This is a genomic window from Sessilibacter sp. MAH3 (genome assembly GCF_054658275.1).
Genome location: NZ_BAAGIE010000002.1, coordinates 57,672 through 115,342, shown reverse-complemented (window position 1 = coordinate 115,342; position 57,671 = coordinate 57,672). Strand labels below are relative to the sequence as shown.

The 57,671-nt window shown below is 42.3% G+C and carries 44 protein-coding genes and 1 riboswitch (2 of these 45 cut by a window edge); of the genes, 31 read left to right on the top strand and 13 right to left on the bottom strand.

What is annotated here, in order from left to right; all coding sequences use genetic code 11:
• The 6 genes from ACYQ2C_RS02060 to ACYQ2C_RS02035 all read left to right on the top strand — a co-directional run.
• Window positions 1-447, top strand: partial view of a 2-oxoglutarate dehydrogenase E1 component gene (locus tag ACYQ2C_RS02060; RefSeq protein WP_460099671.1) — the 3' portion only. Its footprint begins 2,397 nt before the window's first position; 447 of the gene's 2,844 nt are visible here — the last part of the coding sequence; its start codon lies off the left edge, out of view; its stop codon occupies window positions 445-447.
• Window positions 448-546: 99 nt separating this feature from the next.
• Window positions 547-2,040 (top strand): 2-oxoglutarate dehydrogenase complex dihydrolipoyllysine-residue succinyltransferase, encoded by a 1,494-nt coding sequence (odhB, locus tag ACYQ2C_RS02055; protein WP_460099674.1) that lies wholly within the window; start codon window positions 547-549, stop codon window positions 2,038-2,040.
• A gap of 89 nt (window positions 2,041-2,129) precedes the next feature.
• The gene (gene lpdA / locus ACYQ2C_RS02050) at window positions 2,130-3,575 is read left to right on the top strand and encodes a dihydrolipoyl dehydrogenase (RefSeq protein WP_460048697.1); all 1,446 of its coding nucleotides are present in this window, start codon (window positions 2,130-2,132) and stop codon (window positions 3,573-3,575) included.
• Window positions 3,576-3,828: 253 nt separating this feature from the next.
• Entirely contained in the window at window positions 3,829-4,992 is a 1,164-nt protein-coding gene (sucC, locus tag ACYQ2C_RS02045) for an ADP-forming succinate--CoA ligase subunit beta (RefSeq protein WP_460048695.1), read from the top strand.
• An 11-nt stretch (window positions 4,993-5,003) separates the two neighbouring features.
• Complete coding sequence (sucD, locus tag ACYQ2C_RS02040) at window positions 5,004-5,876, top strand: succinate--CoA ligase subunit alpha (RefSeq protein WP_460048693.1); 873 nt, start codon at window positions 5,004-5,006, stop codon at window positions 5,874-5,876.
• 350 nt (window positions 5,877-6,226) lie between these two features.
• Window positions 6,227-6,643, top strand: coding sequence for a hypothetical protein (locus ACYQ2C_RS02035; protein ID WP_460099678.1), 417 nt, complete (start codon window positions 6,227-6,229; stop codon window positions 6,641-6,643).
• An 11-nt stretch (window positions 6,644-6,654) separates the two neighbouring features.
• On the opposite strand, the gene ACYQ2C_RS02030 is transcribed toward ACYQ2C_RS02035, so the two are convergent.
• The 5 genes from ACYQ2C_RS02030 to ACYQ2C_RS02010 all read right to left on the bottom strand — a co-directional run bounded on the left by ACYQ2C_RS02030 (window position 6,655) and on the right by ACYQ2C_RS02010 (window position 10,909).
• Complete coding sequence (locus ACYQ2C_RS02030; protein WP_460048690.1) at window positions 6,655-6,960, bottom strand: hypothetical protein; 306 nt, start codon at window positions 6,958-6,960, stop codon at window positions 6,655-6,657.
• Between the two features lie 97 nt (window positions 6,961-7,057).
• Entirely contained in the window at window positions 7,058-7,813 is a 756-nt protein-coding gene (locus ACYQ2C_RS02025; protein ID WP_460099682.1) for a phosphotransferase, read from the bottom strand.
• 23 nt (window positions 7,814-7,836) lie between these two features.
• Window positions 7,837-8,427, bottom strand: coding sequence for a nicotinamide riboside transporter PnuC (gene pnuC / locus ACYQ2C_RS02020; RefSeq protein ID WP_460099685.1), 591 nt, complete (start codon window positions 8,425-8,427; stop codon window positions 7,837-7,839).
• A gap of 35 nt (window positions 8,428-8,462) precedes the next feature.
• Entirely contained in the window at window positions 8,463-8,717 is a 255-nt protein-coding gene (locus ACYQ2C_RS02015) for a YkoF family thiamine/hydroxymethylpyrimidine-binding protein (protein ID WP_460048686.1), read from the bottom strand.
• Window positions 8,718-8,731: 14 nt separating this feature from the next.
• Window positions 8,732-10,909: a TonB-dependent receptor gene (locus tag ACYQ2C_RS02010; protein WP_460099688.1), complete on the bottom strand. Its 2,178-nt coding sequence runs from the start codon at window positions 10,907-10,909 to the stop codon at window positions 8,732-8,734.
• 80 nt (window positions 10,910-10,989) lie between these two features.
• Window positions 10,990-11,088: riboswitch (TPP riboswitch) on the bottom strand.
• A 237-nt stretch (window positions 11,089-11,325) separates the two neighbouring features.
• Between ACYQ2C_RS02010 and fadB the strand changes: the two genes are divergently transcribed.
• The 9 genes from fadB (at window position 11,326) to ACYQ2C_RS01965 (ending at window position 22,629) form a co-directional block, all read left to right on the top strand.
• Window positions 11,326-13,473: a fatty acid oxidation complex subunit alpha FadB gene (fadB, locus tag ACYQ2C_RS02005; protein WP_460099691.1), complete on the top strand. Its 2,148-nt coding sequence runs from the start codon at window positions 11,326-11,328 to the stop codon at window positions 13,471-13,473.
• 341 nt (window positions 13,474-13,814) lie between these two features.
• Window positions 13,815-14,276 carry an N-acetyltransferase family protein gene (locus ACYQ2C_RS02000; protein ID WP_460099694.1) on the top strand — a complete coding sequence of 154 codons (462 nt, stop codon included), beginning with the start codon at window positions 13,815-13,817 and terminating at the stop codon, window positions 14,274-14,276.
• 84 nt (window positions 14,277-14,360) lie between these two features.
• Entirely contained in the window at window positions 14,361-14,903 is a 543-nt protein-coding gene (locus tag ACYQ2C_RS01995) for a PaaI family thioesterase (protein ID WP_460099697.1), read from the top strand.
• Between the two features lie 4 nt (window positions 14,904-14,907).
• A complete protein-coding gene (locus ACYQ2C_RS01990) occupies window positions 14,908-15,348 on the top strand; it encodes a PaaI family thioesterase (RefSeq protein WP_460099700.1) in 441 nt (146 codons plus the stop codon).
• Window positions 15,349-15,581: 233 nt separating this feature from the next.
• Window positions 15,582-17,486: a molecular chaperone HtpG gene (gene htpG / locus ACYQ2C_RS01985; RefSeq protein WP_460099702.1), complete on the top strand. Its 1,905-nt coding sequence runs from the start codon at window positions 15,582-15,584 to the stop codon at window positions 17,484-17,486.
• Between the two features lie 163 nt (window positions 17,487-17,649).
• The gene (locus ACYQ2C_RS01980) at window positions 17,650-18,675 is read left to right on the top strand and encodes an NAD(P)H-dependent glycerol-3-phosphate dehydrogenase (protein WP_460048677.1); all 1,026 of its coding nucleotides are present in this window, start codon (window positions 17,650-17,652) and stop codon (window positions 18,673-18,675) included.
• Entirely contained in the window at window positions 18,668-18,982 is a 315-nt protein-coding gene (locus ACYQ2C_RS01975; protein ID WP_460099705.1) for a DUF4389 domain-containing protein, read from the top strand. The genes ACYQ2C_RS01980 and ACYQ2C_RS01975 overlap by 8 nt, the downstream gene beginning before the upstream one ends.
• A gap of 132 nt (window positions 18,983-19,114) precedes the next feature.
• Window positions 19,115-19,573 (top strand): phosphohistidine phosphatase SixA, encoded by a 459-nt coding sequence (sixA, locus tag ACYQ2C_RS01970; protein WP_460048675.1) that lies wholly within the window; start codon window positions 19,115-19,117, stop codon window positions 19,571-19,573.
• Between the two features lie 1,217 nt (window positions 19,574-20,790).
• A complete protein-coding gene (locus tag ACYQ2C_RS01965; protein ID WP_460099838.1) occupies window positions 20,791-22,629 on the top strand; it encodes an ABC transporter ATP-binding protein in 1,839 nt (612 codons plus the stop codon).
• Between the two features lie 174 nt (window positions 22,630-22,803).
• Here ACYQ2C_RS01965 and ACYQ2C_RS01960 read toward each other — a convergent pair whose 3' ends face one another.
• From ACYQ2C_RS01960 to ACYQ2C_RS01945, 4 genes are all read right to left on the bottom strand, one after another.
• A complete protein-coding gene (locus tag ACYQ2C_RS01960; protein WP_460048674.1) occupies window positions 22,804-23,832 on the bottom strand; it encodes a hypothetical protein in 1,029 nt (342 codons plus the stop codon).
• Between the two features lie 1,502 nt (window positions 23,833-25,334).
• Entirely contained in the window at window positions 25,335-26,738 is a 1,404-nt protein-coding gene (locus ACYQ2C_RS01955; protein WP_460048673.1) for a PhoH family protein, read from the bottom strand.
• Window positions 26,739-27,557: 819 nt separating this feature from the next.
• Window positions 27,558-28,430: an SDR family oxidoreductase gene (locus ACYQ2C_RS01950; protein WP_460048671.1), complete on the bottom strand. Its 873-nt coding sequence runs from the start codon at window positions 28,428-28,430 to the stop codon at window positions 27,558-27,560.
• Between the two features lie 122 nt (window positions 28,431-28,552).
• Window positions 28,553-29,161, bottom strand: a complete 609-nt coding sequence (locus ACYQ2C_RS01945; protein WP_460099711.1) for a TetR/AcrR family transcriptional regulator — start codon at window positions 29,159-29,161, stop codon at window positions 28,553-28,555.
• 499 nt (window positions 29,162-29,660) lie between these two features.
• Between ACYQ2C_RS01945 and ACYQ2C_RS01940 the strand changes: the two genes are divergently transcribed.
• Window positions 29,661-30,866 (top strand): permease, encoded by a 1,206-nt coding sequence (locus ACYQ2C_RS01940; RefSeq protein ID WP_460099714.1) that lies wholly within the window; start codon window positions 29,661-29,663, stop codon window positions 30,864-30,866.
• Window positions 30,867-31,231: 365 nt separating this feature from the next.
• Window positions 31,232-31,975: a class I SAM-dependent methyltransferase gene (locus ACYQ2C_RS01935; protein ID WP_460099717.1), complete on the top strand. Its 744-nt coding sequence runs from the start codon at window positions 31,232-31,234 to the stop codon at window positions 31,973-31,975.
• A 308-nt stretch (window positions 31,976-32,283) separates the two neighbouring features.
• Here ACYQ2C_RS01935 and ACYQ2C_RS01930 read toward each other — a convergent pair whose 3' ends face one another.
• Window positions 32,284-33,855 (bottom strand): tetratricopeptide repeat protein, encoded by a 1,572-nt coding sequence (locus ACYQ2C_RS01930; protein ID WP_460099720.1) that lies wholly within the window; start codon window positions 33,853-33,855, stop codon window positions 32,284-32,286.
• Between the two features lie 120 nt (window positions 33,856-33,975).
• Between ACYQ2C_RS01930 and hrpB the strand changes: the two genes are divergently transcribed.
• The 5 genes from hrpB to ung all read left to right on the top strand — a co-directional run bounded on the left by hrpB (window position 33,976) and on the right by ung (window position 42,094).
• Complete coding sequence (gene hrpB / locus ACYQ2C_RS01925; RefSeq protein ID WP_460099722.1) at window positions 33,976-36,612, top strand: ATP-dependent helicase HrpB; 2,637 nt, start codon at window positions 33,976-33,978, stop codon at window positions 36,610-36,612.
• Between the two features lie 141 nt (window positions 36,613-36,753).
• Window positions 36,754-37,849 (top strand): peptide chain release factor 2 gene (gene prfB / locus ACYQ2C_RS01920; RefSeq protein WP_460048662.1). Its coding sequence is split into 2 segments (ribosomal slippage): window positions 36,754-36,825 and window positions 36,827-37,849, totalling 1,095 coding nucleotides; the frame shifts between segments, so codons are not numbered across the junction.
• A 44-nt stretch (window positions 37,850-37,893) separates the two neighbouring features.
• Window positions 37,894-39,420, top strand: coding sequence for a lysine--tRNA ligase (gene lysS, locus ACYQ2C_RS01915; RefSeq protein ID WP_460099726.1), 1,527 nt, complete (start codon window positions 37,894-37,896; stop codon window positions 39,418-39,420).
• Between the two features lie 1,186 nt (window positions 39,421-40,606).
• A complete protein-coding gene (locus ACYQ2C_RS01910; RefSeq protein WP_460099729.1) occupies window positions 40,607-40,846 on the top strand; it encodes a hypothetical protein in 240 nt (79 codons plus the stop codon).
• 567 nt (window positions 40,847-41,413) lie between these two features.
• On the top strand, window positions 41,414-42,094 hold the full coding sequence (ung, locus tag ACYQ2C_RS01905) for a uracil-DNA glycosylase (RefSeq protein ID WP_460099841.1): 681 nt from the start codon (window positions 41,414-41,416) through the stop codon (window positions 42,092-42,094).
• A gap of 30 nt (window positions 42,095-42,124) precedes the next feature.
• On the opposite strand, the gene ACYQ2C_RS01900 is transcribed toward ung, so the two are convergent.
• Together ACYQ2C_RS01900 and ygfZ are read right to left on the bottom strand one after the other, a co-directional pair.
• The gene (locus tag ACYQ2C_RS01900; RefSeq protein ID WP_460099731.1) at window positions 42,125-42,964 is read right to left on the bottom strand and encodes an HDOD domain-containing protein; all 840 of its coding nucleotides are present in this window, start codon (window positions 42,962-42,964) and stop codon (window positions 42,125-42,127) included.
• A gap of 63 nt (window positions 42,965-43,027) precedes the next feature.
• Window positions 43,028-44,080: a CAF17-like 4Fe-4S cluster assembly/insertion protein YgfZ gene (gene ygfZ / locus ACYQ2C_RS01895; protein ID WP_460099733.1), complete on the bottom strand. Its 1,053-nt coding sequence runs from the start codon at window positions 44,078-44,080 to the stop codon at window positions 43,028-43,030.
• Window positions 44,081-44,270: 190 nt separating this feature from the next.
• On the opposite strand from ygfZ, the gene ACYQ2C_RS01890 reads away from it, so the two are divergent.
• From ACYQ2C_RS01890 to ACYQ2C_RS01880, 3 genes are all read left to right on the top strand, one after another.
• A complete protein-coding gene (locus ACYQ2C_RS01890) occupies window positions 44,271-44,522 on the top strand; it encodes an FAD assembly factor SdhE (RefSeq protein WP_460048654.1) in 252 nt (83 codons plus the stop codon).
• Between the two features lie 1,696 nt (window positions 44,523-46,218).
• A complete protein-coding gene (locus ACYQ2C_RS01885) occupies window positions 46,219-47,331 on the top strand; it encodes a lactonase family protein (RefSeq protein WP_460048652.1) in 1,113 nt (370 codons plus the stop codon).
• A 412-nt stretch (window positions 47,332-47,743) separates the two neighbouring features.
• The gene (locus ACYQ2C_RS01880) at window positions 47,744-48,859 is read left to right on the top strand and encodes a lactonase family protein (RefSeq protein ID WP_460099737.1); all 1,116 of its coding nucleotides are present in this window, start codon (window positions 47,744-47,746) and stop codon (window positions 48,857-48,859) included.
• Window positions 48,860-48,966: 107 nt separating this feature from the next.
• Here ACYQ2C_RS01880 and nadB read toward each other — a convergent pair whose 3' ends face one another.
• Complete coding sequence (nadB, locus tag ACYQ2C_RS01875) at window positions 48,967-50,589, bottom strand: L-aspartate oxidase (protein WP_460099740.1); 1,623 nt, start codon at window positions 50,587-50,589, stop codon at window positions 48,967-48,969.
• A 473-nt stretch (window positions 50,590-51,062) separates the two neighbouring features.
• On the opposite strand from nadB, the gene rpoE reads away from it, so the two are divergent.
• The 6 genes from rpoE to lepA all read left to right on the top strand — a co-directional run.
• Complete coding sequence (gene rpoE / locus ACYQ2C_RS01870) at window positions 51,063-51,647, top strand: RNA polymerase sigma factor RpoE (RefSeq protein ID WP_460048648.1); 585 nt, start codon at window positions 51,063-51,065, stop codon at window positions 51,645-51,647.
• Between the two features lie 270 nt (window positions 51,648-51,917).
• The gene (locus ACYQ2C_RS01865; RefSeq protein WP_460099743.1) at window positions 51,918-52,628 is read left to right on the top strand and encodes a sigma-E factor negative regulatory protein; all 711 of its coding nucleotides are present in this window, start codon (window positions 51,918-51,920) and stop codon (window positions 52,626-52,628) included.
• Between the two features lie 220 nt (window positions 52,629-52,848).
• Window positions 52,849-53,796, top strand: a complete 948-nt coding sequence (locus tag ACYQ2C_RS01860) for a MucB/RseB C-terminal domain-containing protein (protein ID WP_460099746.1) — start codon at window positions 52,849-52,851, stop codon at window positions 53,794-53,796.
• Between the two features lie 347 nt (window positions 53,797-54,143).
• A complete protein-coding gene (locus tag ACYQ2C_RS01855; RefSeq protein WP_460048644.1) occupies window positions 54,144-54,596 on the top strand; it encodes a SoxR reducing system RseC family protein in 453 nt (150 codons plus the stop codon).
• A gap of 703 nt (window positions 54,597-55,299) precedes the next feature.
• Window positions 55,300-56,688, top strand: a complete 1,389-nt coding sequence (locus ACYQ2C_RS01850) for a DegQ family serine endoprotease (protein WP_460099749.1) — start codon at window positions 55,300-55,302, stop codon at window positions 56,686-56,688.
• A gap of 207 nt (window positions 56,689-56,895) precedes the next feature.
• On the top strand, window positions 56,896-57,671 hold the start of the coding sequence (gene lepA, locus ACYQ2C_RS01845; RefSeq protein ID WP_460099751.1) for a translation elongation factor 4. The gene runs 1,024 nt beyond the window's last position; the window shows 776 of its 1,800 coding nt (coding positions 1-776); its start codon is at window positions 56,896-56,898; its stop codon lies beyond the right edge, outside the window.

Sequence of the window (57,671 nt, the reverse complement as noted above, 5' to 3'; positions counted from 1 at the left end):
ACATCAACATTGGAAGAGCTTGCCGATGGCAGCTTCCAAAACGTGATTGCTGATAAAGAAATCGATCCAGCAAAAGCGAAGCGTGTTGTTATGTGTAGCGGCAAGGTGTACTACCACTTGCTTGAAGCGCGGAACGAAAAAGAAATTGATGATGTTGCATTAGTACGAGTCGAACAGTTGTACCCGTTCCCAGAACAAGAGTTGTTCGAAGCGCTATCTCCTTACAAAAACATCGTTGATTTCACTTGGTGTCAAGAAGAGCCAATGAACCAAGGTGCATGGTTTAGTATTCAGCATCGTATGTATCGCGTGCTGGATAAGCTTGACCATAAAGCTCCTTTACGATTTGCAGGACGTGATGCGTCTGCGGCGCCAGCGGCAGGGTACATGTCTACGCATGTTGAAGAGCAAAATCGCCTAGTTGCAAAAGCTCTTACAGTTGAGTAGTACAGATAAAAGATTTGGGCCATTAGAAACACGGCGGGCGTTGCCCGCCACAATAAATACTCCATAACGAAGCGGTATCCCGAAGGAAGATCAACCACAATGACTACAGAAATCAAAGCGCCTACCTTTCCAGAGTCGGTACAAGACGGTGTAATAGCAAATTGGCACAAACAACCTGGCGAAGCAGTCAGTCGAGATGAATTGTTGGTCGACATTGAAACCGACAAGGTAGTTCTTGAAGTTGTTGCTCCTGCAGACGGCGTTCTTGGCGATGTTCTTAAAAAAGAAGGCGACACAGTTTTAAGTAATGAAGTAATCGCAAACATTATTGAAGGCGGTGCTAGCGCTAGCGCTCCTGTAGCGGCTGCTCCGGTTACTGCTTCTGCTGCCAGTGGCGCAGCTGTTGAAATTAAAGCTCCAACTTTCCCTGAATCTGTTCAGGACGGTACCGTAGCCAGCTGGCATAAAAAAGTTGGTGAAGCAGTAGCTCGTGATGAACTGATCGTTGATATTGAAACCGATAAAGTTGTATTGGAAGTTGTTGCCCCAGTTGATGGTGTATTAACCGCAATCTCTGCCGAAGAAGGTGCGACCATTGCCAGCAACCAAGTGATTGGCGTTATCACTGAAGGTGCATCTGCATCTGCTGCGGCTGCTCCAGTTGCTGCTGAAGCTCCAGCTGCCTCTTCAGCCTCTGAAACAATTGCAAGTCCAGCTGCTCGCAAAATGGCCGATGAAAAAGGTGTTGATTTAGGTTCTGTTGCTGGTACTGGTAAAGGTGGCCGTATCACTAAAGAAGACGTTGCTAGTGCCTCTTCTAAACCAGCCCCTGCTCCTGCGCCAGTTGCTGCTAAGCCTGCTCCAGTTGCTGCGCCATTACCTGCGGGTGAGCGCATCGAAAAACGTGTTCCAATGACTCGTTTGCGTAAGCGCATTGCTGAGCGTCTATTGAATGCAACTACGTCAACAGCTATGTTGACTACCTTCAACGAAGTTAACATGAAGCCTTTAATGGATCTTCGTCAAGAGTACAAAGATCTGTTTGAAAAAATGCACAACGGTTCTCGCCTAGGTTTTATGGGCATGTTTACCAAAGCTGCTTGTGAAGCGCTCAAACGCTTCCCGCAAGTTAATGCTTCTATCGATGGTGACGATGTTGTATACCATGGCTTCCAAGACATTGGTGTTGCGGTTTCTACTCCAAATGGCTTGGTTGTTCCTGTTCTTCGTGACGTTGACGATATGAGCATTGCTACTATCGAAAACACCATCCGTGACTATGGCCTTCGTGCTCGCGATGGCAAGTTAGGTATTGATGAGATGATTGGTGGTACCTTCACAATCACCAACGGTGGTGTGTTTGGTTCGCTACTGTCAACGCCAATTCTTAACCCACCTCAGTCAGCTATTCTTGGCATGCACAAAATCCAAGATCGCCCAATGGCTGTAAACGGTAAGGTTGAAATCTTACCAATGATGTACCTAGCGCTTTCTTATGATCACCGCTTGCTTGACGGTAAAGATGCTGTTCAATTCTTGGTAGCAATCAAAGAAATGATTGAAGATCCTGCTCGCATCTTGTTGCAAGTTTAATTAGGCCTCCCCATATCGATATCGTGGCCAGTTATAACATCAGTTGTAGCTGGCCTCACCATAAAGATTTACTGATCAGGAATTGAATTATGTCGGATAAATACGATGTTATCGTCATTGGCTCGGGCCCTGCGGGTTACGTCGCCGCAATCCGCAGTGCGCAGTTAGGTTTGAAAACTGCTTGTATTGAAAAGTGGAAAAATAAAGACGGTAAAGGTATCAACGGTGGTACCTGCTTGAATGTCGGTTGTATCCCTTCAAAAGCGTTACTAGATAGCTCTCACAAATATCACGATGCACATGCGGCGTTCGAAGCTCACGGTATCAGCACCGGTGAGGTGACTATCGATGTTCCTACCATGATCAAGCGTAAAGACGCAGTTGTTAAGCAAATGTCTGGCGGTATCGCTGGTTTGTTCCAAGCTAACAAAGTTACTTCTTTATACGGTACCGGAAAACTACTTGCTGGCAAAAAAGTGGAATACACCGATTTCGATGGTAAAACCACCGTTTTAGAAGCCAGTAACGTCATTCTTGCTAGCGGTTCAACACCCGTTGCTATCCCGGTTGCCCCGGTCGACAACGACATTATTGTTGATTCAACTGGCGCACTTGAGTTCTCATCGGTTCCTGCTCGTTTGGGCGTAATTGGTGCGGGTGTAATTGGTCTTGAGCTAGGCAGTGTATGGAGCCGTTTGGGTTCAGACGTTGTACTTCTTGAAGCCATGCCTGACTTCCTGTCTACCATGGATCAGGAAATTGCCAAAGAAGCGAAGAAAATTCTAACCAAACAAGGGTTGGATATTCGTCTAGGTTGTCGCGTAACTGGCACCGAAATCAAAGGTCGTGAAGTAGAAGTTACTTACACCGATGCTGACGGTAACGAAGCAAAACAAACTTTTGACAAGTTGATCGTCTGTGTTGGTCGTCGCCCATTCACCGAAGGCCTGCTTGCTGGCGACAGCGGTGTAAACTTAGATGAGCGCGGTTTTATTTACGTAAACGACCTTTGCTCAACCAATGCTCCTGGTGTTTGGGCAGTTGGTGACGTTGTTCGTGGTCCAATGCTCGCGCACAAAGGCTCTGAAGAAGGTGTAATGGTAGCTGAGCGTATTGCTGGCGAAAAAACCCTTATCAATTACGACATTATTCCAAACGTAATCTATACCCACCCAGAAGTTGCCTCTGTTGGTAAGACTGAAGAGCAATTAAAAGCAGACGGTATTCCTTACAACGTTGGTACCTTCCCATTTACCGCTATCGGTCGTGCAGTTGCTGCAAACGAGTCAGACGGTAAAGTTAAGATGCTTGCCCACGCTGATACCGACCGTGTTCTTGGCTGCCACATTGTTGGCCCAAGCGCTTCTGACCTTGTTCAAGCTGTTGCTTTGGCAATGGAATTCGGTACTTCTGCAGAAGACATCGGTATGACTGTTTTCGGTCACCCAACCTTCTCTGAAGCGGTTAAAGAAGCTGCGTTGGCGGTTAACGGTCACGCGATTCATATGCCGAACCGTCCAAAGCGTAAAAAATAAGATCGCTATCAACCAAAAACAAAAGCCGCATTAAGACGGATACCTACTAGCTTTGACGTCACGCTTTCATTTCGGCGTCAGACTCACTTTGAGCTAAACCCAGCTCCAGTGAGGCTCGGGGCACATTAGCGTACCCGCTCCGGGCAACCAAGGCGTGAGGTTAAGACCTCATAGATGTCAATTGAGTTGGACAGGACGGCAGATAACCCATCTGCGGTTGCTCGAAAACACAGTCAAAAACGGATAAATAGTCATGAACTTGCATGAGTATCAGGGCAAAATGCTGTTTCGCGAATACGGCTTGCCTGTATCAAAAGGTATTGCTGCAGTGACTGCAGCAGAAGCTGCGGCAGCAGCTGATGAAATTGGTGGCGATAAGTGGGTGGTTAAAGCCCAGGTTCACGCTGGTGGTCGCGGTAAAGCCGGTGGTGTAAAACTTGTAAGCTCCAAAGCCGAGATCGAAGAGTTCGCAAAAAAATGGTTAGGCAACCGTTTGGTTACATACCAAACAGACGAAAAAGGCCAGCCAGTTAGCCGTATTTTGGTTGAATCTTGCACCGACATTGCTAACGAACTATACCTAGGCGCGGTTGTTGACCGTTCTAGCCGTCGTATCGTTTTCATGGCATCGACAGAAGGTGGTGTAGAAATCGAGAAAGTTGCAGAAGAAACTCCAGAAAAGATTCTAAAAGCAACTGTAGACCCTCTAGTTGGCGCACAGCCATACCAAGCCCGTGAATTGGCATTTAAATTAGGTCTAGAAGGCGTTCAAATTAAGCAATTTACCCAAATCTTCTTGGGTCTTGCGAAAATGTTCCAAGAAAAAGACTTGGCTCTTCTTGAAATTAACCCATTGGTTATTACCGATGAAGGTAACCTTCACTGTCTAGACGCTAAAGTTGTTATCGATGGTAACGCTGTATACCGTCACCCAGAGCTGAAAGAAATGCACGATCCTTCGCAAGAAGATGCTCGTGAAGCTCACGCTGCTCAATGGGACCTTAACTACGTTGCTCTAGAAGGTAACATCGGTTGTATGGTTAACGGTGCTGGCCTTGCAATGGGTACCATGGACATCGTAAACCTGCACGGTGGTAAGCCTGCCAACTTCCTAGACGTAGGTGGTGGTGCAACTAAAGAGCGTGTAATCGAAGCTTTCAAAATCATCTTGGCCGATGACAACGTTAAAGCAGTATTGATCAACATTTTCGGCGGTATCGTACGCTGTGATTTGATCGCTGAAGGCGTTATTGGTGCAGTTGAGGAAGTTGGCGTAAAAGTACCTGTTGTTGTGCGCTTGGAAGGTAACAATGCTGACCTAGGTGCTAAGGTACTTGCGGATAGCGGTCTGAACATCATCGCTGCAACTAGCCTGACCGATGCTGCAGAGCAAGTTGTTAAAGCGGCTCAAGGTTAAGGGGAAGCACAATGAGTATTTTAATTAATAAAGACACCAAAGTAATTTGTCAGGGTTTCACTGGCGGCCAAGGTACTTTCCACTCTGAGCAAGCGATTGCTTACGGTACAAAAATGGTAGGCGGTGTTACTCCAGGTAAAGGTGGTACTACTCACCTAGGCTTGCCTGTATTCAACACTGTTGCAGAAGCCGTTGAAGCTACTGGTGCGGAAGCATCTGTAATCTACGTTCCTGCGCCATTCTGTAAAGACTCCATTTTGGAAGCAGCAAATGCCGGTATCAAACTAATCGTTTGTATTACCGAGCACATTCCAGTTATGGATATGCTTGAAGTAAAAGTTAAGTGTGACGAATTGGGCGTACGTTTAATCGGCCCTAACTGTCCAGGCGTTATCACTCCAGGAGAGTGTAAGATCGGCATTATGCCTGGTCACATTCACTTGCCAGGTAAAGTAGGTATCGTTTCTCGTTCTGGTACTTTGACTTACGAAGCTGTTAAGCAAACTACGGATGCGGGCTTCGGTCAATCTACTTGTGTTGGTATTGGTGGTGACCCAATTCCTGGTTCTAACTTCATTGATATTCTGAAGTTGTTCCAAGAAGACCCAGCGACCGAAGCGATTGTAATGATCGGTGAAATCGGTGGTTCTGCCGAAGAAGAAGCGGCTGCTTACATTAAAGCAAATGTAACCAAGCCAGTTGTTTCTTACATTGCAGGTGTTACTGCTCCTCCAGGAAAACGCATGGGTCACGCCGGTGCAATCATTTCTGGTGGTAAAGGTACCGCTGACGAGAAATTCGCTGCATTAAATGATGCTGGCGTTGCTACTTGTCGCAGCCTTGCAGACATCGGTAAAACTTTGAAAGAAGTTACTGGTTGGTAAGATTAATCTACGGATTAATTTTTGAAAAAGGCGGCCCTTGGGTCGCCTTTTTTATGTCTAATTTTTTAAATTTTTATTTTATAAATTGGTGACTAAAAACTGTTATTATTTTTTTGTTTTTAAAGCTACATATTTGTCTATTTAATTAATGTCTGTAATTTGTGTGTTTTGAACAATTATTACGCGTTTAGATTTTATCACCGCTCTGTCTATATTCCTCTCTGATTAGTGTTTTGTAAATAATCTGTAAAAATAGTGATAACTGTAATTTTAACGGCTATTATTAGCGCCGGATGCAACTTTAGAATTACCTTTTCGCGTATAACAATTAAAAGTAGGTAAGGATATCTATGACAGCGCTAACTTTTTCTACCAGTAACATCATTGCATTACACCAATTAGAGCTTCAAATTCGCCGAGAAACTGGCGTTAAACACAATCTTTCTAACGAAGCGTCATTACTCGATTTAGTTCGATTAGCCAGTGCCAGCACCAACCGAGCCGTTGCCAACGCATTTAAAAACTTTGAAATCGGCCTAGATGAATCAGTAAAAAAACAACTTATTTATCGCGGGGTTATATCTAGTCGAGAGCATTCTCAAGCCCTTGCTAAATCTCAAGATACTACCAAGCCTAAAATTTATCGTGGCAACATTATTTCTGAGTCGTCAACTTCTAACGCAGAAAATACCGGTGCCGACAGCGAAACTGCAATGGCAGAGATGCAACGAAAAAAACGTGTGTATCGCGGGAGAGTTATTGATTAAATTTGCTGAATTTAAACAAGCTGAGATATTAAGCGATTTAGCCAAGTTTTATTTGAAGGCTGTTTATTTTTTCGAGCATTAATTAGCACAATTCCCAAACTGTTTAATTTTTCTTGCTGATTAGAATCTAGCGAATCTATGAATTGTTGATAGGCAGCTTTAATGGTTGGAAATGGGCTTATAAAAGCTATTTTTATCAGCTCAATAACCGATTGTTCCGAGGCAAGTTGATGGCGTTTACCGGTGTATTTTTTCACTTCAATGTCTAATTTGTACAGCGCCGTAAGGTTGTGAGAGTTCAAATTCAAAATTGACATAAAAATTCCTTGTGACTACACCCAGACATCAACATATGCAATTAAGGTAATAGGTTTCTGCTAATTAGTGTAGCACTCAGATCAAATCTCCCAGAGGTTATTCCTGTAACAACCATAATTTTTCTAACCAAAAACTAATTTGAATAATAATTCTTTGATTGGTTGTTGAAACAGAGTTCGATGCCTCACCTATGGCGAGCCAATCAAGCTCACCGGCCCCTAGGCCTGCGTACTCCCAATCGATAATAGCGAGGTTATTATCAGCAACAATAATATTATTCGGGTTTAGGTCGTGATGGGTCAGTTTTAAGGTGCGCTGTTGTGTTTGCCACTGTTTTAAATGCACCGAAAATTCTTGCCATTGTTTTAAATCGTTACCAATTAACGTGTTGGAACAATTTTCTGCGTAACGATGTAAATGTTCGTAGTAGTTAAATTCAGGAAGATCAAGCGTAATTGCCTGATAGGACGAAATAGCTTCTATAAGTAGATTTTTACTTTTTAGAGGCAACTTTGATAGGTCATTAAAGATTTTCCCTTCAATAAACTCAGACACAACAAAGCCAATGTCGTAATCAACATGAATGAGCGTTGGTGCTAAACCTAGCTCTGCAACTTTTGTTTGTATATAAACTTCATGTTGGCGGTTAATGCCATAGGTATTGGAAAGCGGAGAAAATAATTTTAACGTAAATTCAATTTTTTTATCCGAGCGTGTTGATAAAAAAAAGGCACCGTTGGTTAAACCGTCGTTACTACGAGCGATGATTTTGGGCGGCGTTGTAAGTTTAGCGAAGTTAGGATTGCAATTTCCCCAGTTTTCCCAAGTCGCCAATACCTTATTTATTTGCATAATTATGCGTAGCTGTTGATCAATTAAGATGCAGCATTTAGAGACACATCACCGCTGAGTTGTTTCTTCCAACGCCCCCAGCCAAACACACACAAAATTACATAAAAAATAAATAAATAAGCAGTACTCGTAAGACCTCTTTCAAAATAGAGCATGACCGAAACGGAGTCGATAACAATCCAATACAACCAATTTTCCAACACTTTTTGGGTTACCAAATAGGTGGCAAATAGACTTGCCCAGGTGGTGAAAGAATCAAGATAAGGCCAAGCCGCGCTGGTATTCTTTGCTAAGAAAAAACCACTAATTCCAGTTGCGCACACAATCAATAATATTGCTATGGCGTGTTTATGCAGCGACCAAGAGTGAATAGTTATTGATTGCGACTGATCCGAGCGCTTCTTCCATTGCAGCCAACCATACACCGCCATTAAGAGATAATACGCATTCAGGGCCGAATCCATAAACAGGCTTACGTCCCAAAATAACAGTGTATAAATGGCTGTGCTAAAAAAAGCACAAACCCAAGCGAGAGAGTTTTCTAACAAAACAAACAGCAGATAGGCAATGGCTAAAATAACCGCGAGGTTTTCCCAAGTTAAAAGAATATGCATTTTGAGAAAACCTCAAGTTATTTTGCTAGTAAAAATTAAGAATTTAACACTTCGGAATTGGGTAAAAACTTAGCAACGAATACGGCCTTGCCTTGGGTCTCATAGCTCCACTTCAATAACATTTTCAGTGAGTCCATGACTCGATCGTATTCGCCCATAACAATGGTTGCGGTCGGAAATGTTTGCACCTTCAAACCGTCGATTGAATTTACCTTTTCGATAAAGGCTTTTATTGGGGGAATATAATCCCCGTTAAACGGATACATGGTTAACTCTACTGATAACATCATAATGTCAGCCTCAATTAAAATGTGTAGTTTGCACTTACACCTAACACTCTGGGTTCGCCCAGTTGAGTGTAGAGTTCTGGTTCAGCAAAAAAATCACGAGGATCATTACTGAAGGTGCCAAAGCCTCGAACTTCATAATCTTTATCGCCAATGTTTCGACCCCAGAGCGCAAATTGCCACTGTTCAAGTGTGTATTCCACGCGGGCATTTACTAGGTTGTAAGGTGACGATTTAAACTCGTGATCGTTGGAGAAGAAAAACTCGTCTTTGCCTTGAACCTGTATATCAACATTTAACGCCGAGCTTAATTGTACATTGGTGCCAATGGTATAGGTGTACTTGGGTGCTTGCGGCAGATCATGACCATCGAGATCTACGCCAATATTAAACATTGGATCGGCATCAACGTGAGAGAAGCTTACGTAGTCTTTAAACTCGGAATCCAATAAACCTAGGCTAGAGTAAATGGTTACTGCATCGGTTAGAGCAAAATCTACCTGCGCCTCTAATCCAAGACTGGTTCCTGCTGCGGCATTGTCAATGAAGTCGTTAAATTGGCAGGGGAAACCTTCGGGTGGACAGACCACATTCGAAGAGGTGATTTGTACATCTTCACGATCTTGATAAAAGACCGACACGAGCGTTTGCAATCGACCGTCAAGCCACACACCTTTACTGCCAACTTCGTAATTAATTAATTCCTCAGAGTCGTATTCGCGAAATTCTGGCTCTAAGGTGTTGTTCGGATTAAAACCACCAAATTTAAATCCTCGCGAAACCAATGCATATAAGAAATGATTGTCGCTCACTTGGTATTCAAGGGCGACTTTGGCGGTCCACTCGGTTTCATCGGCGTCTAATCGAACCGAATCGTTGTCGGCGTAATCGGCGTCTCTTTGCTCGATTCGAGCACCGGTAGTAAGCGTAAGATTATCGCTTAAACTGAAGCTTACCTGGCCGTAGATCGCGGTATTTTGGGTTTGATAATCGGTTAAAAAATCGTTGTCTAAAAACGTGTAAACACGGCGTAAATCCACCTGCTGATCACGGTAATACAAACCCGCTAACCAAGTAATGTCGCCTTCGTCCGATAACCAACGCAGATCAACGGCGGTGTTTTTGTTGTCGCGAATAAAATTATCGAACGATGAGTATTCCAGCGGGAAGCCAACAACATCTTCGTCGCAGGCAAGACCGTCGCAAAAACCCACAAACGTCCAGTCTTCATCAAAACCGTATTCTGTGTCGGAGTCAGCCTGACTTAAAGAAGCAATAAATTGATGACCGTTATCCAATGACCAGGTCGAGGTTAGAGCGGCAGCAAAGGTTTCTTGACGATCATGTCCGGGTTGATCGGTTTGGGTTTGACGTCCGTTGTCGAGAGAGAACGAGTCGTAACCATTATCGACGTCGGCATAAAATAAGATTAGGTCGAGGGCTAACTGCTCAGTGGCTTGCCATGAAAAGGTGGTTCTTGCCACGGTTTCATCGATATTTTGAGTATCGTCACGATTTAAAAACGTATTCTCAATGTAGCCGTCGCTTTCATTTTTTTGCAGAGCGATTCGTGCGCCCAAATTATCGTTGAGCGGAACATTCAAAATTCCTTCAACCGAGCGCGTATCGTATTCCGCAAAAGAGGTTTTAATCGAGCCGCCAAGCTCTGGGGATACATCGTTGGTTTTAACATTGATAAGACCGGCCAAAGCGTTAGCTCCGTAAACGGTTCCTTGCGGACCGCGCAAAATTTCTACCTGTTCAACATCCATTGCCGTTACTGCCGTGCTGATACCGGTAAAGTCGATGCCATCTACCAATACACCAACCGAGAAGTTAACCGGCTCAACAAACTCGGAGCGCTCACCAATGCCGCGAATTTGAATAAAACGCCCGCGCGAAGCGCCACTGGCTAGGTTCACATTGGGAGCGTTTAACAAGACTTGCTCAAGGTGTGAAGCGTTTTGACGCTCGATATCCGCTTGGGTGTAAATGCTAACGCTGGAAGCCTGCTTTAGAAGATTGGTTTCGCGCAGTTCAGCGGTCACTACAATTTCTTCAATACTGTTATTGTTGGTGTTTTCAGCGGCTATTAATGCAGAGCTGAACAACAAGCAAGACGAGGCAACAGCACTGGCAATGCTAAGTTTAGGTAAATGAGCTTTGTGGATTTGCGGTTTGTGCGGTAACTTCATGAGAGCCTCCAATTAACGATTAACACGCTGATACAGCGTTGTTACGGAGACCCGGAATGCAAATGCGAAACAGGCGGAAATTCGTGATGTGTTCCTATCCCTACGCCGGCATTAACCGGATCAGGTCATAAGGGTTCGCGCAATTGCATCTCAGGCATAAGCCACCCCTTAGGATCGCGGCTATTGTAACGGCAAACGTAAAAATTGAAAGCCGAGCCGGCACAAAAATACATTCTTGTGGAACTGGTGACATTCACAGATGGCAACTGTCTTAGATCGTTGCTGTTATCAACTGACTAATGTTAACGTGATTGAACGATCCTTATGTCATTGAGCTGCGAGGTCTAGGGGATATCAAAAAGACTGGATTTTCACGCTCAAAAAATTTTAATACCAGCTTGTGAGAGGGCTCAATTATGTTTTCAGGCGCGACCTTATCGTTGAATTCATTATCCGATGGCTTTGTAGAATTACGTTTTGATCGCCAAGATCTGCCTATCAACAAATTTGATAAGGCGACCTTGGCAGAATTGCAACACGTCTTAGAAATGCTCACAACCGATGACAGTGTCCGCGGTGTTGTAGTGACCAGTGCCAAAGATTCATTTGTGGTTGGTGCTGATATTACAGAATTCGGAGAAATGTTTTCCCAAGACATGCCCGATTTAATCGCGAATATCGAGCACATTACCTTTGATATTTTCAATAAATTAGAAGACCTACCTGTACCAACCGTAGTTGCCATCAACGGTTATTGTTTGGGTGGTGGTCTTGAGATTGCCCTCGCGGGTGATTTTCGAATTGCCACCCCACGTTCGACCATTGGCTTGCCAGAAACCAATCTTGGTATTATTCAGGGTTTTGGCGGCACCATTAGAATGTCTCGACTTGTTGGTGTTCGTACGGCGACAGAGTGGATTACCAAAGCAACCAATTATCCAGCTACCGAGGCCCTGAGTGCTGGAGTTATCGATGCGATTGTAGAGCCAGAGCAATTGCTGGATGAAGCCTTAGTCATTTTAGAGAAAGCGATTGCCGGTGAGATGGATTGGCAGGGCGCTGTTGCTAAGAAAAAATCACCTCTGATTGCTCCCGAAAATGATCCAGCCTTATTTGCCGAATTAAAAGATTCGGTGAGCAAATCGTTTAGTCATCATTATCCCGCGCTTTTAACCGCAGTCAAATGTATTGAGGAAGGCGCAAATCTTGATCGTGATGGCGCATTAAAAATAGAGGCGAAATATTTCGCCCAAATGGGCAAAACCGAAGTTGCCAAGCAATTAATTAACGTATTTTTAGCCGAGCAGGCCGTGGCTAAAATTGCTAAAAAATACGCAAAATCTTCAGAGCCTGTAAGTCACTCGGCGGTTTTAGGCGCTGGTATTATGGGTGGCGGTATCGCTTATCAATCGGCTTATAAAGGCACGCCGATTATTATGAAAGATATCAATCAAGCCGGTATTGACCTCGGTGTTAATGAAGCCACACAACTGCTTGCACGTCTAGAAAATCAAGGCCGAATTAACGCCGATAAAAAAGCAAAAGTACTTGCCAATATTTCGCCCACATTAACCTACGACGGATTTGATAAAATCGACCTAGTGATAGAAGCGGTTGTTGAAAATCCCAAAGTAAAATTAGCGGTATTGGCCGAAGTAGAAAAAGAAATCTCCGATAGCGCCGTTTTAGCTACCAACACATCTACGATTTCAATCGATTATTTGTCTGAAAATCTTGCTCGACCCGGAAACTTTTTAGGTATGCACTTCTTTAATCCGGTTCCTAAAATGCCGTTGGTTGAAGTTATTAAGGGTACCAAAACCTCAGACGCCGCTATTGCTAAAACCGTTAATTACGCTTTAGCGATGGGTAAAAAACCGATCGTTGTTAAAGATTGTCCCGGATTTTTGGTAAACCGCGTGCTATTCCCGTATTTGGGCGCCTTTATGCAAATGGTTAACGAAGGCATAGACTTCACAACCATAGACAAAGTTATGGAAGACTTTGGTTGGCCAATGGGGCCTGCGTATTTATGCGATGTTATTGGTATGGATACGACGGTTCACGCCGCAGACGTACTTGCCGAGGGTTTTCCTGATCGCATGAAATACGAATTCACCACTGCCGCCGAGCACTTATTAGCGAAGGATCGTTTAGGGCAAAAAAATGGTGTCGGTTTTTATAGCTACCCCAAAGACGAACGTGGCAGAGCGAAAAAGACCGAAGATAGCAACGCTGTTTCTGTATTGGATGAGGTTGTCACTGGCAACTGTAGTTATGATGAAAACACCATTTGCGAGCGATTAATGGTTGCATTCTGCTTAGAAGCAATACGCTGCTTGGAAGAAAATATCGTCGATAGTGCTGTTGAGTTAGACATGGCGATGCTGTACGGATTAGGCTTCCCACGATTCAGAGGCGGTCCAATTCGTTATGTAGAAACACTAGGCATTGCCGAGTTTGTATCAATTGCCGACAAGTATGCGGGTTACGGAAATCTTTATAAGGTCACCGATAAATTACGCGCTATGGCAGAATCTGGACAAACCTTTTACGGCGAATAAACCCTAGGAACCTATTAGGAACCTCCGATTAGCTCATTCATGATTTAATTGGAGGTTTCCTTAATAGATCACAGTTATTTTTTTCGGCCATGATTTTTATTGGTCATTTATGTGTTTGACGGGCATTTATGTGTTTGACAGGAAGGTTTCGTTGAATAAACAGTTTTAATTCAGAAGGCCATAATTACAAAGCCGCTAATTACAAAGGCCACAGTTCAAAATAGGTTAACCAAAAGAGTATCGTCTGCTGTATATCCCTGCTTTACATTAATCAGAGATTCCTAGAATATTTTTCTAAGATCTCCCCCTAAATAAACACCTAATTTATCTCTTTATTAAAAATGTCTACCACCATCATTTACCGCGAAGCAACGCTCGAAGATTTACCCATTCTCTTAGCATTTGAACAAGGCATTATTTCTTCTGAGAGACCTTATAATCCGTGTATAGAACCCGACCCAGTATCCTATTACAGTATTGCTGATTTAATTGAGAGTGAATATTCAAGCGTAGTCGTTGCGCAAAAAGAACAACGGATTCTCGCCAGTGGTTACGCAAAAATTTTGCCGTCAAAAGCGTATTTAACCCACAAAGAACATGTGCTATTAGGATTTATGTATGTCGATCCCGAGTTTCGTGGCATGGGTTTGAACGCAGGTATTATTGAGCAATTGGTTGCTTGGTCAAAATCGAAGGATATTAACGATATTTATCTGGAGGTATACTCAGAAAATACGGCGGCGATTTCGGCCTACCAAAAAGCAGGTTTTAAGCCGCACATTACACAAATGAAACTGAATTAAGAGCAATTGGAAATACCGGTTCATTCACTGAGAGGTTAATCCAAATTTCCAATGCCGAGTTAATTCTCCAATGGCACCTTAACTATGAAAATACAATACAGTTTTCCAGAACTTGTTTTACCGCCAGAGTCTGAGTTGGTGTCGCTCGAAGAGGTTAGAAAACTCTGTGAACTGGTGTTGGGCGGTCAATTAAAAGCTAACCATGTGAGCGAGCTACAGCTTGAATACATCAGCATAGAGCGCGCAACCGTAGCCATGAAAATGCCTTTTCAAGAACGGTTGGTGGGAAATCCTTCGAACGGTGTTATGCACGGTGGTGCCATAACGACCTTGCTCGATACCTGTTGTGGCTCGGCAGCATTGAGTGTTTTAAGTGAATTATCGTTTGCGCCCACTCTTGACTTGCGTGTTGATTATCTGAGCCGAGGTGACAACAGCAGCGATATTTTTGCCCACGCCGAGGTTTATAAAATGACGAAAAACATTATTTTCACGCGCGGCGTTGCTTATCAACAACAAGAAAAACCGGTTGCCACCGTACACGCTAATTTTTCACGACTCAGCGCCGAGCATACGGTGGCGATGCAGTCGAGTATTCATGCAATACTCGAAAAAGGAGCGGTTTAATACCATGGATCATTTTCTTGGAAATATTGAGCACATTAAGAACCAACGCGATTTCACAAAGCTTGTTGATGAAATTCCCTACGCGCAAACGCTCGGCATTAAAATTTTAGACACACAACAAGGCATTCTTTTCTGCTTGCCTGCTCAAGAGAGTGTGGTGGGTAATCCAACTCTGCCTGCCATTCATGGCGGTGCTATTTCAGGTTTTATGGAAGTCTCTGCGGCGATGTTTTTATTGTTAAAATTTGAACGACCGGTGATTCCTAGAGTGGTTGATTTCTCCATCGATTTTTTGCGAGCAGGGCGCTTATTCGATACCTACGCCTCTTGTGAAATTCTGCGTCAGGGTAATCGAGTGACGAATGTGCAGGTTCGAGCCTGGCAGCAAGAGGAGCACAAACCCATTGCGACGGCACGGGCGAACTTCATTACAGAGCCACATTAATCAAGTAATCAAGCCCAGTTACTCGAAAAATAATCATTCGCTCAGGGAAGAGGTCGTCGGCTGCTTTTTTATTCCGATTTTATAATCATCAACATGTAGCTCTGCTGATTGATTAGCCTTTCTTGCCTTGAAATCTTTTTGAAAGCCCTCACCTATAGTGCCAAGTAGGCACTGTGCTACCACCAGTGCCGTTTGAACAAGAGCAAGACTTATTATTTGAGGAGCTACTCTCGATGACTGTTGCCCAGAAGGAAACTCGCGGTTTCCAGACTGAAGCCAAACAACTCTTACATTTGATGATTCACTCTCTGTACTCCAACAGAGAAATTTTCCTAAGAGAACTTGTTTCCAATGCCTCCGATGCTGCCGACAAGCTGCGTTTTGAAGCGGTAAAAGACGATAGTTTGTTTGAAGGCGATAGCGACCTAAAAATCCGCATCGAATTTGATAAAGACGCAAAAACCGTCACTATCTCCGATAACGGCATTGGCATGTCTCGCGATGAAGTTGTGGAGCACTTGGGCACCATTGCTAAGTCGGGCACGGCCGCGTTTATGCAAAACCTCACCGGCGATGAGCGCAAAGATTCTCATCTTATTGGCCAATTTGGTGTTGGTTTCTATTCCGCGTTTATCGTTGCCGACAAGGTCGAAGTGTTCACCCGTAGAGCCGGTGCTAAGCCCGAAGATGGCGTGCATTGGGAGTGCGATGGCGAAGCTGAATACACGGTAGAAACTGTTGAGAAAGCCGATCGCGGTACCAAAATCGTATTGCATTTGAAAGACGATCAAACCGAATTTGCCGATGGTTGGCGTTTGCGCTCTATCGTTAAGAAATACTCCGACCATATTTCAATTCCGGTCGTTATGGCCAAAGAGCATTACGGGGCGGATGACGAAGACCAACCTGCAACTCCAGAAGACGAGGTTATTAACACCGCTACCGCGTTATGGACACGTCCACGTGGTGAAATAACCGATGAAGAATACAAAGAGTTTTACAAGCACATTTCTCACGATTTTACCGACCCTCTTAAATGGAGTCACAACCGTGTAGAAGGTAAGCTCGATTACACCAGTTTGCTGTACATTCCATCGAAAGCACCCTTCGATTTGTACAACCGTGACGGTTCACGCGGCGTAAAGTTGTACGTGCAACGTACCTTCATCATGGATGACGCCGAGCAGTTCTTCCCAATGTATTTGCGCTTTGTTAAAGGTGTGGTCGACTCGGCGGATTTATCGCTAAACGTTTCTCGTGAAATCTTACAGAAAGATCCAAATATCGATGCCATGCGCACAGCGTTAACCAAGCGCGTGTTGGATATGCTCGATAAAATGGCGAAAAACGATCCAGAAAATTACACCACCTTCTGGTCTGAATTCGGCCAAGTGTTAAAAGAAGGTCCGGCAGAAGACTACGTCAACCGCGAAAAAATCGCGAAATTACTGCGCTTCTCGTCCACCCATACCGATTCTAAAGTCCAAGATCAGTCTTTAGAGCAATACATTGAACGCATGAAAGAAGGCCAAGATAAAATTTATTTTGTGGCCGCTGAAAACTTCAATACCGCTAAGAACAGTCCGCATCTAGAAGTATTCCGCAAGAAAGGTATCGAGGTTCTCATTCTTTCAGATCGTGTTGACGAGTGGTTGATGAGCAACATGATGGAATTTGACGGCAAACATTTCCAAGATGTCGCCAAAGGTTCTCTAGACCTTGGCAAGTTAGATTCCGAAGAAGAGAAGAAGGCACAAGAAGAAAGCGAAAAGCAATTGGCGGGTTTACTTGAGCGCGCTAAAGAAGCTTTAAAAGACGACGTGAATAACGTTCGCATTACCCATCGTTTAACCGACTCACCTGCTTGTTTGGTGGTGGGTGAGCACGACATGGGTGCACAAATGCGTCGTTTGATGGAGCAAGCAGGCCAAGCTCTTCCCGAGGTTAAACCCGATTTAGAGCTTAACCCTGAGCATCCGCTGGTGGTTAAATTGGACATGGAGCCCGACGAAGATCGCTTTGTTGAGTTGGTAAAAATTCTGTTCGACCAAGCAAACCTAGCAGAAGGTGGCACCTTGTCAGACCCTGCGGGATACGTTCAAAGACTGAACAAACTCTTGTTAGAGCTATCTCACTAGCTCTCTCCTCCATAAAGCCAAGCATTTTGCTTGGCTTTATCACTACAGATCTCATAACCTACTGTCTTGATTTACACGTTGTTGTATCAATGTCAGCTTAATGAGCTAGCCTTAATCCAAAGGCGCAAATTTCTCGTAAAATTCATTATTTACAAGGATTTATATGCAAGGCCCAAAGAAAATTGCGGTTCTCGGTGGCGGAAGTTTTGGAACAGCAATCGCTAATTTCACTGCCTCTAACGGCCACAATGTTTTTCAATGGATGCGCAATGAAGAGCAGGCGCTGAGCTGCCAAAACGATCGCGAAAACAAAAAATACCTTCCCGGCTATAAGTTGTGCGATCAACTCACTATCACCTCGGATTTGACCGCGGCACTAACGGGTGCTCAGTTGGTGTTTGTATCCATTCCAAGTAAGTCTTTTCGCTCGGTGATTCAAACTGTTAAACCCCTGTTAGATCCAGGCGCTGGGATTGTCAGTACCGCTAAAGGTATCGAGCCAGAAGGCTTTGTGCTGATGAGCCAAATACTGGAAGAAGAAGTCCCAAATCACCCGATTGGTGTGTTAAGTGGGCCGAACTTCGCTAAGGAGATCGTTCAGAATCAGCAAACCGGTACGGTGATCGCCAGTGAAAACGAAACGTTGATAGAAACCGTTCAAGAGGTGCTCAGTTCACCCAGCTTTCGGGTTTATTCCAACCATGACCGCTATGGCGTAGAGCTCGGCGGCGCACTGAAAAATATCTACGCTATTGTCGCCGGTATGGCAGCGGCCATGGGTACAGGGCATAACACTCAAGCGATGTTACTGACGCGAAGCCTTGCTGAAATGAGCCGGTTTGCAACAGAGCTTGGCGCAAATCCAATGACTTTTTTGGGTTTGGCCGGTGTGGGTGATTTAATTTTAACCTGTACTTCCGATTTGAGCCGAAATTATCGGGTAGGATTCAGTATTGGTCGTGGCAAGACTTTGGATCAGGCCATAGAAGAAATTGGTCAAGTTGCCGAAGGGGTTAACACTGTTCGCATTGTTAAGAAAAAAGCGGACGAGTTGGATGTATACATGCCTTTGGTTTCTGGATTACATGCAGTATTGTTCGAGAATAAACCGGTATCAGAAGTTGCTAAACGACTGATGCAGGGCGAACAAAATTACGACGTTGAATTCACGGTAAAAAACAATGACTGACAAGCACTTCGCCTGGAATAAAGAAAATATTTGGTTAAGATTACTGTATATGGTCATTATTGGTTTTGGCGTATATATTTCCGTAATCTTAACGTGGCTTTTGGTCTTTCTTCAGTTTGTTCTAACCTTAGTGAGTGGCGAGCCGAACGCAAATCTATTGAAGTTTGGTTCGGGACTTTCTCAATATATCCAACAAGGTTTTCAGTTCTTGTCGTTTAACTCGGAAGAAAAACCCTTTCCATTTCAAGATTGGCCAAACACAGACGATAAGGTTGACGATGCATCCGATGTTGGTGGTTCCGACTAATCTAGCGATCTGTAAGGCAGCAATCTCTAAGACTGCACTGCTTATTGTTTAATTTTTTGTAATGTCACCGTAATCGTTCAAATCTACTATCAGATTTTTGAACGGGCCATAGACTTGTTGAGAGTAGCAACCATGAAACTATTCTTACTTCGACACGGCGAAGCAGAGCCTTATTGCCCAGCTGATAGTACTCGCCAGCTTACTGCTCGCGGAGTTGCTGAAACCAACGACGTGTTGGAAAAGCGCTCCCATGAACTCAACTCTGTCACATCGTTTTGGGCAAGTCCCTACGTTCGTGCTCAGCAGACAGCAACACTCGCACAAAAATTTATTCCTCATTTGATGTTCGATACCACCGAGTTATTAGTGCCGGAGGCTAATCCAGAGCGTTTGAGCAAGGCTATTGAACTGTCTGGCGTTGAATCACTTTTGATGGTCACTCATCAACCATTAATAGGAACCTTCGTCGATTGGCTTGCAGGTTTGGAGGCCGGTAAATTAAGGCTTGGAACCAGTTCGTTAGTGTGTATCGAAACAGAATATTTGATGGCCGGTGCGGGAGAGCTGTTGTGGGTAAATCAGCCCTGGTAAATTACCTGTGGCTTATAAAATCAGAACAGTACAGGTATTCAATCTATGAAGATCTTCTCTTCATTTAAAAGGTAGTATTAGTAGTTGATACAATTATAGAAACGCGTTTGTTTCAGCGTGTGGTGAGTCGTAAAAATAATTTTGCCTGAACAAAATTATTTATCCGATAGATGACCGCTCTAAAGCGAATTGTTTGAGCAATCAATACGATTGCTGTGCTTAAAAGAGTAGCAAATATTAAGTGCTCTGTGCTTAAAGAATGATTCGACTCATGCAACTGGCAAGTTACATGAGTCTCCAGTAATTAGAGCAGCATCCCTTGACCTTTCTTGGTCTATCCGATTATTCCTTTGTGCATCCTGCCAGAGAAAGTCTCTGTAAATTTTATTCCATTGCCGAAAGACTCATCCAGAATCCGTCTTCCTTGAAAACAATCAATCCTTGAAGTAACTATCCCAAACAACCTACGTACAAATCCAAGTACAAAACGTTCATCCTGAACGTGATTTCCCTATCTATGCTGTTTGATTGGCTTTTAAGCTTCCTGCTAATCCTTTTCCCTACCAAAGCATCCGGCTTCATCTGTTGTTGTGCGGTTTCCTTTGCACCTCTTCCCTGAACATTTCCTCCCTAAAAATACCTTCCTGTTTCATCCTTAATGGTCTTTTCCGTAACCTTATATTGGCTTCCTAGCCGATCATTCCGTGATTTTTTCCTAAGACCCCGAGTAGTCCTTCCCAGGTATACCTATTCAACTACTTACCTTGTAGTACGAGCTCTTATTCCTTAAGAAGATAGGTAATTCCATAAATTCGTTTAAGTAAATCTTCTTATTTATAGACAGTTCAGTGTAACTTTTTTATGAACTATCTCACCCAATCTCCATATTATGTCACTAATTCCTGTCGGAATTATTACAAACTCTGTTTATTGGTTTTTCGAATTTATGGATGTATCTTGCGCCAAGTCTGTGAATCCGTATGTAGGAGAAGTACTAAGATTTTGTAGGAGATATCGCACACGCTGGTGGAGATTTAAACGATTAAGGTCGAGATTTGACGTATTTATATAATTTGCGCGCAAATCGATAATATTAGAATTTTATGTTTAAAAAAATTGGCAACAAAATTCCGCTTAGATCGTATATTGTAACTTCCCTAGAAATAGTCTCACAGTAAGATTTGAATCGATTTTTGGCTCTGGTATACAAACCTATGATTTTTAGTTTTTTTGAGAGGTTGATAGAGCCTTTTCCCGAAGAGCATTTAAAACAACCTCCTAAGTCTTTACTAGCATTCTGTCGTCACTACTCGCAAGGTATTGAAAAGGTGCTGATTACAATGGCCCTGCTTACCGGCATGATTGCAGTGGGGGAGGCTTATTTATTCGGTATATTGGGGCAGCTGGTTGATTGGTTGGTGTCGTCCGACAGAGAGACATTCCTCGAAGAACAGTGGCCGAAATTACTCGGTATTTCTCTGTTTATCTTACTGGGAATGCCTTTGGCGGTATTTTTACACTCGACCATAGTGCATCAAAGTTTGTTGGGTAATTTTCCAATGGCAGTGCGGTGGCGCGCACACCGATACCTGTTGAATCAAAGTTTCAGTTTCTTTCAGGATGAATTTAGTGGCCGAATCGCCACCAAGGTTATGCAAACCTCCCTAGCGATTCGCGACTCTGTGATGAAGCTTCTGGACGTGTTGCTGTTCGCAACGGTGTATTTGATTACCGCCATTGTTCTGCTGGCAGATGCGGATATCAGGGTCGCTGTGCCACTGATTGTTTGGTTGTTTGTGTATGTTTTAGTTTTGCGTTTTTTTGTTCCTAAACTGAAAAGAACATCAGAAGTACAAGCCGATGCACGCTCACTGATGACCGGCAGAGTGGTCGATAGTTACACCAACATATTAACCGTAAAGCTTTTTTCCCATTCAAATCGAGAAGCGAGTTACGTGCGCGCTGGTATGGAGGAGTTTATGTCCACCGTGCACCCACAAATGCGATTGGTAACCCTGCTGAATTTAACGATTTGGATTACCAATATGTTGTTGGTCTTTTCGGTTGGTGCTTTAGGTATTTGGCTTTGGATGCAAGATGCAATCAGTACTGGCGCTATTGCTATTGCGATGAGTTTATCGATTCGACTTACCGGCATGTCTCATTGGATTATGTGGGAAGTTAGCGCCTTATTTGAGCAGCTTGGTACCGTATCGGATGGAATCTCAACCATCGCAAGACCTCGCGACGTCGTGGACATCGTTGATGCTAAGCCTCTGATTGTTCGACAAGGGGAAATCCAGTTCAACCAAGTGAATTTTTCCTACGGGCGTAAAGTTAACAATATCCAAGTTTTTACCGATTTGAATTTGGTGATTAACGCGGGTGAAAAGGTTGGTATTGTTGGGCGTTCTGGTTCCGGCAAATCGAGTTTCGTAAATTTACTGCTGCGCTTTTACGACATTCAGAGCGGCTCGATTTGTATTGATGGACAAAATATCGCGATGCTTAAACAAGAGAGTTTGCGCGAACATATCGCGATGGTGACTCAAGATACATCGTTGTTGCATCGCTCGGTTAGAGACAACATTAAATTTGGCAAACCCTTTGCCTCCGATGAAGAAATGATTGCAGCGGCCAAAAAAGCCAAGGCTCATGAGTTTATTTTGAATTTATCGGATTCGAAAGGTCGTACCGGTTACGATGCGTATGTGGGTGAGCGTGGCGTTAAGCTCTCTGGCGGCCAGCGTCAGCGTATTGCGATTGCCCGTGTGATGTTAAAAGACGCTCCAATATTAATTCTAGACGAAGCAACCTCAGCGCTCGATTCCGAAGTTGAAGTCAGTATTCAGCAAAGTTTAAACGAGCTGATGTTGAATAAGACGGTAATTGCTATCGCACACAGACTTTCGACTATTGCGGCAATGGATCGTTTGTTGGTGTTTGATCAAGGCAAGATTGTGGAGCAGGGTAGTCACGAAGAATTAGTGGCAAAAGACGGCTTGTATTCCCAATTATGGAAGCATCAAAGTGGTGGTTTTCTCACCGATTACTGAGTTGTTTTTATTTTAGCTAGGCGATTATTTATCTAATTTGTACAAAATATAATTAAGCGAATTTAATCAAAGATGCTTAAACAACAAAAACAAAAACAAAAACAAAAAAGCCCGACTATGTCGGGCTTTTTTTGCTAAACCGCTAAGGGTTCAGACCATCGTAAAGGTCTTAAATTAGTATTTAAGAGCAATACGGAAGTCGATGCTGTCGATGTCGTCGCCGCCATCGAATTCATCTTGAGAGTATTCAGCTGAGAAAACAGTGAATTTGTTGTACAAGTAGTCAACGCCAACACGGATAGTTTCGAACTCAACTTCGTCAGCTTCAGAGTAGTCTGCGTAGAAGCTTAACTTGTCAGTAGCTTTTACAGAAGCTTCAAGAATCAAGTAAGTTTCGTCGTCATCGATATCAAAACCGCCAGCTTGGATGATGGTTTCATCTAACTGAACGTATTCAGCAGAAACGTCGATTACGCTGTTAGACCAACCAAGACCGATAGTGGTGATGGTTTCGCCGTCGTTTTGTGGATCAACGAATACAGACTCTGCACCAATTACGCCGTAGATACCGGTGCCGCCAATGTTGGTGCCACGTAATTGCAAGAAGAAGTTGTCAGAAACAGAAGAGCCGTCGTCGCCGAACTCAGCGAAAGTTACGTCGTCGTAGTTGCTGTTTAGATCGAAAACACCACCACGTAGAGTGAAGTCACCGAAGTCAGCCCAAGAAATGATTGATGGACCAGCTTGGTTAGCAACTGCGAACAAACCGCCTGCACCGTATTCGATAGAAGCTTGGATGCTGTGGTCACCTGGGTAACCTTCTGGCTTCAAGCCGAATAATAGAGGTTGTGCACCAACAGAGAAGCTAACAACTGAGTCGCCAACATTGTTTAAAACGATGAATGCATCTTTAACGTCAACGTTGCCGTCTGCGTTGTCATCACCGTCAGTAAGAATTTCGGTACCGAAAACTAAAACGCCAGTTACGTTTTTGTAGGTAGATTGAGCAGCTAAGGCAGCTTTAGAAACGCCAAGACGGTCTTCGCCTTGCTCTTCAGAGTAACGATCGCCATCGCCGTAATCTGCACGGATGAAACCGCCAACTTTAACTTCTACGGTGTCGTCTTGTGCGAAGCTGTTTACTGAAACAAGAGTGGATGCAATGATAACTGCACTGGATAAACTTTTTTTGCTAATCCACATAAGAGAAACTCCTCCAATGAAAAGGGATTGTTAATTATTAATTAAATCTGTAACTCGAACAGAGATTGATTTTTGTATAAATTTTATAAAAAAAATCGGGCAGGCCACACATATAGATTTGGATAAACCAATCTCTGGGTTCCCTTTAAAAATCTTTTAAGTGAAAGCACCTAAAGGAAGGCTAGTAATTGTTATGTATCCACGTTCGGGGCGCGCATTATAGCAGCATTAAATATAAAGACTACTGTGAGTTTTACAGCAGTTTTGGATCTGAGCCACAATCGCCGAAGTTATCACAAAATTATCATAAGCCTGTTTAGGTTCCGTTAAGCATTCTCGGTCTTAAGTGTACGACTTATGTATTTAAAGCGTTTGAATACTAGCCAAAGTCACGCCAAAATATGATGGTAGTCTTTACAGTATTGCAGCGGCGAGGCATGGATATTAAAAATTTGTGAATTTGCAAATGCGTTTATCTATATTTTAGTTGTATTTTCTTGATGCAATCTTTGCTGAATATCCTTGCTGCAAACTCTTACAACCAATGCTTTTTATTCTCCGGTTTTTGTTGGACCTATTTTTCTTATACCCACTAATTTTTCTTATATCTACTAATGTTATACCAATAAATAGCGTGATCTATAGGATCGTTTCTATAGAAAACTCCGATTAACCCAGAGTTTTCAGAAACACAAAGCATGTATCGTCAATTTTAAGAGCGGTAAGTGGCTGAAATTATGAAGAAATTAGCAGTCGCATTGTTAACCACTGTTCTTTGATTAAATCATAAATGAGTTAATCGAAGGCTCTCATATTTGGATTGTATATTTAGAGCGCTATATTTAAGGCTCTATATTTTGACTCTCGCCGAATGTATTAAATACCGGTTTTTTCTACCGTGCAGACTAATTTTTTGATTTGAATTCCGATAAAGCGAGATCTTTACATTGCATCGCGTTTCTTAGTTGTTTCTTAGCATTTGGGTTTTGTAATTAAACACTCATCTCGCTTTTAAACATGGTAAGTGTTAGCCCATTTTGCAAGCAAACTGATCGCAGCGTAGTTACGGTAAAAGCCAACGATGTGTATTTAATACCTAATGGTGAGCTGTGTAGACGGTGTTTTTGATGGGAAGGGTTTACGTTAAAAGCAAAATAATCGGTAAAAAACTTCATTTAACGTCTGGCAATAACCAAGTTACACACTCGGGTAAACTGGTTTTATTAAGTCTCAGTCTATTAAATCCTAGAACTGCTGCCGATTACTGAGTGTTGAGAATTGCTGCAATTCTGAGAAATTGTCAGTGTTCCTATCATTATTTACGGCAATATTGCTCATTATTGCTGTGCAAATATTAAGTGCCTCGTGTGACTACAGGTACTGTACTGCTTAGCTAATTTTAATAAGGATCAATTAATCAGAGGTTTCAATTGTGATTGGCGGTACATTTGTGATTGGCGGTACATTTCTGCACCGCCGTAAATTCAGAGTTGATAGGATTCTTAGAGATTCGCCTCGGCATATTCAGCAAGAGCAGAGCGTGGAACACCTTGCAGTTGAATGCTGCCACCGGAAGCGAAGTTTTTGAAGCGTTCGCTCAGATAAGTTAAACCCGAGCTGTTAGCGTTTAAATAGGGAGTATCAATTTGCGCGAGATTGCCCAGACAAATGACTTTAGAGCCATTGCCCGCGCGGGTAATAATGGTTTTTATCTGGTGTGGAGTGAGATTTTGGCACTCATCAATAATGATCAGGCTGTGCTGAAAGCTACGTCCGCGTATGTAATTCAACGATTTGAAGTGTAAAGGCACTTTATTTAACACGTAATCAACACTGCCGTCGCAGTCTTCGTCTTCACAGTGCAAAGCTTCAAGGTTGTCGGTAATTGCGCCTAACCAAGGACTCATTTTCTCCGCTTCTGTACCCGGTAAAAAGCCAATGTCTTCGTCAAGGCCTTGGGTGCTTCGCGTTGCAATAATACGACGATAGGTTTTTGTAGCCATAGTCATTTCAATGGCGGCAGCTAGGGCGAGAATGGTTTTTCCAGAGCCGGCCGAACCCGTTAAATTAACCAAATGCACATCTGGGTCGAGCAATAGGTTGAGCGCGCAGGCTTGATAGATATCACGTGGAATTAAGCCCCAAGCTTCGGTGGTAAGGAGTTTTCCTTCGTCGAGGTGCAGCACGGTAATTTCGTGAGCATCTACATTGATAACTCTGCCAACAAAACCCATTTCATCCAAAATAAATTGATTTGGGTAAATATTTTGGATGGGATCAACGCGGGGCAATATATGAATTGTGCGGCCTAGCTGCTGCTCGGTATCAACTTTTTCAATTTGATCCCAAAAGCTGCCCTCAAACATCAAAAAGCCTTTATGCAAATATTCAATATCTGAAATCGATTGATCATTTTGATAGTCCTGGGCTTCAATTCCGCAGCCACGAGCCTTAAGGCGCATGTTGATATCTTTAGTAACCAGCACCACTGATTGATTGGGGTATTGGGCTTTTAAAAAACAGATGTCGTTAAGGATTTTGTTGTCGTTTAGATGGTTTGGAAGAAGAGTTACATTTTCGGGGCATTTAGACATCATAATCGATAGGGAGCCGAGATGAGAGTCGGTCGCTTCGCGCATAATCGGAACACCCGATTCAACGTCTTCGGGCTCAGCTCGGCCTAGGATTTTATCGATTTCACGGATTGCTTGTCGGCAATCAGCTGCGGTTGTATTGCGGCCGTTTTTAAGCTTGTCTAGCTCCTCTAAAACCGTCATTGGAATGGTTATGTGATGTTCTTCAAATTTTAATAATGCGGTTGGGTCGTGGATAAGAACGTTCGTATCAAGAACGTAGCGGATAGGAAGGTTGTTTTGGTTGTTAACAGCAATATGCGCTTGACCCATAAGCATCGATTCCTCTGAGAATGAGATGAAAGGCTTTGGTCGCGGTGCAAAATACAGATAAGAGAATTATGGAATTAAACTCTTAAAATTGCACCGTCTAAACTTTTATAACATCGAATTTGAGAATTTGCCAATGAAATAGCGCGCATTAAAAATGTAAAGAAAGGGCTTAAAATCCTGAGGGGTCAATAATATGACATTGTCTTGAGCATAAATCTACTGCTTATTTTTAATAAAAGTTATACGGAAAATATCCGCGTAGAAAACTTCTAGACTTTTCAAGTTATTAGCGTTGAAAGCTGGCAAAGTAGATTGAAAAAATAAATGCGAGCCGTTCCATAAAAAAAGACTTAACCGGTAAAAATAAAAAACTAAAAATTTTGTTAACATATATTAAGGCGGGGTTCTTACCTGTTTTTATACTAAACTTTATAGGACCCACTGATTAACTCATCTGGAGTTTTATCAGAGGACGGAAATTGAAAGTGCAATTTCTCATTTCGTCACAATTTCAATCACTTACCGTTCTTTAAATTGGCGACACATCTTTTGTCGCTCGGGACTCTAGGTTAATTAGAGTTTTCAATAAATTGATGCGGATTAATTTTGATCAAATTAAATATTTGGAATAAAAATTTAAAACATTAGCAGTGTTTAAAAATAAGACTCTTTTCTGAGCTTGTGATTTTTAAATTGTTGGTTCCGTAGTTTAAAACCTAATATTGCCGCTGTTTTGCGACACACATCCTTGTGTATTGAGCGCTTAAATCCATATTATGCTTGTCTAATTAATTCGGTGAGAATTCCAAAGCTATTCGTCTAGTTACTGTAAACAGGCTTAAGTTGCTCGGTTAAACCATTTTGAATGGGGGCGGTAGCCTTATTAATACCTTCTACGCCCATATCTTGGCCAATTTGGTAACGAATCGGCATAGGCTCTGATTGTTCAACCAAGGTTAAAATAGCGTCGGCAATATTTTGTGCATCTGAAATTGGATCTTGCTGCGCGAAAAAGCCTTTAAACATGCCTAATAATTTATCACGACCTTGAGCTAATTCGCCGTAGCTTTCTAGGCAATTTTTATCGCTAGGTTCTGGTGACGAGTTAACCAACTCGGTTCCGTGGCCACTTGGCTCAATGATGCAAGTCTCGATATTAAACGAGTCTAATTCGATTTGCAGTGATTCCATGTAAGCTTCTAATGCCCATTTTGATGAACAGTAAACGCCAAAATACGGAATCGATAAACGTCCGGCTGACGAACTTAAATGAATTAATTTGCCATTTTTATTGGCACGCATTGCGGGTAAAACGGCTTTCGTGGTGTTAATTGGGCCGAATAAGTTTACATCCATACAGGCTTGCACTTGTTCATTGGTGAAGGCTTCTGTTAAACCAACGGGCATGACACCGGCATTGTTAATTAAAACATCAATAGTATTTTGTTTTTGAATTTCGCTGATCACACTGTCACATTGTTCTTTAGAGGTAACATCCAACTCAGTTGGAATTAAATCTAATTTGTTTGCCGTCGCAAATTCTGACAATTCTTTAGCAATTGCACTGTTGCGAGTACTAATGTCGCGCATAGAGGCGTAAACTTTATGTCCAGCTTTAGCAAGAGTTTTAGCGGTTAAAAGACCAATGCCACGGCTGCTGCCGGTTAATAAAATGGTTTTTTTAGTTTGCATGATAATCCCGTTTTTAATTAAATAACGTTAGTTAATTCAGTGAAGGTTGCTCTGTAAGGGCGGTTAAAACATCTATTAATCAATGTATTTTTGAAGTGTTTAATAAAACTGATTTTGGTTGATTAATGATTAATGGTTGATTGCAAGTGCAGAGATTTAAGAAATAAATGTAAAGGCTGTGCGCTACCACTGGATTTCATGCGTGTTAATGCACCGCTCCAAGAATTCAGTAACCAGTCTGCTGCCTCTGTTCTGCTTAGGTGTTCTAAATTTAGCGACTTTAATTCAATGGCTTTTAAACAATCGGCTATTTCATTGCTTAATTCTTGCCATTGCCGATTAAGCACATTTTTTAATTCATTATTTTCATCGGCTAATTCGGTGGTTAAATTGCACATTAAGCAACCTTGAGTAAATTGTTTGGTTTTCATATCTTGCAGGGCGCTTTCAAAAAAACCTTGTAAACGATTGATAGGCGCTAGGTGCTGATTTTTAAGAGTTTTACGTGCCGTTTCCATTTGCTTTTGGTGATAAAATTCGGAAACAGCAATACCAAACTCTAATTTACTATCGAAATAGTGATAAAACGAACCCTTGGGAATTCCGGTTTCTCGCAGAACGTCGTTAATACCAATTTGCGAATAACTGGCTTTTCTGATTAAAGCCTCTCCGGCCGCAATTAAACTCTCTTTATTGCCAGAATATTTGTCATCGTTGCGCGTGCGAGCCATGGTTTTCGTTAAACTCTGATAGATTAGACTGGTCTATTTTTAACGAAATATTCGACAGAGATGTAGGCCACAAAATGGAAAACGACCTTTCTTATTTGAGAGGGTGCCTTGCCTGCGCTGCTTGAGCCGTTCTTCAGTAGAGGTTCTGCTTTGGAAGCTCTTACAGATAAATTTATTGGTATGTATTTTGACGTAATTAGGGTGAATACGATTTAAACAGGCCTGCGAGCATAGTTTGCTTGTAATATTTTCAATTATGTTGTCAATATATAAAGCACGTGGTTTTCTGTTTTAGTCGTCATCTACGTCAAACTAAAGGAAACTCTGATTCACCCAGAGTTTCCGGTGACACTCTGATGACACAAACAAAGATGTGTCGCCAATTTCAAGAACGGTAAGTAATTGAAATTGTGAAGAAATTGGAAATCGCACTTTTAATTTTTGTCCTCTGATTAAATCATGGATGAGTTAATCAGAGGTTCTTAAATAGGGGGCTAACTTGAGTAGTACAGATGCTGTGTCTTCAAGTTGTTGCGGACACAAAAAAGTCAATGACGATCCGGTGGCGCAATCACCCGATCAAACATCTTCCCAAAATGAATCGCTGCATTCTTGCTGCGGCCCTTCGCCTAAAACCAAAGTTGAAACTCACGAAGGTGAAGAGTCTAGCTGCTGTCATCCAAAGCAATCTATCGATTGGATGTTGTGGTCGAGCTTAATCATTTGTGCCCTCGGCTACGGCCTTTACGCATTGAACATCGATTTTGGTGTATCACAGGTAGAGACCTTAACTCACAGCGTGTTCGAGTTACTCAACACCATGTGGTTTAGTTTGTTGATTGCCTTCGTATTTGTTGGTGTTCTCGCACAAATTCCGCAAACCATTGTACTGCGTATTTTAGGCAAAGGTGGCTCAACCAGTGGCTTGGTTCGCGCCACATTAGCCGGTGTGCTTATGGATTTATGCAGCCACGGCATTTTAATGGTGGGTATGAAGCTGTATCAAAAGGGCGCTAGTCTGGGCCAAACCATGGCGTTCTTGGTGGCCAGCCCTTGGAATTCATTTTCGTTAACCTTGATCTTAATCGCCTTAATTGGTTGGCAGTGGACCCTAGCCTTTATTCTGTTATCAATGGTATTAGCAGTTACAACGGGTTGGGTTTTTGAGCGTCTTGTCGCGGCCGGTAAGCTGCCGTCTAATCCTGCGTCTTCGTCAACCGAGTTAGAGGAACACAGCCAAAAACCTTTGGGTACCTTGGTGAAAGAATCATGGTCTGGAATCACCTGGAATAAAGAGTTACTCAAACGCATTTTCGATGAGTCTGTTAGTGGTTCACGTATTGTCTTGCGTTGGTTGTTATTTGGTGTGGTTTTGGCGTCGTTGATTCGCGCGTTTGTCGATCCAGATGTATTCCAACAATGGTTAGGTCCATCTGTTTTAGGTTTGGCGGTAACACTCGTTGCGGCAACGATTATTGAAGTGTGTTCGGAAGGTTCCGCCCCCATTGCCGCCGATATTATGAATCGCACCTCGGCACCGGGTAATGGTTTTGCCTTCTTGATGGCCGGTGTTGCTACCGACTACACCGAGGTTATGGTCATCAAAGACACCATGAAATCTTGGAAGATTGCGTTGTTTTTGCCACTCATTACCTTGCCACAGGTTGTTGTGGTCGCTCTTATCTTAAACAATCTAGGTACATAAGCCTTATTATCCCAGCCTTATTATCCCAGCCTTATTACCCCAGCTATGGCCAGCCATAAATAGTGCTGGGGTAATCTCCTTCTTCATCTTCATGTCACGTATCTCCTATTTTGATTGATCTACGAGTCCGTGTTCTCTAGGTCAGTGTTCTCTAAAAGCGCTCACATTCCATCAAATTAGTTCAATTTCTCCTAAATATTGAAACTTTCTTGTGAAATAAAAGACATATTCAAGATTTGCTTTAGGAATTGATCAAACAATCCCTAATAATGACCACCTCAATATTTATCATAAAAATTGACTATAAGTTGACCAAAAAGGTAATCAAGATGTTGAAAAGCGCGAGATTAACGTGGAAATCTTTCATGCTGCCGGCCTTAGCAACCGCGACCTTAGCATTCGCTGGGCAGACCTTCGCAGAAACCGCTGCTGAAAAAGCCATTGCCAAAGCGTTAGAAAGTTCGATTCGAACCGACGAAGACAAGGCGCGTGATGCCGAGCGTAAGCCTGTCGAAACTCTGACCTTTTTCGGTCTTGAACCCGATATGGAAGTTATCGAACTGTTTCCAGGTGGCGGCTGGTACACCAAAGTTTTGGGTAATGTATTAAAAGAAAAAGGTAAACTCTATGTCGCCATTTCAACGGGTCGCGTAAAAGATCAGCTTGAAAATTGGGACTTGAAAGATGTTGAAATTCTTGCCCCAGAGTCGGAGTTAACCAATACCGATATTCGCGGCGTGTTTAATGTTAAAAATCTAGACTTCGCCAAAACCGGCGTAGACATGGTGTTGACCTTCCGTAACACCCACAACTTCACACCTGAGGCTCGTGCGGAACTCAACAAAAAAGTATTTGATACACTCAAGCCCGGTGGCGTTTACGGCATTATTGACCACACCCGTCGCCACAACCAACCCTACAGTCGCCCAGTATGGCGTCGTGTTGATCCGGTATTAATGATCAAAGAAGTAGAAGCCGCAGGATTTGAATTTGTCGATTACAGCGACCTTCACTACAACGCCACCGATGACCTGAAAAAAGACACCACCGACAAAAGCTTTGAAGGCTACAGCGACCGTTTTACGTTGAAGTTCAAAAAGCCTGAGTAATTAAATTATTTAAAATAAAACCTCGATTTAAATCGGGGTTTTATTTTTAAAATTTCATGTTTAGGAACCTCTGATTAACTCATCCCTGATTTAATCAGAGGACAGAAGCTAAAAATGCGATTTCCAATTTCTTCACAATTTCAATCACTTACAGTTCTTGAAATTGGCGACACATCCTTGTGTCGCTGGAAACTCTAGGTTAATCAGAGTTTCCTTTATTGTTTTAAATTTATTTTTGCTTAAATTCCTGTGGCTTTTTTAGTTATTAAACACAAGTAATTTTATTTGTGTAAATAATTTTAATGTGCTTATCCCTCACCAGACTGAATTTCTTCCAATAGTTCTTGCGTTTCTTTTGTATTTGGATGTTCCTTGCCAAGTATGTATGTTTGCTGTTTTAACACCTCACTTGCTAATTCTTGTGCCGCTTTTATCTTACTCAAATGATTTAGAAATTTACTTTTAATATATAAAGTTTTTAAGAGCTCAGGGTGTTCTTCCCCAAAAGCTTGTTGGAATTTTGGCAGTAGCGTGTTTATAGCATCCATTGCTTCCTCCGTGTGTCCAAGTTCAAATAATATTTTTGCCCGTAACAAAAACGTTACCAGGGTGTTTGGGTGGTCTTTGCCTAATACCTGTTGGCGAATAGGTAACAAGGTATGAATGGCATCCAATGCGTCGTCATTCCTCCCTAAATTACTCAGTATCAGTGCTCTTAAATGCTGAGTGTTGAGGGTGTCTGGGTGTTCTTTACCTAGTACTCGCTGCTGAATTGGTAGCAAGGTATCAATGGCATCCAGTGCGTCGTTATCGTTCCCTAAATTGCCCAGTACATCAGCTCTTAAAAATCGGGTCATAAGGGTATTAGGGTGTTCTTTGCCATTTACACGTTGCTGAATTGGTAGCAGGGTATCAATGGCATTCAGTGCGTCACCGTTTTTCCCTAATTGGCTTAGTACCAGTGCTCTTAAATGCAAAGTTGCTAGGGTGTCTGGGTGTTCTTCGCCTTTAACACGTTGCTTAACTGGTAGCATGGTATCAACGACATCCAGTGCCTCTTGATAGAGCCCTAAAAACAGTAACGATTGTGATTTGTTATATTGTGCGGTAAGCAGCTGGGGGTGATCAAACGCTAAGCGTTGCGCGACCTGTTCTGCCCTGATGGCAAAGCGATAGGCGGTAAAGTGATGGCCTGTAATAACATTTTGCGTGCATAAAGTGCAAAATCGAGAAGACAGCCTTTCTGGATCGGGGGTCTCGCTAAACAGCTGGTCAATAATACCTTCTTGGTCGCGGGTTAATTCTTCGCCTTGATGTTGCCAATTGATAGCGGCTTTTAGTTCCAGTAGTTCAGCAAGGTAACTCAGGTAGTCTTTGTTGTTGGGTTGCAGTCGGTTGGTGAGTTCGGCAAAGCGAGTGGCTTCTTGCAGGCCGGTTTTTTGTTGATATTCGCGAGATAGATCGTACCAGCCGGCCAATTCATTGGTTACCTTAGCGAAATCTTCACAAATACCGTTAAAACCGTTGAGTAATAGCTTGTAGGCGCGTCCTTCGTTGCCATCTTGTCGTTCACTGTTGACCTGTTTAAGCCAGGTGGCGGGCAACTGATTGCGGGTGTGTTCGAGTTCGGTTTGGGTTTTTTGTAAGGATTTTTTCAGCTCACGGGATCGTTCTTGTTCAGTCGCGAGCAGTTTTTGGTAATGTTCGAGTTCTTCCGACAGCTTAGCCGTCTTACTGCGCAGCAGTTTTTTACCTATCCAAATTATAAGTGCCGTTAATGGGCCGATAACAACACCCAGAACGCTTAGGATAATGCCAAATTGATCAATTGAACTTTTCTCGCTGAATAACTGATAAATCTCTAGAAAATACGACCACATGTGAGTCAACCTTTCCTGTTATTACGAATTTCCGTGTTTTAAAATGAATAACGAATGCCTGCTGGTACCTTGTGCGGGTTGTGGACTATTTTTTAACGATCATACCATTGTTGTTGTTCCATGCTACCGACTTTTCCTATCTCAGATTTACTGCCATCGATTCAAGAATCCATTGCCAAAAACGATGAGTTGCTGCTAATTGCGCCACCGGGCGCGGGTAAAACCACGTTAGTGCCTTTGGCGTTGCTCGATGGCTTTAGCGAGTTGGGAAAGATTATTGTTATTGAACCACGCCGAATTGCAGCGCGCACGGCGGCGATGCGTATGGCGGAAATTCTTGAAGAATCTGTTGGTGAAACCGTGGGTTTTCGGGTGCGCTTACAAACCCAAGTGAGTGCGGCGACGAAAATCGAGGTGGTTACCGAAGGGGTTTTTCTGCGTATGCTTCAAGATGACCCAAGCTTAGAAGACGTAAGCTTGGTGATTTTTGATGAATTCCACGAGCGCAGTTTAAACAGCGATTTGGCCTTGGCGTTAACGGTTAATTCAAAAAACTTGTTTTCTGATTTACGGGAAAGCCCGCTAAAACTGATTGTGATGTCGGCAACGCTGGATTCTCAGGGTTTATCCGGCGCGCTTTCGAGTTATTTAAATAAAACCGTTCCCGTACTTGAAAGCCCCGGAAAATCGTTTCCGGTTGAGATTATTTATTCCGCAAAAAATTATTCTACGTTTGATGTTTATTCAGAGGTTTATGGGTTTGTTACTCAAGCGCTTTCAAAAACCGACGAAAATGTATTAGTCTTTTTGCCCGGCATTGGCGAGATTAATCGCGTAAAAAATCATTTAGAAGAAAACAGTCTTCAGCATCATTTTGGCCCCAATAGTGTCGAGATTTTTGCCTTGCACGGCGGTTTATCGTTAGATGCACAAAACGAAATTGTTAAGCCTAAAGACAACAATAAAAATGTTCGTCGAGTGATTTTGTCTACCTCTATTGCCCAAACCAGTTTGACTATTCCCGGTATTACCGCCGTGGTGGATACGGGTTTGGTGCGCTTACCAGAATTTGATGCCAAAACCACGACCACGCGTTTGGTAACAAAATTGGTTTCAAAAGCGACGGCTAAACAGCGCACCGGCCGGGCTGGCCGTTTAGGGCCGGGTGTGTGTTTTCGCATGTGGAGCGAAGAAAAAGATTATCAATTACCTGAATTTGATACACCCGAAATTTTATCGTCAGATTTGACGGATTTATTGCTGCAAATAAAAGCTTGGGGAATTGATGACGTTAGCGATTTATTTTGGTTAGACGCTCCGCCAAAACATTTGCTCGGTGCGAGTATTACTTTATTAAATGACTTAGGTGCTTTTAAAGAAGGCCAATTAACGCCACTAGGCGAACAGATGGTATTGCTTCCAGTAGCGCCGCGTTTGGCAAAAATGTTGTTAGTTGCAAAAGCTATGGCCGTAAACAATATTGTAAGCCAGCGTAATGTTAGCGGTGATATTGAAACGCTGGCTTGTAACATTGCTGCCTTAATTCAAGATTATAAGCTTAAAGGTAATAGTGCAGATTTGTTTTCTGTTATTGAATCGATGAGTCAGTCATTTTCGAAAAATAATCGTGATTTATCGGCCTCACTTAAAATTGCTCAACAGTTAATGCAGCTTGTTAAAAATCTGTCGATAAAAGACCTGTCGATAAAAAATCAAGATAATTTACTTAATTTAGAAATCTTAAATTCAGCGTTTTTATCTCCGGTTGATGTTGCCAAAGAGTTAGTAGCATTTTTGCTGGCGCAAGCGTTTCCCGATCGAATTGCAAAAAAAGTTCGTGGTGAAGTCTATAAGTTAGCGAATGGGCGTGGTGCGGTATTAGATGAGCTTGATCCATTAATTGCTAGTGATTGGTTAGTGGTTATTGATTTGGGTGGACAAAAAAATCAATCTCGCGATCGAATTTATTCAGCGGTAGCTTTACCCAAAACAGTAATTGAAAATTCATTATCTTATTTGCAAAAAAACTCAACCGATATTCGTTGGAATGATTCGGACGGACGTTTTGTTGCTGTAAATACCGTAAAAGTGGGCGCTATTGTTTTAAAAGAAACGCCTGTTGAAAATATTACTTCTGCGCAGCGAGTTGAGTCGTTAATTGATTGGTTTAAGAGTAAAGGCGAAACCGCTTTAAATTGGGTTACTTGGGACGACACTGTGCTTCAGTGGCGCCAGCGTGTTCAATTGTTAAAAACCATTGATCCCGATTCAAATTGGCCGGATGTTTCTAATGCCGGTTTGATGAATTCTATAGAACTTTGGCTGGAACCCTACATTGCCAATGTTAGCAATTTGTCGCAGTTAAAAAATTTATCGATGACGGCTCAACTTTCTAGTCTGCTTGATTGGCAACAGTCGCAAACTTTGGATGAACTGCTGCCCGAAAAAATTACCGTGCCTTCGGGTTCTAAAATCTCGATAGATTATCAACAAAATCCTCCGATATTGGCGGTAAAGCTTCAAGAAATGTTTGGTTTGGACGCAACTCCGACGTTGGCAAACGGTAAGGTGTCGCTGAGTATTCATTTGTTGTCTCCGGCGCGCAGACCACTGCAAATCACCCAAGATCTAGCCGGGTTTTGGAAAGGATCCTATCAAGAGGTTCGTAAAGAGATGAAAGGCCGTTATCCCAAGCATCACTGGCCTGAAGATCCCTATTCGATTGCACCTACCGCAAGAGCCAAACCACGAAAGTGATAGAGCGCTTTAAATTCGTGTAACTGCTGGTTTTATGGCTGTTTTTGCATTTTCAAAATAGGCGCCCTAGGGTACAATTCGCGCCTTTTTTATTACTGGTCGCGCATTGGCGACTCGCTTGAATAGAGCCCAAATCACATTATGGAAATTGCACCTTACCAAAACGCACTTAAAGACCTGCAAAGTCGTACCGACGTGCTTAGGGGGTATCTTTGACTACGCAGAGAAAAAAGATCGCCTAACCGAAGTTGAGTTGTTGTTGGCCGAGCCCGATGTTTGGAACGACCAAGAACGCGCTCAGGCATTGGGTCGCGAACGTTCTTCTCTAGAGTTGGTGGTAGAAACCATCGATAAACTCGACCAAGGCGTTGAAGACGGCAAAGAACTCTTGTCGATGGCCGTTGAAGAAGACGACGAAGACTTACTGGTTGATGTTCAATCAGAAATCGACGAATTAACCAAGCAGCTTGAAGTGCTTGAGTTCCGTCGTATGTTCTCTGGCGAGATGGACCCGAACAATGCTTATCTCGATATTCAATCTGGCTCCGGTGGTACCGAAGCGCAAGATTGGGCGGAAATGATTTTGCGTATGTATTTGCGTTGGGGTGAGGCGCACGGTTTTAAAACCACTCTTGAAGAATGTTCCGCCGGTGATGTAGCGGGTATTAAAAGTGCCACTATTCGCTTTGAAGGCGAATACGCGTTTGGTTGGTTGCGTACCGAAACCGGTGTGCATCGATTGGTACGTAAGAGTCCGTTTGACTCCGGTAACCGTCGTCATACTTCTTTTAGTTCGGTGTTTGTTGCGCCTGAAATTGACGACAACATCGAAATTGAAATCAACAAAGCCGATATTCGTGAAGACACCTATCGCGCCTCGGGTGCGGGTGGTCAGCACGTTAACAAAACCGACTCTGCGGTGCGTTTAACTCATGTTCCAACCGGTATTGTGGTGTCTTGTCAGAGCGAGCGTTCGCAACATCAAAACCGCGATAAAGCATGGAAAATGTTACGTGCGCGCATGTACGAACAAGAGCTGCTTAAGCGCAATGCCGAAAAACAAGCCATGGAAGACAGCAAATCTGACATTGGCTGGGGTAGCCAGATTCGATCTTACGTACTGGATGACCAACGCATTAAAGACCTGCGTACCAGCGTACAAACCAGTAACTGCCAAGCGGTTCTAGACGGTGATCTAGACCAATTCATTGAAGCAAGTTTGAAAGCCGGCTTGTAATCGCAAGCCAACCTTTACTCTCCCAATCGAAATTAGGAATTCCTATGAGCGACAATCCACAGAACTCAGTTCAACCTCAAGATGAAAACAAATTGGTTGCAGAGCGTCGCGCTAAACTTAAACAGATCAGAGAAAGCGTTGATGTCGCTTTCCCTAATGATTTTCGACCAGAGCACAAGGCTGCTCAGTTACAAGCTCAATACGGCGAGTCTTCTAAAGAACAGTTAGAGAGCGAAGCCAATGTCGTGAGCGTTGCCGGACGTGTTATTCGTTCGCGCGGTGCGTTTATGGTGTTGCAAGATACCACCGGCACTATTCAGTTATACGTTACTAAAGATGCACGTCCGTTTGCTAAGAGCGTCGATTTAGGCGACATTATTGGCGTTTCTGGTGAATTGCATAAATCTGGTAAAGGCGATCTTTATGTGAACCTTGATCAGTACCAATTGCTTACTAAGTCTTTGCGTCCGTTGCCCGATAAATTCCACGGTTTAAGCGATCAAGAAACCCGGTACCGTCAGCGTTATGTCGATTTGATTGCCAACCCTGAAGTGCGCGATGTATTTACCAAGCGCTCACAAATTATCAATTTTATTCGTAACTACTTGGCTGAACGCGCATTCTTAGAAGTTGAAACGCCAATGTTGCAGTCAATTCCCGGTGGTGCTTCGGCAAGACCGTTTGTGACTCATCACAATGCGTTAGATTTAGACATGTTTATGCGTATTTCGCCCGAGCTGTACCTAAAACGCTTGGTGGTGGGCGGTTTTGAGCGAGTGTTTGAAATTAACCGTAACTTCCGTAACGAAGGTTTATCGACTCGTCACAATCCAGAATTCACCATGTTGGAGTTCTACCAGGCTTACGCTGACTACAACGACCTGATGGATTTAACCGAAGATTTGCTGCGCAAAATGGCTGCTACTATTTTGGGAACCACTCAGCTTAAAAGCACGGTTAAAAACAGCGATGGTGAAGTGGTGGAAGAAAAAGTGTATGACCTTGAAAAGCCATTCCACAGAATCAGCGTTTTCGACTCTATTTTGCATTTCAACGCTGATATCAGTGCAGAGAACATTTCTACCATTGAAGCGGCTACCGAAGTTTGTAAGAAACTTTCCATTCCAGTGAAAGATATCTGGGGTCTGGGCAAGCTGCAAATCGAGATCTTTGAGAAAACCGTTGAGCACCGTTTAGATGAACCTACGTTCATTACTCAGTATCCAGCAGAAGTTTCTCCTTTGGCGCGTCGCAATGACAGCAACCCGTTTGTTACCGATCGTTTTGAGTTCTTTGTGGGCGGTCGTGAAATCGCGAATGGCTTCTCTGAGCTTAACGACGCAGAAGATCAAGCCGAACGCTTTATGGCGCAGGTTGCCGAAAAAGACGCCGGTGATGACGAAGCAATGCATTACGACGGCGACTATGTGTGTGCGCTGGAATACGGTATGCCTCCAACGGCGGGTGAGGGTATTGGTATCGATCGTTTGGTGATGTTGTTTACCGATTCGCCGTCAATCCGTGACGTTATTCTGTTCCCTGCAATGAGACCCTTGTTAGATACAAAATAACTTCAGTTTCTGTAATAAAAAAGCCGCCGAAAGGCGGTTTTTTTATACTTGTTATTTTTTAGGAACCTCGGACCAACTTATCCATGACTGAATCAGAGTGAAGAAACTGAAAATACGATTTTCAGTTTCTTCACAATTTCAATCACTTACCCATCTTGAAATTGGCGACATATCCTTGTGTCGCTAGAGACTCTAGGTTTATTGGAGTTTCTGTTAATTTATTAAAAAACTGTTATCGATAGTTTTTGTTTTTAATTATTAACCAGTGCCCAAAAAATCTAAGCCAATAAATTACCGAATACGTATGAGCGATACGAATAAATTAACATTCGGTTTTAGTTTAACGGATTAAGAAAAACCTTTAAATGCTGCATATAGAATGCAAAATTTGATTTTAGTGAACTGTGTAGAGTATTTGTTTACTGGATGCGGAAAAATTCAAATTAATCCTTTTTTTCTATCTGGAATGCGTATATAAATGTAGCCTATAGGGATTGACCTACTAAGGTCTTACTTTTAAAGTCAAAATTAGAAATTTGGTTGGAAAAAATCAATAATATCAACTAAGTTTTCTTGACTGTGCTCAAACAAATGTTAGTTAGACGGTTCTTTGCATCAATTAACTTGATGGTTTTAACAGGTGTTTAAACTGACTTTTAATGCTTTTAGGAACCTTTGATTGACTCATTCGTGATTTAATCAGAAGAAAGAAATTGAACTGTGATTTTTAGTTTTTACAATTTTAATCACTTACCGTTCCTGAAATTCGTGACACATTTTTATGTCACCGGAAACTCTAGGTTGATCAGAGCTTCCCTTAGCTAAGTTTATTTAAAAATAATAAAAGCAGGTTGTATCTATAATTTTCGTAATAAATCTAATATTAGAGCCTAATTACAAAAAATACTTTTGCTTTTTTAATTTTTAATGGTTGGCTTTTAATAATTTTATCGTATTGGTCTTATTGAAAATTCGAGAACACAATGCGGTGTCATGGTTTATTATGACTCGCTCTTAGCAATATTCGAATTTCGTTTAAGGTGATATTCATGAATACGTTGGTGAGTTTCAATCTTAATATTTTCTTAAGAATGAATACTTACTATTGAGATAGCCAAGGCGTATTGGTTTTCGTTTGTGTTGGCTTGTTTCTAAACTTTTTTGCTGATTCAAATGGGAGGCTAAAGTGTTACTAAAAGTTAAGGTGTCCGGCTCGCTGGTTGAAGTCTGCAATCTTTCAGAGTTGATGGATCCATGCACTAAACGCATTCACATTCGTGAACTGCGTGGTTACAAAAATGCACAACCTGTGCATTTGCAAAAAAGCGATTTAACATTTGTGTCTGGTGAACCTCTGCCAACGTGCTGGTTACAGGTACATTTAAACTATTCAGTTCGTCAAGCGCCTCACGCAAAAGCCAGTTAAGTATTCTATATTTTTAAGCCACTTCGTTCTGGATTTTAAATATTAATTATTATAAAAAATTAATGGATTAAGTGGCTTAAAAATAGACCTTTCTCACGTATTAAATTCCTTTCTAAGATTTCTGTATTTATTAGTGCGATAAAAACTCTGATTAACTCATCTATGATTTAATCAAAAGGCAGAAATTGACGGTGCAATTTCTAAGCTGTTCATATTGTCAATCACTTGTTATTTTCGAAGCTGGCATTACATCACTGTTTTGCAGGCAACTCTCGCTTAATCAGAGTTGCCTGTATTTCGTTTCATTACTCTCGATGAATATTCTTTCATAACACTTCTAAATGAATGGTTAGCGAACTTATTTGCAAATGTTATTATAGCGCTTTGGTTAACTCATCCATGATTTAAACAGAGAACAGAAGTTGACAATGTGATTTCCGAATTCTTCACACTGTCAATCATTGATTGTTCTTGAAATTGACGACACATGCCCGTGTCACTGTAAACTCTGGGCCAATTAGACCTATGTATTTGAGTTAATCGTTACTGAAGCAATAAGAGAGCTAAATCGTGTCTAAAATACAGCTATCAAAATCCTGGTTACAGCATTTGCAACCAGAGTTTGAAAAGCCTTATATGCAGCAATTACGAACGTTTTTATTGGCGCAAAAGCACGAAGGTAAAACTGTATATCCACCCGGTAATCTTATTTTCAACGCGTTTAACACGACTGACTTCGACAAGGTTAAAGTTGTTATCCTCGGGCAAGATCCTTATCACGGCCCCGGTCAGGCCCATGGTTTGAGCTTTTCGGTGCCTAAAGGTGTTCGTACTCCACCGTCACTGGTTAATATTTATAAAGAAATTGAGCGCGAGTTTGGTATTACTCCTGCTAATCACGGTAATTTGGAACACTGGGCGGAACAGGGCGTGTTGTTGTTAAACGCAACACTTACGGTTGAGGCGGCTAAGGCGGGATCTCATCAAAACCAAGGTTGGGAAATATTTACCGACTGCGTTGTAGAAGCCTTAAATCTTCATCGCGAGAATTTGGTTTTTCTGCTTTGGGGGAGTTACGCGCAGAAGAAAGGTCGAGTTATTGACCGACATCGGCATTTGGTTTTAAGTGCGCCACACCCTTCACCTTTGTCGGCACACCGCGGCTTTATTGGCTGTGGCCATTTTCGCGCTGCTAATGATTATCTGAATCAGCATGGCATAGCGCCTATCGATTGGGCTTTGTCATAATTTTCATCGAAAGTATTGGCTTGTGTGTATTTATTTAAGCATATCCATAGCCATGGCCATTTCTTCACTTAAGTCTTCCATTTCGGTGGCTTGCATGTCTGGATCTAGCCCTAAGCGTTTAAATGCCAGTACTTTGTTGTAGTTAATTTTAGACAATGGATGCTTACCGCCCATATGACTTTGCAACAAGGCGACCGTGACAATATCTGCATAGTCAGCAACGGGAATATCACGGGCAAAATCGAGATGCTGTGAGGGAACACGTTGAATTTCCGTGGAAAAATCCCAGGTTTGTAGAATGCGATTGCCTATGGCTGGGGAGAGTTTCTCTATGACTAGATCTAAAGTGATGGCGTCGGATAAAAGCTCGCCGTGATCTTCTGCGTAGGTAAGAATTGGCAATGAACCGATCGAATGCACTAACCCAGCGAGAGTCGCCATATCCGCTTTGAGGTGTTCTGCTCGGTGTCGACACAATACGTTGCAAATGCCAGCAACTTCGGCAGACCGATTCCAAATTTCGCGAAGTCTTTTATCAACCAAGTCAGATGTTGCCTGAAACATTTGCTCCATAGCCAAACCTGTGGCGATATTACAGGTGTAGGCCATTCCCAAACGCATCAATGCCATTTTCAAATCATCTATATGCTTAGAAGCCCTAAGGAGTGGACTGTTTGCGACTTTGATAAGTCGAGCAGAAAGAGAAGGATCGGTGCCAATTACTTGTAGCAATGAATCCAAGGTTGCGTCTGGATCCATTGCAATGTCACGAACTTTAATGGCTACCTCGGGCAGTGTAGGCAGGACCAAATCATCGTTTTTAATTGCCGTTAGAATTTCTATTCTGACACGTTCGAAGACGTTCGGCATTTGGGCTCCTTGGGATCAACTTCGGTCTTAAAATGAATCTGCAAGGAGCCGCGGTGCGATTAATTAAGCCTCGCTTGTCTCCTCTTGTTCATTAGTTATAGCATAGGGTAGAGGAGCGAAACGGAGTTTTGTGACTTTTTGAGACTCTAGGTAGACTTCTCCAGACTTATAAGCAGAATCTAAAATACATACCAGAAGCTCATAACTAAAATCGTCGGTTGGTACAACGTTAACAATTTCACCAATTGACTGTTGGGTATCTTCACCAAACAACTTGTCACCGGCTTTTGGTATGGTTTCTATATCGGCAATTGCACGGTAGGTATGACGTTTTTGTTTGCCAAGATACTGCATTCTTGCAACCACTTCTTGGCCGGTGTAACAGCCTTTGGTGAAGCTCACTGCCCCCACTTGCGTGAGATTAATGGTTTGTGGCACAAAATTTTCGGTCGTGTCGGCATTAATCCACACTCTACCTTTGCGAATTTCATCAGCTCGCCATTCACTGGTGGCGCCTATGGCACATAAGGGTTCGAGCTTTAACCAGTAATCTTCAATTTTGTCGGCACTAACCCAACACTCGATAACGTCATCGTCAGTACGAATTAGGGTGAAATCGTCACTGTGAATGGATTCCATAAAGGTAGAGGGCGCCTTACCGAAAATATCGGACACAATGTTTTCGCAGGTATCACCTTTCAAGGCGATGCAGAGCTTAATGTCTGAATCTGGGACATATTTAGCCTTAGAGAAAACCATATATTTACCTAACGATTTTCTGGCAACGTCTTCAAGACTTGCGTCGCAACGCAGTGTTACTTTGTCGTCTTTCGCACAGGCTAAAAAGTTAAATATCACTCGACCTTTAGCGTTGCAGTGTGCGCCGTATTGCGCGGAATAGTCGCTAAGGTTGGTGATGTCACAGGTGACTTGGCCTTGAAGGAATTTTTTTGCTTCTTCACCTTCAATTTGAAGTGTGCACATATTGGTAAGTGCAAATAAGCGAGTGTTTGTGTTGGCAGACGCTGCGCGCTCGGACGTAGCCATCAGTTCACCGTCTACCAATTGCAGTCTGTTTGTTTGTAGAAACTCTAACCAACTGGCAAAACTGGACATGAATAGCGTGCTCCTGTAAGTAGTTTTTGAGTGTATTGATCTTCGGTCTATCAAAGATTAAACCATGTTGATATCCGTCTGTGAGTCGATTGTACTGATAATCGTTCCAATTTTAAGGAGTTTTTAAAGCATAGAGCGTAAATATCGGTATAATTGCCGACGTTCAAAGTAACCATCGATGAGTGACAGAATGGAAAAAAACCGACTTTTGTGGGCTGCGCGCCGGGGTATGCTAGAGCTTGACTTGGTTTTGCTACCTTTCATAGAGAATATCTACGCAACATTAGAAAAAGAAGATCAAGATAGATTTGACGCTCTGCTTGAATGTGAAGATCAAGACATGTTCAGCTGGTTTATCGATAAAGTTGACCCAGAAGATCCGGAAACGCTAAAAATTGTCCGAATTATCCGATCACATACCGGCCTTCAGCCAGAAAATTAATCTTGCTCTTATGTTGCCAGGATTTATTTTCTGGCAGCATTTATTGGTATTGATAATCTGGATAGCCGCACTGTGTATTTCTTCTCTGGCTGTTGAGGTTGTTAGCCTGCTTTGTGCAGTGGCCAGCTTAGCTATTGCGTACAATTTTTTTCGAATACGCCAACGATATTCTGGGTATTTGATGTTTGATCGGCAATCTTGGAGTTATTGCTCGCCGCACCTTCCACCTTGTCCTTTACGTTTAGTTTCTTACTCCATTTTATTTCGTGGAATTATCATACTCAGATTTAATAACGATGCTAAACGGCTTCATAAAAATATTGAGTATTTTTTTACGACAAAAACACTCGATCTTGTTACCTTTCAACACATTAAGATTCTTGCAGAAACCAAAAAACTCATTGTCTAATTTTATAGGAAGCTCTGATTAACCTAGAGTTTCCAGCGACACAAGGATGTGTCGCCAATTTCAAGAACTGTAAGTGATTGAAATTGTGAAGAAATTGGAAATTGCATTTTCAATTTCTGTCCTCTGATTAAATCAGGGATGAATTAATCAGAGGTTCCTATAGTCAAAACTTTAGTGAGATTATGGTTGCCCTGTTACTACATATATTTCATGTATTCGTTGATTTTAAACAGTATTTAACTTGTCTAGAAATCTCTGACCAGTGTACCCATGATTTAATCGGAGTTTTTCCTAATTGTTCTAGTCACAAAATACGATACAGAGATTAATTTGAATTGTTGATGAATTTTAAATTATACCGGTGTGCGAGATCGTTCTCTGTTGTATTAAGTTTTGAAAAGATACAAGCTTAAGAAAAGTGTTGATTTATATCGGTCTTTAATTTTCGATAATTCCAATATACACAGATATAAAATATAATTTTTAATCATCGCGGGATAGATTCTAAATTTTCCTGATCAACTGGCTTGCATTGTTTTTAAGACTAATTGGAATTTCAGCCACTCTTAAAATATCTGTCCTGTAAAATATCTGTCATGGGAGATTTATAAATCATGTTGGTTTTGTCTGTTTTTATCTTGAGTAGTCGTGCTAGAATCTTCGCGCTTACAAAAAATAGAGCAATAGGAACTTTTGATTAACAAATCCTTAATTAATCAGTGATTAGATGTTGGAAATGTAATTTTCAATTCCTTCACAGTTTTAATGGTTGCCCTTATTTAAATTCATGGCACATCTCTGTGTCAGTAGTACTCAGATATTATAAAGATTTTTTTAATATTCACTTAAACAGAAAATAAATTTTAATAATAAGTTTTAGTGTTAAAGCATCTTTATTTACACCTCAGTCTGAGTGATCGTTATTTTTAGTGTGAAGTTGACTTGCGTCACGTTTTTGCCAGTTACTTTTCGTGTTTTTCATATAACTGTAAAGTTTCCGACGCTTTTTTTAAAAGAAATACGATTTTTAAAATTAACCATTGCTGATCAATTAAAAATCACTTGAGTTTTAGGATTGTTTTTTAGTAACCTATAAAAATGAATAAGAAAGGTTACTGATTTTCTTGGCCGTACGGCTATGTTTGAGAGAATTCCGTTAGCATCGTTGTGAAGTGTTTGTCTTCAACACTGCTAAATATATAAGAATAATAGATTAATAATTTCCACTCGGTGACTATCACCAAATACATTAAATCAACCAAAAAAATATTGATTCATGGGACTGTTATGAAACTTTCAAAAAAAATAATGACTTCGGCTGCTCTAGTTGCTGCTACTACCCTTGCAATTTCATCTGCTCACGCGTCTTACCTAGAGAGAGTTGCAACTCTTTCTAACGCAGCCGAAGGCAATGAGTTACTTATTTTTACTCAAACTAAATCCAACGGTTTAGTGTTGCTAGATTCTGTTTCTACCGGTGGTTTTGGTACTGGTGCACCTTTAGTTTCTAACCAAGATGCGTTAATTGTTAGTGACGACGGTGACTTTATTTACGGTGTAAATACTGGAAGTAACAGCATTTCTGTATTCAAAATCGGCCGTAAGGGCGTTAAATTAATTCAAACGATCGATTCACAGGGTGATCGTCCTATCAGCTTGACCCAAACTGACGATCTTCTTTATGTGGTGAACGAAGGCACCGACAATATTGCAGGTTACAAAGTTAAAAAAGACGGCAAATTAGAAATTCTTGAAAATTCTGTAGCCAGCTTAAGCGGTTCAGGTACAGCGCCTGCGCAAATTAGTTTTTCTCCAGACGGTGATTTCTTGATTGTTACCGAAAAGCTCACTAACTTGATTGTTACCTATCCTGTACTAGAAGATGGTCGTCCTGGTGAGTTGGTTGCCACAACTTCTGCATTGCCTGTTCCTTTTGGTTTTGATTTTGACCGTTTTGGTCACGTAGTGGTTTCTGAAGCTGCTGTACCAGGCGGTCCAGATATTGGTTTGGGTGCTGGTGTTTCTTCTTATGAATTGGAAGCCGACGGTAGCTTGTCTGTGTTAACTGGTGGTGTGTTGAACTCTGGCCGTGCAGCTTGTTGGGTAGAATTTAGCAAAAACGGTCGTGTTGCTTATGTCACTAACACCGTTTCAAACTCTGTTTCGGTATACACAACCAACCGTCACGGCGATTTAACTCTTGCCAACGACATTGCTGCGACTCTTGATGCCGGTTTCCCATCGGACATCGCACTGTCGCAAAATAGCCGAGTGGTTTATGTGTTAAGTAACGCGGGTGGTTTTATCAACTCGTTCTCTGTTGAAGATCGTACCGGTCTTGTGTCAGTTTCCGAAACCGCAGAGCTTCCTTCTTCAGCTAACGGTTTGGTAACTTTTTAATTTTAGGATTAAATTGTTTTAAAAATTTTAACTTTTTTAAATTTTTACCAAATCTAAGTTAATGTTGTATTTTTAATTTTGATTGGTTATTTATGAAAGTAGATAACAGTGTTTTAGTGTAAGTAACAATTTTACGCTTTTCATGTGTTGTTATTTAAAAAGGGTCTATGTTTTACATAGGCCCTTTTTTATTTTTGGGTTTTAATCACAAATAGTTATTTTGTGGTTTTTAAAAATGACTTTTTATTTGGAAGTGAACAAATTATTTGAATTCATTGGTAAGTATTTTTCGGTATTCGCTAAATTATATTTTCTAAATTATGGATGTGTGTAATTCACTGAAAGTGTTGGGTGATTTGCATTTCCTTTCTTTTTAATTATCACAAATCTAATAATTTATCTGGAGACTTTTGTGAAAAAGTTTTTACAAGTTGGTTTATGCTCAGGGTTTTTATCGGCCGTTTTATCTACTGCTTCTTTTACTGCTAACGCGTATTATTTTCCAAGAGTTGCAACCTTAACAAATGATCTCGAAAATAATGAATTAATGGTTTTTGCTCAACTTCCCGGTCAACAAGGATTAAAATTAATTCAATCAATTGCTACAGGCGGAACGGGTTTACAAGCCGCGCTTGGCAATCAAGACGGTTTAATTGTTAGTGAAGATGGTAATTATTTGTACGCAATTAATCCGGGTAGTGACAGTCTCTCAGTTTTTGCTATTAAGTCTACAGGGGTTGAATTAATTCAGACTGTTTCTTCACAAGGAATAATGCCGCTGAGTTTAACGCAAAATGATGATTTATTATTTGTTTTAAATGGTGGTTCTGATTCTATTGCGGGTTTTAGTATTAATTCAGACGGTACCTTAGCGTTTATCGATGAATCATTGGGCCAATTAAGCTCTACTGGAACAGCACCAGCACAAGTGAGTTTTACGCCTGATGGCGCATTTTTGATTGTTACCGAAAAAGTTACTGGTGTAATTTCGACATTCCCGGTCACCGACGACGGCGTTATTGGTGAGCGTGCTGGCATCGCTTCTGAAAAACCGTTTCCATTTGGATTTGACTTCGATCGCTTTGGGCACGTTTTGGTATCTGAGGCAAACCCGTTCGGCACTGATGGTGGATCTGTAACTTCCTATAATATTTCTGCAAGCGGAAACTTAGAATTATTAGATTCTGCTGAGCTTAATGGGCAAAGAGCGACTTGTTGGCTAAAAACCGGTAAAGGCGGACGATTTGCTTACGTTTCTAATACGTTTTCCGAAACGATTTCTTTGTATTCTGTCGATCGTGACGGCGACTTAGTGTTAACCGGTGATGATGGTCTTGTGGCTGAACTGGAAACAGGTGATGTACCCATTGATATTGCCTTTTCTGACAATGGTCGTATTTTTTATGTTTTAAATGAAGGTAACGACGGCAGTATTGCTTCTTATCAAGTCACCGGAGCGAAAGGTTTGCGCCTGATGGATCGCAATGAAGATGTTCCTGCGTTTTCAACCGGTATCGTAGCGTTTTAAATTGCAAGTGTTTTAGATTTTAATGAGTCTAATGGTTAAAGTGACGAATAAAAAAGCCCTTTTAAAAGGGCTTTTTTTAATTTTATATTAATTGAATACTCGGTTTTTCAACTTCTACCAACAACGACATCTTGCGCGGCAAAGTTAATAGGTACCAGTACAGTGTCACGTGCGAAGGGTTTTAAATTGGGAAAATCTAACGAGTAGTGCAAGCCGCGACTTTCTTTGCGTGCCATTGCGGAGCGAATAATCAGTTGCGCGACAACCGCCAAATTGCGAAGCTCAATTAAATCGTTGCTCACTTTATAATTTGAGTAGTACTCGCTAATTTCATTTTGCAGTAATTTAATTCGATGATTGGCTCTTTCTAGCCGCTTTCCAGTTCGAACGATACCAACGTAGTCCCACATAAATCGACGCAATTCATCCCAGTTGTGGGAAATAATAACGTCTTCATCGGAATCCGTTACTCGACTCTCGTCCCACTCTGGTTGATATTCTGGCGACTTAATCGAATCAATAGTCTCTATAATTTTTAGTGCTGCCGAGCGTCCATAAACCAAACATTCCAACAATGAATTGCTGGCCATGCGGTTGGCGCCGTGAAGACCGGTAAATGACGATTCACCAATAGCGTAGAGGTTGAGTAAATCGGTTTGGCCAAATTGATTTACCATAACGCCACCACAGGTGTAGTGGGCGGCAGGTACAACGGGTATCGGTTGGCGAGTAATGTCAATTCCGTATTTTAGGCATTCGGCTTTTACAGTAGGGAAGTGACTGTTAATAAACTCTGCGGGTTTATGGGATATATCCAAATAAACACAGTCGCAACCGAGTCGCTTCATTTCATGGTCAATTGCGCGCGCGACCACATCTCTGGGGGCCAGCTCTGCAAGTTCATGAAATTGATCCATAAATCGTTCGCCACTAGGCAGTTTTAATATCGCACCTTCGCCGCGTAATGCTTCTGTGAGCAAAAAGGTTTTAGCGGTAGGGTGGTACAAGCAGGTTGGATGGAACTGATTAAATTCCATGTTGGCAATGCGGCAACCTGCGCGCCATGCCATGGCAATTCCGTCGCCACTGCAACCGTCTGGATTGCTGGTGTAGAGATAAACTTTACTGGCGCCACCTGTTGCGAGAATTACGACTTTGGCTTGAAAGAGTGAAACGCTGTCGGCAGTGCGGTCATAGATGTAGGCGCCGGTGCAGCGATACTTTGGTGAATCTTCGTCGGCTTGAGTAATGAGGTCAACGGCAATGTGGTTAGATAATATATCAACATTCTTTTTGTGTTTTACCGCATCGATAAGCGTGCTGTGAACGGCTTTGCCTGTTGCATCGGCACTGTGAATGATTCTTCGATGGGTGTGACCACCTTCTTGGGTTAGGTGGTAGGTATCGCTATGCTCTTCTTTAGTGAAATGTACGCCTTCTTTTATAAGCCATTCGATGGCTTGACGGCTGTTTTCTACCGTGAATCGCACCGCATCTTCGTGACAGAGACCGGCACCGGCGATCAATGTATCTTTTACGTGCTTATCAACACTGTCTTCCGAATCTAAAACCGCTGCAATACCACCTTGAGCCCACCAGGTTGAACCATCGGTGAGTTCGCCTTTACTGATCAAAGCAACCGAATACTGCTCGGGAATGTGTAGGGCGGCCGTTAGTCCTGCTGCACCCGAACCGATGATGAGCACGTCGTGAAAATGTTTTTGAGTCATAGCGCTAGGTGTCTCAAGCAAGATTTTATAGTTGTTGTGAATATTACAGTCGTGTTACTTATAAAATTTGGCGGCAGTATATACATTTTGTCGGTTTGCTCACAGCCAAGGACATTTCAAGAATGGAAGCGATACTAAAAAAACTGAATTTGAAAGAACTTTCAAGATGATTGATGTGTCATTGTCCCGGTTTTTCATTCTAGCCTGATAAAAATTGAATGATGTCGCAAAAATCGACATCCGGCTAGTTGGCAATTACGTCACCTAAAGACACAGGGATTGATTTTTAATGCCAATAATTTGCTGGTGTAGTTAAAATCTAATAGGTTTTTTCGTTATTTGGCTGTGATTTGATAAAATTTCTCAAGCGTCCAGTTTAATCTCGTCAACTCAGCCCTTATTATTGCAAACCTATTGTTAGGTCACTGTGCCCTTGGATTAAGTTTGCCATTTGGCAATTGTTGGAGATATGAATGACGGGCCAAAATACGCCTAATTCTGATCAACAGCTTGTTGAGCGGGTTCAAAAAGGCGACAAGCGTGCGTTTGACATGCTAGTGCTCAAGTATCAGCACAAAATCATCGCTATAGTTGGTCGTTATATAAAAGATAATGCCGAAGTGTATGATGTGGTGCAGGAAGCCTTTATCAAAGCATACCGGGCGCTTGGGAATTTCCGTGGCGACAGTGCTTTTTATACTTGGTTGTACCGAATCGCCATCAACACCGCTAAGAATCACTTAGTCTCTCGTGGTCGACGTCCACCGGCATCGGATGTAGATGTAGATGAGGCCGATTTTTACGAAGGCAGCGATGCTTTGCGCGATACAGAATCTCCCGAGGGGGCGATGATGCGCGATCAGTTGCAACAAGTTGTTAACGACACTATCAAAGCGTTGCCCGAAGATTTGCGAACAGCTTTAACACTTCGTGAAATGGAGGGTTTGAGCTATGAAGACATTGCAGAAGTAATGGAATGTCCGGTTGGAACTGTACGTTCTAGGATCTTTCGGGCTCGTGAAGCAATCGATAAAGCCATTCGTCCGCTTGTGGTTTGAAATTTTTACAAATTTTTTGAAAAAGTTTGTGAACCAAATCTTTGCTGTTGAGTCCATTGGATACACAAACATTCAGTTTCTATTAATAAAGTTTGAACTTGATCAATCTAATTACTGCAATATAACAGCTGTGTGCTTTAAAAATTTAGAGCATCAGCTTTATAAAAAATAGGTACAAGTGCGGTACAGTACTTATTAACAGTAGATTTCTTGTGTAAATTTTATGTCTAGCTGAACTAAACCATACCAATTACTAACCGAGTTTGTTAAATGGCACAGATCAACGATAAATCTATGTTTGATGAAACTTTAAAGCAGTCATTATCCGCTCTTATGGATGGCGAAGCTTCTGAGCTTGAAGTTCGTCGTTTGTTGCAGCAGTCCGATAAAGACGCTGAAGTTCGTGAAACTTGGTCTCGTTACCAGTTGGCTGGCCGCCTTCTTCGTGGTGAGCAAGCCGCGGTACCAATGATTGATCTGAGTGCCAGCATTTCTGAGCTTATCAGCGAAGAAGAGACTCATTCTGTTGCCGCTCCTGTCGAGAAAAAAGCTGGCCTTAGCCGCTTTTTTGGTCATGCAGGTCGCGCTGCGATAGCAGCCTCCGTTGCAGTTGTTGCTGTGTTCGTTGTTAATACTTACCAAGACGCTCCTAGCGAAGGTGCTGCGCCAGTTGTTGCTGAGATCCAAGCGCCAGCTTCTAGCAATAACGATGCAGCTAATTTACCAATTGGTTATGGCACTGACGGTTTGAGTGCACGTACGGTAAGTACAGATTCTTCGCGTTACGATGAAAAGCGTCGCAGTGCACAACCTGTTCAGTTTATTCCTCGTACCGATTCCAGAACTGGACAATCTGAAGTTTCAAATGCAGTGGTAGAAGAAATGCTTCGTCAATTAATGATTGAGCACGCAAATACTGGCATGTCTACCCAAGGTGATGTTCCGTTCGAGCGACTACCTCGCATTGAATCTGAGCAGTAATTTATAACTGTGCGTTTTGTTATTTAAATTGTATTTCTTCGGTTAGTAATACTTTAGGTGACAAAAACGGTATTCCTAAAAGGCTTCGAAAGAAGCCTTTTTAGTTTCTGGGTGTTGTTCAACTGTGTTAAGTTGCTCCCGGTGAATAATTCATTTAATGATGGTTGAATTTAATTGAGGCGCTTTAATGTTGATGGGGCTGTGTTTGCGTAAGTGGCAAATGTCTTCAAAAAAGTTGGTCGCAGTGGCACTGATTGCTTGCAGTCTGTCTTCTGGACAGGCTTACGCAGATACTCATATTGATACAGGTTCTTCGGATGCCCCAGCATTAGAGCTGCTGCACAATATGGGCGAAGCGCTTTCGGTTACGAGTTACAGGGGCATATACACACACGAACATTCGGGTAACATAGACTCTATTCAAGTCGAGCATGGTATAACCGAGCAATTACAAGCTGAGCGTCTTCAACATTTATCCGGCTTCAACAAGGCTATTATTCAGCGCTCAGATACAGGATTATGCTCAGAGATAGATCCCGAAACTTCTAACCTGCCTCGCTCCGACGATCTTTTGGATGAGCACTATCGAATTCAATTCTTGGGTGAAGATAAGGTTGCCGGTAGAAAGGCCTTTGTTGTTAACGCCACTCCTCGCGATGAATATCGACATGGATTTCGCTTAGCAGTTGATGCTGAGACCTTCATGCCTTTAATGATGATGATTATTCAAATCGAAAACAGTCGAGTACTGGATCGCTTCCAATTTGTTAGTTTTGAGCCAGTAATTTTGTCTGAAAATGATGAGTTGGATGAAATTCAGCCGGAACCTAACGACATACTGTTAATGTCTGGTTGTGTTGAAGCGGTTGATTTGGCTCGTTGGCGTTTGGGATGGGTTCCCAATGGTTTTCAATTAGTCTCTGCCAAGGTGAGTGAAAGTACCGACATGCTGGCGTTTAGTGATGGCATCAGTCGCTTCTCGGTGTTTGTGAGTAGTTCTCAAAGCGGTAAAACCCTTGAGGGCGAGGCTCGTAGAGGCGGTACTTTGGTGTATCTCGACAAAGTTGTTGCGGCGGGTGAGTTGTACCAGGTTTCTGTGGTTGGTGAAGTGCCTATAAACACCGCGCGCAAGGTCGCGTCGGCGTTAATCCCCTTGGCTAAGCGATAGATTTCAACTTTACAAGCCAGTTTGGCGCGAGTTTTGTTGGCTGGTAATGTGTTTTGATCGTAATGTATTGATCGGTGATTAGTACCACTTGATAGTAAGCGGTCTATACGCTTTTTTAGTACTATCGAACTACCAAGTTTTTAGGAAGCTCTAGTTCAATTTGGGTTTCCAGTGACGCAGTAATAGTAATGTCTCGCCAATTTCAGCAAAGAGTAGATGATTGAAATGGTGAAGAAATTGGAATCCGTATGGGTCATTACCCTCTGATTAAATCGTGAAAGAGCTAATCGGATGTTTCAATATTTGGATTTTTTGACGTTGCATAACCGTATATTCGGAGAGTAGAAATGTTAACTGAAACTGGCCGTGTCGTTGCTGTTGAAGAAACTGCATTGTGGGTGCAAACCATCCGTAAATCTGCGTGTGGCCAGTGCTCTGCTCAAAAAGGTTGTGGTCAAGCAGTATTGTCTAAATTCGGTAGCGAGGTTGGTTATTTGAAGGTTGATCTTAACGGGCGTGATCCATCGCGTTATCGTTTAGATGACACAGTAACCATTGCTATTGGAGAAACGGTTTTTTTAAAAAGCTCACTGATTATCTATTTATTGCCGTTATTATTTTTAATGGCTTTTATTGGTTTGGGTGAATTTTTTCAACTGAGTGAATTATTGTCGGTCGGTTTGGCTGTGATTGGGTTGTTGATGGGTGGTGTGGTTACTCGGTGGGTCTTAAGTCGTGTTAATCGAAGAGAATCTATTGAGCCTATCTTACTCGATACAATTACCCCTTCCGCCTGCTAATATTTCTGAAGTTTGAATAATCAATGTCGCGTTTTTATCCGTTAGTTGGTTGCTAAAACTTAATTACTCTTTTTTACGCGATTCAGCTGCTTAAGTTCGCTGAGTCTTGCACTTCTGATTATTTTCTGGGACTCCAACGATAGAGTTGGAGATTTCTCTTTTTTATCTCTGCGTTAACGCCGATAAATTTTGCGCCGTTCTGCCAGTGCATTATTCAGTGCAGTACTGATACTCTTTATTTTTCTGTGCATTCGTATTTTTAAGAAGTTGCGGTCGCACACATAGTATTCTATTTATAGGAAACTCTGATTAACCTAGAGTTTCTCGCGACACAAGGATGTGTCGTCAATTTCAAGAACTGTAAGTGATTGAAATTGTGAAGAAATTGGAAATCACATTTTCAATTTCTGTCCTCTGATTAAATCAAGGATGAGTTAATCAGAGGTTCCTATAGTCTTGCTGTTCGCGATGAAGTTATCGAATGCTAGGATAAAAAAATACACGTTGTTATTACTTTTTTCGTTGAACTTTAAATAATTTGAAATAACAAAGCTAGGCACCATATTCATGGCTGACCGAGGTGCTCACAGAGCTTTTTGGATGCAGATTTTTCTGTTCTGAGAGTTGTACGATGTATCTCTACCGGATAAAAAAACCGAATAAACGTTTCGTTATTTGGCTATTAAAATTAGGAGGAGCTTAAATGCGTTGGCCAAATGTTGCTACCGCTTTAATACTGTTGGTTGTTTCTTTTTCTGTATCTGCCCAGAAATTACCGAATTTCGCAGATTTGGTTGAGGCGCAAAGTCCGGCCGTAGTAAAAATTAACACTGTCTCTAGAGCTAACCGCTCTCGTCAATCCATCATTCCTGATACTCAACAATTGCCAGACATATTTCGTCATTTTTTTGACCCAAGAAATATTCCCGAGCGTGAGCAGCGCGCCATCGGCTCTGGTTTTTTAGTATCTAGCGACGGTTATTTGTTGACGAATAACCATGTGATCGACGGTGCTGATGAAATTGTCGTGCGTTTGCAAGATCGACGTGAGTTCACTGCCGAGCTTATTGGTACCGACCCGCGCTCTGACATTGCACTGTTAAAGATCGACGCTGAGAAATTACCCTATCTGACTTTCGCCAAAGAGGAAGAGTTACGCGTGGGTGATTGGGTGTTGGCCATTGGTTCTCCATTTGGTTTAGATTTTACTGCCAGTGCCGGTATCGTTAGTGCGATTGGCCGCAGTATTCCATCAGAAGATAATGGTAACTATGTGCCATTCATTCAGACAGACGTAGCGATAAACCCAGGAAACTCGGGTGGCCCTCTGTTTAACTTGAAAGGCCAAGTGGTTGGTATTAACTCACAGATCTACACGCGCTCAGGTGGCTCTATTGGCTTGTCGTTTGCGATTCCAGCAAGTGTAGCGATTAATGTGTTTGATCAACTTAAATCCAAAGGTCGTGTAGATCGTGGTTGGTTGGGTGTTGTGATTCAAGAGGTTGATCGCAATCTTGCAGAGTCTTTCGGGTTGAAAAAGCCAGAAGGTGCCTTGGTCGCCAGAGTTGAGCCCGGCAGTCCTGCCGATAAAGCGGGTGTCAAAAACGGCGATATCATTACCGAGTTTGATCGTCAAAAAATCATTGAGTCAGGTGATTTACCTCACGTAGTTGGCATAACTCCGCCCAACTCCACCGTAGACATGCTGGTTATTCGCGAAGGCCGCAAGAAGACTTTGAGTGTGACGGTGACAGCACTTGAAGGTGAAAATTTCGCATCGAATTCGAACAGTCCAATTGGTTCTGCTCAAGATGGTCGCTTAGGTATGGTTGTTGAGCCATTACCCGACGAAATTGCGAAGCAATTCGATGTCAGTGAGGGTGTGCTTGTTCGTTCGGTGACCGCAGCGGGTCCTGCGGCTGAAGCTGGTATTCAAGCGGGCGATGTAATCACTCAGATCGGTTTCAATGCCATTTCTGATCTAGATAGCTATCATCAGATCGAGGATCAGCTTCCACCCGATAGCTTATTGCCAATTCGCTTTGTTCGAAAAGGCACCCCGATTTTCAGAACCATTGCTACTCCTGAGTAACTAAACTCCTCTCTCCGTTCACTCGTTGGGAGCCGCCGTTTGACGGCTCCCATCTCTGTAATAGCTCAGTTAAAATAAATACTGTAGACTTGCGCGCTGATTTGCATTTGCAGGTGAGTTTGTTATTAAAAAAGGCATGTTTTGTGTTCGCTTTTAACTTGTGCTTATGCGTTCGACCTTCAACAATTTTCGGTAGTAAATAATACTGTGACAGACCTTAGCCATATTCGTAACTTTTCGATTATTGCCCATATTGACCATGGCAAATCGACCATCGCTGACCGTTTTATCCAAGTTTGTGGAGGACTTTCTGATCGAGAAATGGAAGCTCAGGTTCTCGATTCAATGGATATCGAACGTGAGCGTGGAATTACGATCAAGGCTCAAAGTGTTACGTTGGAATATAAAGCCCGTGATGGCAAGGTCTATCAACTTAACTTCATTGATACACCCGGACATGTAGACTTCTCCTACGAGGTTTCTCGCTCCTTGTCTGCCTGTGAAGGCGCATTGTTGGTTGTTGATGCTGCGCAAGGTGTTGAGGCGCAATCGGTAGCTAACTGTTATACCGCGGTGGAACAAGGCTTAGAAGTTATTCCCGTTTTAAACAAAATGGATTTACCGCAAGCAGAGCCTGAACGTGTTGCCGAAGAGATTGAAAATATCATCGGTATTGATGCGATGGACGCGGTTCGCTGTAGTGCGAAGTCGGGTTTAGGTATAGAAGACGTACTTGAGCAGCTTGTACTTCAAGTTCCGCCGCCAGTAGGTGACCACGATGCGCCGCTTCAGGCGCTCATCATTGACTCGTGGTTTGACAACTATCTAGGTGTAGTGTCCCTGGTTCGTGTTAAGCAAGGCACATTATCCGTTAAAGATAAAATCATCGCTAAATCCATTGGTAAAGCCCATATTGTAGATAGCGTTGGTATATTCACGCCGAAACGCGTCGAGAAAAAGCAATTACGTGCCGGTGAAGTGGG

What these genes read in the sequence shown, in the direction of transcription:
- odhB (WP_460099674.1), top strand. Translation starts at nt 547, where the DNA reads ATGACTACAGAAATCAAAGCGCCTACCTTTCCAGAGTCGGTACAAGAC.
- lpdA (WP_460048697.1), top strand. Translation starts at nt 2,130, where the DNA reads ATGTCGGATAAATACGATGTTATCGTCATTGGCTCGGGCCCTGCGGGT.
- sucC (WP_460048695.1), top strand. Translation starts at nt 3,829, where the DNA reads ATGAACTTGCATGAGTATCAGGGCAAAATGCTGTTTCGCGAATACGGC.
- sucD (WP_460048693.1), top strand. Translation starts at nt 5,004, where the DNA reads ATGAGTATTTTAATTAATAAAGACACCAAAGTAATTTGTCAGGGTTTC.
- ACYQ2C_RS02035 (WP_460099678.1), top strand. Translation starts at nt 6,227, where the DNA reads ATGACAGCGCTAACTTTTTCTACCAGTAACATCATTGCATTACACCAA.
- ACYQ2C_RS02030 (WP_460048690.1), bottom strand. Translation starts at nt 6,960, where the DNA reads ATGTCAATTTTGAATTTGAACTCTCACAACCTTACGGCGCTGTACAAA.
- ACYQ2C_RS02025 (WP_460099682.1), bottom strand. Translation starts at nt 7,813, where the DNA reads ATGCAAATAAATAAGGTATTGGCGACTTGGGAAAACTGGGGAAATTGC.
- pnuC (WP_460099685.1), bottom strand. Translation starts at nt 8,427, where the DNA reads ATGCATATTCTTTTAACTTGGGAAAACCTCGCGGTTATTTTAGCCATT.
- ACYQ2C_RS02015 (WP_460048686.1), bottom strand. Translation starts at nt 8,717, where the DNA reads ATGATGTTATCAGTAGAGTTAACCATGTATCCGTTTAACGGGGATTAT.
- ACYQ2C_RS02010 (WP_460099688.1), bottom strand. Translation starts at nt 10,909, where the DNA reads ATGAAGTTACCGCACAAACCGCAAATCCACAAAGCTCATTTACCTAAA.
- fadB (WP_460099691.1), top strand. Translation starts at nt 11,326, where the DNA reads ATGTTTTCAGGCGCGACCTTATCGTTGAATTCATTATCCGATGGCTTT.
- ACYQ2C_RS02000 (WP_460099694.1), top strand. Translation starts at nt 13,815, where the DNA reads ATGTCTACCACCATCATTTACCGCGAAGCAACGCTCGAAGATTTACCC.
- ACYQ2C_RS01995 (WP_460099697.1), top strand. Translation starts at nt 14,361, where the DNA reads ATGAAAATACAATACAGTTTTCCAGAACTTGTTTTACCGCCAGAGTCT.
- ACYQ2C_RS01990 (WP_460099700.1), top strand. Translation starts at nt 14,908, where the DNA reads ATGGATCATTTTCTTGGAAATATTGAGCACATTAAGAACCAACGCGAT.
- htpG (WP_460099702.1), top strand. Translation starts at nt 15,582, where the DNA reads ATGACTGTTGCCCAGAAGGAAACTCGCGGTTTCCAGACTGAAGCCAAA.
- ACYQ2C_RS01980 (WP_460048677.1), top strand. Translation starts at nt 17,650, where the DNA reads ATGCAAGGCCCAAAGAAAATTGCGGTTCTCGGTGGCGGAAGTTTTGGA.
- ACYQ2C_RS01975 (WP_460099705.1), top strand. Translation starts at nt 18,668, where the DNA reads ATGACTGACAAGCACTTCGCCTGGAATAAAGAAAATATTTGGTTAAGA.
- sixA (WP_460048675.1), top strand. Translation starts at nt 19,115, where the DNA reads ATGAAACTATTCTTACTTCGACACGGCGAAGCAGAGCCTTATTGCCCA.
- ACYQ2C_RS01960 (WP_460048674.1), bottom strand. Translation starts at nt 23,832, where the DNA reads ATGTGGATTAGCAAAAAAAGTTTATCCAGTGCAGTTATCATTGCATCC.
- ACYQ2C_RS01955 (WP_460048673.1), bottom strand. Translation starts at nt 26,738, where the DNA reads ATGGGTCAAGCGCATATTGCTGTTAACAACCAAAACAACCTTCCTATC.
- ACYQ2C_RS01950 (WP_460048671.1), bottom strand. Translation starts at nt 28,430, where the DNA reads ATGCAAACTAAAAAAACCATTTTATTAACCGGCAGCAGCCGTGGCATT.
- ACYQ2C_RS01945 (WP_460099711.1), bottom strand. Translation starts at nt 29,161, where the DNA reads ATGGCTCGCACGCGCAACGATGACAAATATTCTGGCAATAAAGAGAGT.
- ACYQ2C_RS01935 (WP_460099717.1), top strand. Translation starts at nt 31,232, where the DNA reads ATGCTGCCGGCCTTAGCAACCGCGACCTTAGCATTCGCTGGGCAGACC.
- ACYQ2C_RS01930 (WP_460099720.1), bottom strand. Translation starts at nt 33,855, where the DNA reads ATGTGGTCGTATTTTCTAGAGATTTATCAGTTATTCAGCGAGAAAAGT.
- hrpB (WP_460099722.1), top strand. Translation starts at nt 33,976, where the DNA reads ATGCTACCGACTTTTCCTATCTCAGATTTACTGCCATCGATTCAAGAA.
- lysS (WP_460099726.1), top strand. Translation starts at nt 37,894, where the DNA reads ATGAGCGACAATCCACAGAACTCAGTTCAACCTCAAGATGAAAACAAA.
- ACYQ2C_RS01900 (WP_460099731.1), bottom strand. Translation starts at nt 42,964, where the DNA reads ATGCCGAACGTCTTCGAACGTGTCAGAATAGAAATTCTAACGGCAATT.
- ygfZ (WP_460099733.1), bottom strand. Translation starts at nt 44,080, where the DNA reads ATGTCCAGTTTTGCCAGTTGGTTAGAGTTTCTACAAACAAACAGACTG.
- ACYQ2C_RS01890 (WP_460048654.1), top strand. Translation starts at nt 44,271, where the DNA reads ATGGAAAAAAACCGACTTTTGTGGGCTGCGCGCCGGGGTATGCTAGAG.
- ACYQ2C_RS01885 (WP_460048652.1), top strand. Translation starts at nt 46,219, where the DNA reads ATGAAACTTTCAAAAAAAATAATGACTTCGGCTGCTCTAGTTGCTGCT.
- nadB (WP_460099740.1), bottom strand. Translation starts at nt 50,589, where the DNA reads ATGACTCAAAAACATTTTCACGACGTGCTCATCATCGGTTCGGGTGCA.
- rpoE (WP_460048648.1), top strand. Translation starts at nt 51,063, where the DNA reads ATGACGGGCCAAAATACGCCTAATTCTGATCAACAGCTTGTTGAGCGG.
- ACYQ2C_RS01865 (WP_460099743.1), top strand. Translation starts at nt 51,918, where the DNA reads ATGGCACAGATCAACGATAAATCTATGTTTGATGAAACTTTAAAGCAG.
- ACYQ2C_RS01860 (WP_460099746.1), top strand. Translation starts at nt 52,849, where the DNA reads ATGTCTTCAAAAAAGTTGGTCGCAGTGGCACTGATTGCTTGCAGTCTG.
- ACYQ2C_RS01855 (WP_460048644.1), top strand. Translation starts at nt 54,144, where the DNA reads ATGTTAACTGAAACTGGCCGTGTCGTTGCTGTTGAAGAAACTGCATTG.
- ACYQ2C_RS01850 (WP_460099749.1), top strand. Translation starts at nt 55,300, where the DNA reads ATGCGTTGGCCAAATGTTGCTACCGCTTTAATACTGTTGGTTGTTTCT.